This is a genomic window from Legionella hackeliae, assembly GCF_000953655.1.
GTDB classification, from domain to species: Bacteria; Pseudomonadota; Gammaproteobacteria; order Legionellales; family Legionellaceae; genus Tatlockia; species Tatlockia hackeliae.
The window spans coordinates 1,488,089-1,545,759 of sequence record NZ_LN681225.1 but is presented as its reverse complement, the minus strand read 5'-3'; the positions used below and the strand labels follow the sequence as shown (position 1 = coordinate 1,545,759).

Genomic DNA, 57,671 nt, shown 5'->3' with positions numbered 1-57,671 from the left:
CCCATCCCTAGTACTTATTTTCGCCATTATTATCGAATGGTTGCTCATTCTTTCAATCAATCATTCTCATTTTAGTTATTCGCTTGATGATCCTTACATTCATTTGTCATTAGCAAAACACATCGGTATAGGTCAATACGGCTTTAATAATGGGGAATTTTCCAGTCCATCCTCGAGTATACTATGGCCTTTTTTATTAGCGCCATTCTCCTATTTCCCGTTATTTGAATTTGTTCCTCTCATTATTAATAGTTTGATTGCTTTGCTGATTTTGTTAGTTTTTATTACTGTTTGCTTGTTTGTAGACACTGAAAAAACCAAAGTATATTGGGAAAATGTCGTCCTATTTTGTTTGCTTATCCCCGCATTAAATTTAATTGGTCTTATCTTTTCAGGAATGGAGCATGCTCTACAGATGCTTCTTAGTGTTTTAATCATGGCCGGGTTAATTCAGGAAACCAACGATCATCGTTTTCCTTTATGGTTAGCTCTGGTTATCATAATTGGCCCATTGATACGTTATGAAACTTTAGCAATCTCCGTACCTGCGTTATTTTTTTTATTTATTCGAGGTCATCAACAAAAGGTTCTCTACACGACTTTGATTATGCTGGTTATGTTAGGTTTATTTTCATTATTTTTACTTCATATTGGCCAGCCGCCTTTAGCAGCCTCCGTACTTCTTAAAATGGACCATGGACAATATGCTACTTGGGCTGAGGCGATATTAGGACAACTTAGAATCAATTTAACCCAACGCCAATCGCTTATTTTTCTTATTTTAATTTTTTCTTTTTCAATTATTGCAATCTTTTCCAAATTACCTGTTGTCACCCGACAATTATTTGCGGTCGTTGCAGCAGGACTACTCTTGCATTTACTTTTGGGTAAATTTAATTGGTTCCATCGCTATGAAGTTTATCTTTATGCAGTTGCTTTACTACTGATTTTTTACTTGTATTTTAAGCATTATCATACCTTTAAAAATCCAACGGTGTGGTATGTATTTTTTGTACTCGGCCTCATTTTTTGTAGTTATCCTTATTTCACAGTATTGGCCAGCTTACCCAAGGCAACTAACAATGTTTATCAGCAACAATTTCAGATGCGACGATTTGCCATTGATTGGCTAAAATCCCCCATTGCCGTCAATGACATTGGTTGGGTCTCTTATGATAATTCAAACTATGTTTTAGATCTTTGGGGGTTGGGAAATTACAGTATTTATTCAAGTAGATGCCATGCCACTAATCCTTTATGGATGGATAAAGCTGTCAAGGAATCCCAGGTAAAATTAGTTATGCTATACAGGAGTTGGTTTTACTCTGTCCCTAAGAACTGGATACAGTTAGGTTGTTTATATTTCACAGGTCCCCGTGTATCTGTCGCTAATAAAGTCGTTTATTTTTATGCTACAGATTTAAAATATGTTCCCGAGCTTCAGCAAAAATTACATTCTTTTTCAAAAAGCTTACCTCAAAACGATGGGTTTAAATTTGACTGCAAATAGTACGACAAAGAAGCATTTATAAGTGATATGCCATACTTTATAAAGAGTAAATCCATTAGGAAGGCACTTAAATCACATGGTCACGACTACAAAATGGCTCACTTTGACCCCTCAGGGGCTTTATTGCATCCCTGGTCAATTTTATATTGATCCTACTTCATTAGTCTCCTCAGCCATTATTACTCATGGGCATAGCGATCATGCCCTGGCTGGTCATCATAAAATTTTAGCTACCCCTGAAACGGTGGCAATTATGCAATTACGCTATGGGATAGACTCTACAACACACTGGCAAAGCTTAAGCTATTTTCAATCTTTGCTTATTAATCAAGTGAAGGTATTATTTTTACCAGCGGGTCATGTATTAGGGAGTGCGCAAATTGTCTTGGAGTATGACCATAACCGTGTGATCATTTCGGGTGATTATAAGCGCCGTTTCGATCCGACCTGTATGCCGTTTGAAGCACTTAACTGCGATACTTTTATCACTGAAGCAACATTTGGCTTACCTGTTTTTAAACACCCCCCTATTGAACATGAGCTTAACAAGTTACTGCACTCATTAGAGACTTTTTCAACATGCCATTTAGTGGGGGTTTATCCTCTTGGTAAATGCCAGCGATTAATTAAGTCCTTACGAATAATAAATTATCAGGAACCTATCTATTTGCACGGCGCTTTAATCAAATTATGCCAACTCTATGAGACATTTGGAGTGAAACTTGGGGAATTGAGACTAGCGAATACCCTGGATACGAAAAGTGCTGCTGGTAAAATTGTATTATGTCCTCCGAGTTCTCTAAATGATAGATGGACAAGACGTTTTGGCGAAAGCATTAAAGCTCAAGCCTCAGGGTGGATGCAAATTCGTGCACGCGCCAAACAAAAAGCAATCGATCTACCTCTAATTATTTCTGATCATGCTGATTGGCCTGAATTAGTCCAGACGATGACTGAGGTGAACCCTTATGAAATTTGGGTCACTCATGGTCAAGAAGAGGCCTTAGTTTATTATGCAACAAAAAATGGATACCAGGCACAAGCACTCCATTTGATGGGCTATGAAGAGGATGGGAATTGAGATGAAAACATTCTCTCAATTATTAAATAACCTTTATTTTTCATATAGCCATCATGCCAAATTACGCCTACTTCAGGATTTTTTTGCAACCACCCAGGATCCAGAGCGCGGATATGCTATTGCTATTCTTGCTGATACCTTGGAATTTCCCACATTCAAACGTGCATTGATAAGAGGATTAATTGAGAAACGGATCGATCCCTACTTATTCGCCTTATCCAATGATTACGTCGGTGATGTTTCAGAAACTTTGGCTCTAGCATGGCCAAGTTCTACAACGATGCAATCCAGCTTACCAAGTCTTACGAAAGTTATTCATCAGTTAAAGAAAACCCCTCCCAACCAAATGGCAGCTAGTTTAGCTGAGCTGTTAGATAATTCCAATGCCATTGAACGCTGGGCATTACTAAAACTCGGTACTGGAAGTTTAAGAGTTGGGGTTTCAGCACGTTTTGTTAAACATGCATTAGCGAAGTATGGAAATGTTGATATTAAAGATATTGAACATGTTTGGCATGCTTTGGAGCCACCTTATGTGGAATTATTTGCCTGGCTTGAGGGGAAACAAGCGGCACCAGAGATTTCTAATGCTGTTTTTTTTCATCCAGTAATGCTATCTCATCCATTAAAAGAGAAAGATTTACCGCTCATTACAGAGGACACTTTTTTTGCTGAACATAAATACGATGGCATCCGCGTACAATTTGTAAGTAGTACCCAAGAGAAGGCCCTTTATTCACGTACCGGTGATAATATAAGTGTTTCTTTCCCGGATGTAGTAAGTGAAATAAATACTCCTGTAGTACTGGATGGCGAGTTAGTCGTCCTGAATCAAACAAACATTGGAAGTTTTAACGACTTACAACAGCGATTAAATCGTAAAAAACTCAGTGATAAAATTTTAAAAGAACAACCTGCAGCTATTATCTTATACGATATTCTGAAGATGGAAACGGATGATTTGCGCACTCTACCTTTATACGAGAGGCGTCAGTTACTTGAAGCATGGTATGCACGTCATCGTCCTAAAAATATGTGGTTGTCTGAATTATTATCCTTTTCTAACTTAAACGGTCTTTTAGAACTTAAGGAAACCGTTCTTGCCAAGCAACATGTCGCGGTAGAAGGATTAATGCTTAAACGAAAAGATAGTCCTTATATCGCAGGCAGACCTGTTGGTCATTGGTACAAATGGAAACGCGACCCTCACTTAATCGATGCAGTTTTAATGTATGCACAAAGAGGACATGGAAAACGTTCTTCCTTCTATTCAGATTATACCTTTGGTCTATGGCAAAATGATAAATTACTACCAGTTGGCAAAGCCTACTTTGGATTTACCGATGAAGAGTTGTACCAGTTAGATAAATGGATTCGCTATCATACGCAACATCGCTTTGGACCTGTTCGAGAAGTTGAAAAAACGTTAGTTTTTGAGGTTGCGTTTGATGCTGTAAATTTTTCTTCCCGTCATAAATCAGGTGTGGCACTACGCTTCCCACGAATTCACCGTATTCGCTGGGACAAACCTGCCAACGAAGCAGATAGCCTGGATACCCTAGTAGCACTCATTAAATAATCTATTCTGTGACTTTTAAAAATCAATACGACCTATTATAGTGGATTAGCATAATCATACAGGGATAGAGATGTTCAAAGAGATAACTGGATTATTTAAACAGACTATTGCCGGTTGGAGTGAGGACAAAATCTCTACTTTAGCAGCAGCGCTAGCTTATTATACAATTTTTTCAATGGGTCCTGTACTTATTATTTCTATAGCCATCGCAGGAATGATTTTTGGTAAAGAAGCAGTACAAACCCAAATTTTGCAGCAGATTAGTGAAATGTTTGGCAGTGGTAGCGCCGAACAGATTAAAACTATGCTTCTTAGCGCCTCTCACCCTGCCACTAGTCTATTTGCACAAATAGTAGGTATAGTCCTCTTACTATTTGGGGCAATAGCAGTTTTTAGTGAATTACAAGCCGGTTTAAACAAGATTTGGAATGTTGAAGCTCAAGCTACTGAAGGCTGGATTGGAATGATAAAAAATAGATTTTGGTCATTCACAATGGTACTTGTAATTGGTTTTTTGTTATTAGTTTCCCTCACGTTAACCGTATTATTAACAACGATAAGTAATTTTTTGAGCCAACTATTGCCTGGTGGTTCAGTAATAGGACTAATTCTAAACTTTGTTATTTCTCTTGGAGGAATCACTCTTCTTTTTGCGATGATTTTTAAAATTTTGCCTAATATTGTTTTGCGCTGGCGCGATGTTTGGTTAGGCGCATTTATTACTACGTTGTTATTTACTATTGGCAAATTTTTGCTAGGCTTTTATCTTGGTAGTATTGATGTTGAGAACGGATTTGGTGCCTCTGCTTCATTAATTATCATACTTATTTGGGTATATTATTCGGCTCAAATACTATTTTTAGGTGCAGAATTCACTAAAGCTTATGTTAATAGAACAACCTCCAAGTCGCATAAACGGAGTTAATGACTGCCACTCAATAATTGACTAGTTTTTTTTCATCCATATGATAAAGTTTCATGCTGAAATTAAGATTATTTGTTTAATCTATTAGAATCCTAAAGAGAGGGTCTCGTGAACTTCGAGTCAATTTTTCGTGTGATTGTACGAAAATCTGTGTTTATTAAACTATTTATATTCATTTTTGCATGTACTCTTCTTCTTTTTGCTTACAAATTTTTTTGGGGTTCCAAGAGTCAAATCAATAATGAACCGCCCAAAATTGTCGAAGTAGAAGAAATAGCCCTCAAAAATATTCAACAAACTACAGAATTAATAGGAACTATACATCCCAAACACGCGACAGTTTTGATTGCCAAAGCCAATGGTATGCTCGATTCATTAGTGGCCACCGGCCAGCCCGTTAAAAAAGGAATGTTAATTGCCAAAATTGACAATCCCGACCTTGAAAAAAATCATCAACTTTCTGAAACAGCCGAGAATATCGCTAAAACACAGTATGAACGCCTATCGACACTGCTTAAAACAGGTTACGTGAGTACAAAAGAAGTCGAAGAGAAAAAACAAGCCTGGATTGAAGCATCAAAAAATCTTTCCAATACCAAAATTGAGCTTGATACTATGCGTTTTTATGCACCTTTTGATGGCATTATAGGCGCTTATAAAAAGCGAGAAGGTACACAGGTGAACGCAGGCGATCCCATTGTAACCCTGTATGATCCCTCTACTTTAGCCGTGGATTTCGATATTCCTTGTACAAATATAAAAGCAATCCAGGAAGGCCAGGAAGTGCGGGTTTTTCACAAACAATACAAACTAACCCATATCCAGAAAATGATTGATGAAGATAGCCATATGTGCCCTGCCGATGTGGACATTAGCTGCAAAGATTGTGTCATCGGTGCAAGTGTGAATATCGAACTGGTTATGCATGAAAAGAAGAATGTGATGGTTATTCCCTATCAAGCTATTTTCCTTAAAAATGGCAAACGTTTCGTATACATTGTTAAGGATCATAAAATCGAATTACTCCCTATACATACAGGGCTTCAGGATAAATCGAATATTGAAGTCACTTCGGGTTTAAAACCGGGACAAATGCTCGTCATCAAAGGACAAGATCGTTTATACCCTGGAATGACTGTTGGTATTTATAAACCAACCCCCGTCGCTACAAGTTAATTATGAAATTGCCTAATTATTTTATTAAACATCCTGTTATAGCAATTGTACTTAATGCACTGCTTATTTTGGTAGGCTTGATGTGTCTCTATTCCCTGCCTATTCGTGAGTATCCAAATATTAGTTTTCCCACAATTACAGTTTCAACCTCTTATCCAAATGCAAGCTCAGAGCTTGTGGAATCGGACGTCACAACTATTTTAGAAGAGCGATTAGCAGGTGTTGAAGGGCTTGAGACTATTACCTCTCAATCCAGCTCAGGCTCATCCTATATCACTTTATCCTTTCGCTCAGGAACGTCGATGGACAGAGCACTAAGTGCCACTCAAGATGCAGTCGCTTTAGCAAAACCCTTACTACCCTTGGAGGTTAAAACCCCTGCAATTGAGCGGCAAAAAAAATCGAGTGGTTTACCTTTCATTGGACTTTCTCTTGAATCCTCCTCTCTGGATTTCGGCGAGTTAACACATTTTGCCAATCTCAATTTAAAAAACACGTTTCGTAGTTTAAATGGGGTATCCTCTGTCGACGTGTGGGGACAACCCTATACTTATGCCATTAATCTTGATCCCAAAAAACTATTTTCATTTGGTATTAATGTGGATGATGTATTTGATGCAATTGCCAGAAGTCGTGTTTCACTGCCTGCAGGCAATTTTCAAAATAAAATTCCGAGTACTTTAAATTTTGAATTAAAAACGGTTAAAGACTATGAGAATTTACTCATAAAAGCCAATAATCATCATCCCATTTTTCTTAAATCAATTGCTGATATAAAACTATCAACAGACAAAGATCGCATGCGAGTCAGAGTAAATGGGCATAGCGGACTTGCATTGGCAATTAATCGAGCAGATGATGCAAACCCACTTGAGGTATCTAAATTAGTTCGCCAAGAACTTAATTCATTAAAACAGAATTTACCTGATGATATAAAAATAAATATTATTATTGATCAATCCGACTTCATTAATGCTTCATTGAAGAATATTCAATCATCAATCATTGAAGCAATCCTTTTGGTACTTATTATTGTTTTTATTTTTTTAAGGAACGCACGAGCAACATTTATCCCTCTTATTACTATCCCTATTTCTCTGTTAGGTTCATTAATTTTTCTAAAATTATTCGGTTTTTCAATCAACCTTATGACACTTTTGGCAATGGTTCTTGCGGTCGGTTTGGTTGTTGATGATGCGATTATTGTTTTAGAAAACATTTGGCGCCATATTGAAAATGGCTTATCCCCTTTTGATGCTGCAATGAAAGGCTCAAGAGAGATAGGTTTTGCTATCGTCGCCATGACATTAACTCTGGCAAGTGTCTATGCGCCTGTTGCCTTTATTCCAGGCATGCTTGGACAACTATTTATTGAATTTGCAGTAGCATTAGCCGGCAGTGTTGTTATTTCCGGAATTGTTTCTTTAACACTCTCCCCCTTAATGTGTGCCCAATTTTTAAATAGAAATAATAAGCAATTGTGGCCCGCATTCGATCGTTTTTTGCATACAATAGAACACAAATATGCACAAATCCTAAACCGAAGTATCAATCGAAAGAAACTGATTTTTGTTGCTGTCCTTAGCTTTCTTGGTTGTAGTCTCATCTTTTACAGTTTGTTACCCAGAGAAACAGCTCCCAAGGAGGATAGAGGTTTAATTGGTGTATACACGCCTTTATTAGCAGGCGAAAATGTTCAAATGATGGACAAAAAGATTTCACCCATTGAAAATACAGTAAAAACTATTTCAGAAATTAGTAATCAACTCACATTCATTGGTGACTGGGGGGCTAGCGTCGTGTTACCCTTAAAACCTCATACCCAAAGAAAACACTCTGCAACAGAATTAGTCAACAATTTACAGCCTCAGTTGAATAATTTTCCCTCCATGGATGCTTATGCGTGGAGTTGGGATACTGCTTTACCTGGAATTGATGATGCAGGAAGTGGTTCAGAGTTAACTCTTGTAATTTCAACAGCTGATAATTTTCGTCAGCTACTCAATGAGGTTGAACAATTCAAAGCAGCCATTGATCAAAGCAAAAATTTTGGGCCTGCCCGATATGATTTACGGCTAGATTCAATGGGCTATAGCATTAAGATTGATAATAATGCGCTTTCTCAACTGGGTCTTTCCGCCAAACAGGTTGCCAAAACAGTAGAAGTCTTTTTTAGCGGTGATAAATCACTTACTTTTCAAAAAGACGGTGTGAGTTACAATTTAACCATTAAAGGTAATAACTCCCCATGGACTTTAAATGAGTTGTATCTGACAACTCCATCAGGACAACACGTTTCCTTGGGTGCTTTAACAACGATGAAGCCCAAAGCGCAGCCCCCTACACTTGATCATCACAATCAAATGCGATCAACCACATTGCATGTTAATTTGTTGCCCAATGATTCTATTAAAAAAGGTATGGAAAAACTGATTGCGCTTGCAAAAAGCGAACTTCCAAAACATTATAAGACAACTTGGGAAGGCTCTGCTAAAGCCTATTCTCAATCCTCAAATACAATGCTAATTTTGTTTGTTTTGTCACTACTTTTTATTTTTGCTATTTTATCCATTCAATTTGAGAATTTTATTGACCCTCTAATTATTATGTTTACGGTACCTCTGGCCAGTTGCGGCGCGTTATTGTTTACCTATCTATTTAAACAATCATTTAATATCTACACTCAGGTAGGATTAATCACTTTGATAGGTTTAATCAGTAAACATGGAATTTTGATTGTTGAATTTGCTAACCAGTTATGCAAAAAGGGATTCCCTTTATTAGAGGCTATTCAAAAAGCAGCCGTTTTACGTCTTCGCCCTATCTTAATGACCACTGGAGCCATGCTTTTTGGTGTTTTTCCATTAATTTTAACTAATGCAGCTGGCGCTGAGTCTCGTCATGCGATTGGATTTGTTCTTCTAGGCGGTTTAAGTTTAGGTACGTTATTGACTCTTTTTATTCTGCCAACAATTTATTATATTGTTAAATCAATTAAAGCAAATTTGACCTCATCTTGAGCTATATTTTAAACGAGGTCTCCTAAGGTTAAGAAGGATTATGATGAATGAATTGGATATTCTGATGCTCTTTTACAATGCAATGAGAAATCAGGGGAAAAGCCGCGACCAACTATTCTTAAGTATGGATAATTCGGCAGTTGCCATTCTTGCAGAAAAATATGGCAGCAACGTTACCATGGAAGACGTTCATCGCCTGACTGATATCTGCATCGCTAATGAATGGCTGGAACGGACAACGGCTGATCCAGGTTATAATTTTTTATCTCTTACAGCCGCTGGATTACAGATTGCATTAGCGCATGAATATAGCTAATAGAATTATCCAATCTAAATAAAGCCATTACAGACTGGCGAACGGGCCGGAAGATTTTTCTTCATACTTTTCAATTTTCTCGCGAAGTGCAGCTCGGTCATTTTTATCACCAAGATTAAAGTTCTCTGTTATGTTCAAAACATGCTTATGCTTCTGGATAGCTTCCAATAAATAGGTATCCAGTGAATGGTTATTCAGGCGTGAATTTTCCTCGAAGTGTTCTTTGAGTATTCCTATTACCTGCTCAGATGAAGCGCCCTGAAGTCTCATTTTGAGAGATTCTGCACGTTTCTTACCAAAGTTACTCAAATGACGCAGTCTGGTGAAAAGACCTAGAGTATATCCTCGATCTTCAGGTGTATCTTTATTTTCTCGCCACTTTAGATAATCATCAATTTTAGAGATTAATGCATCTTTCAGGACGTCGTTAGAATCTTTAGTATTCTTGTGATAATAATTGGTGATTGATGTTAGCCAGTTTTCATTAGTTTTAACTGGCATTGGAGTTACAGCAGAGGTATCTACATCTACTGCATAAAGATTTCCTTGTTTATCAATAGCATGTCTTGCACTACCCACTTCTCCATCTGTTCCACGATAGGTCACACAGAAAACAAAATAACCTTCTTTTGAAACAGAACTGAAACGAAAAAGAAAACGTCCACCCCGCATTTCAAGATATTCCTCAGGCGATAAACCGTTGAATTCATCTCTAAACAGTGAAGATTTACGAAATTGTTGTATTGCATTGCTTATAAATTTGTCGGAGCTGTTCTTATTTTTGCCATTTACTTCTTTAGACTCTGAGGTTGTCTCGGTATTTCCTTGCTATGAGTTATATTCTGATAATATTTTGTTATTGACGATAACCAATTTTCACCTTGTTCAATTGACTTAGGTATTAACTCTAGTGTCTTCGCATCCACCCCAAAAACATTTCCCTTCCCGTCAATGACATACCTGGTATTATAATATTTATTATCACTACCCTTGTAGGTAACTGAAAAAGTAAAATAACCAGGATAGGGTGTGTTACTTTTTCGCAAAAGAAACGTTTCTCCATGCTCTCTTAAATAATCTTCAGGAGTTTTATCCCTACCAAAACTATCTCTGTAGTAAGGAGAGTTCTTAAGCGCTCTGTCGACGTCATGCAATAGATCGCGCGATGTTTGCGCTTCTTTGACCGCGTCTTCTTTTGTCAGAAGAGAAAGTGTACATCCTTTTTCGTCAAAATAAATATCTTGGTTGGTATGCCATTCTTCAAAACCTGGTTTCTCTGAAAATTTAAAAACCCGTATTGCTCTTGTAGGTGTTCTAAACTTTAAACAATCACCTTCCTTTTCCACTCGCGAGTATTTCCCATCAAAACGTTCAAGAGGAGCTGTTGAACTAATAATTGTTGAGTTAATATTTCTTGCTTTCAAGTGTCTACCCAGTTGAGCAGCAGTACTTTCTTCCGAACCAGCCCCACCAAAACATGCCCAGAGAACGATAGTTATGTGATCCCCTTCTTTTAAGTTGGCATTGGAGCAAATTAAGTCTGCATAACTCTCAATTTTCCAGTTTATATGTTGAGCACGAATACTATTGGCCGCTAAATATTGTCCTCCAAGACTATCAGCTGTTTCATCACCATGTCCTGTAATATAAATTATAGAATTATTGGCAATTGCCCCAAATTGCGCCCGCTCTATTTCATTATGTACCTGAGCATTTCGGTGCATTTTAAAGATTGGTAGATTGGTAGCTTTATTTAAAGCGTACGCTGTACCTCCAGTACATGGAAAACTTTGGGGATTTGGTAGAGGACTTTGGGTACTGATAATGATTCCCGAGGACATGATAATATTTACCAAACATAGTGACACAATGTTCTTAAATAGTACTATTTCGCTCGCCTTCATGTCAATATTTTGTACAGAATACCTTTTTTTATTTTGCCCCTTACCATTAAAAAATTATTAATTTTCTAGCAAATTAGACTTTTAGAAAAGGTCAGAGCGAGCCTAATGCGTCTTTCGGTGGGTTTGCATTGAAGTCCTTTTCGTGTAAAATTTGCCCAATGAAAAGAAAATTACCTTATTTAATATTCGCGCTCTTTGTCCTTGCAACCAGTTTCATTGTGTGGCGATTTTGGCCTCAGCCCAAGCCATTACCTTTAGCATTACGACAAGGATCTTTTGAACAACTTCCAGGTTGGCACAAGGCTGATTTGAAGAAATCATTGCAGACATTTCAGGCTTCTTGTAAAGCATTTTTAAAGCAAGATCCTGAAAAATCTGTTGGCAGCCATCATCTAGACCTTAAGGCAAAAGATTGGCAACCGGCTTGTCGAGCAGCCCTTTCAATTACACCAATTACTAATCAAAGCGCTAAAGAGTTCTTTCAACGTTGGTTTAGTCCTGTTGAATTTTATAACAATCAATCTGTCCAAGGGTTGTTCACAGGGTATTATATGCCCTCGTTGCATGGTAGCAAAACTAAAACCAAAAAATACAATATACCCATTTATGGTGTCCCTTCTGATTTAGTCACAATCGATCTTAGCCAATTCGATCCAATGCTTAAGCATCGAAAATTGGTTGGACGTGTTGCAGGACATAAAATTGTACCCTATTACACACGTGCCGAGATTAATAAAGGCCTTATTAAGAAAAAAGCAAAAGTATTAGTTTGGATTGATAATCCAATTGATCGTGTCTTCTTAGAGATTCAGGGCTCGGGGACTGTGGAACTTCCCGATGGGGAGCAGATATATCTTGGTTATGCAGCCCAAAATGGCGCACCTTACACCGCCATTGCCAAGATATTGATCGATAAAGGAGTAATGACCAAGCATAATGCGTCAATGCAAGCTATTAAACGCTATTTAATGGCCCATCCCAAAGAAATGAACAAAGTTCTCAATCAAAATAAATCCTTTGTATTTTTTGAGCCTCTTTCACGAAATGCAGCCTATGGCACCCAAGGTGTCGCGTTAACACCAGGCTATTCTTTAGCAATTGATCTAAAGTGGATTCCAATGGGAACACCATTGTGGTTAACCACGACAAGACCTGATAAACACAGTGACGATCAAAAGCCCTTCCAGCGGCTAATGATTGCTCAAGATACGGGTGGTGCCATTCGTGGCTTAGTGCGTGGTGATGTATTTTGGGGAGCTGGCAAAAGAGCAACCTATATTGCAGGTCATATGAAAAATGGCGGTCATTATTGGCTTTTATTGCCTCAAAATGCAGTTGAACGGTTAAAGCAAGAATTTGCTACTCTAAATCTGACTGACAGCACAACTAAAAAGTCCTAACGAGTAACAATCTCTGTAGTCCGTATTCTTCGCATCTATACGGACTACACACCCCTTAGCTTTTTTGATTAAAGAGAGATCTAAGGACGCTATCACTAAAAATCATTTCATAACGCTCTTGTTCCCCGGCAGGAATAGTAATAGAGCCAGCAGGAGAAGCTAAAGCTTCCTCCAGACTAATAATTTTATAACCATTTTGTCTGTAGAGATCGATAATATCCCCTAAAAAATGGCTATTAATCAAATTAGCGTGAATTAGCAATATTTGTTTTACAGGTTTACCGGGATAGAGCTTGGCTGCTTTATTTTCTGCTTTTAATGTTTGATTCCAAATAAACGCTAGATATCTCTTTTTAAGCTGAGGCAAATTCTTTTCTCGTGCACGATAAGCGATAGCAAAAAGTTGTTGATTAAATACGAAGTCCTTACTATCTACAGTAACGGGAGCAATGATGTAATTATGCGCAGCCAAATAATCATACACCGCTTGTTTTTTCTCACCAGAGCTTTCCGCTAAATAGGGATACCGAAAATATTTATGATCAGGAAATAGGGGCGTCAAAACTTTATCCGCCCTATCAACATCATCAATATACTTTTCAGCAGTGACACTGTTTAAACTCTTGTGTGAATAAGTATGGTTTCCTAAAATAAAACCAGCTTGACGAAATTGTTCTAAAAGCTCCCATTGCCCTTTTTCAATTGAACCAGCAATAACAAAGCCTGTTGCAGGGACATTTTTATCAATTAATGTTTGTAATATCTTTAAAAAGCGATCCTTTTCCCGCTGTAATTTAGCGGGGTTATTGTTACTGGATCCTACAAAGGGTAAGTCATCAATAGTAATGGCAATTTCACGCTCCTGGGAAAATGCCAAGTTCGCGATTAAACATCCTAATGCTAAATACAGCATAGGTTTTTTAAACATTTGACAGTCCCTCATCAGATAATTTTAGTAATTTTATCTGCAAACTTTATACCAAAGTTATTAAAATTAAGGACCTATCATCTCGAGCCATTGCAACTTCCATAATTCAAACAGAAAATAGTTATCATTCTTGTTACGTAAAAATGACTGTAGTTCTTCCGTAGATAAAGTACGTGAATTTGCTATGAGTTTAATTAGAGTGTTTGAAATACCCTCTACATTCCACTTATGCCCATTAATAAATAAGTGCAGTATGCCTGGCTCTTCGTCTTGGTAGGCAAATCTGCATAAGGGATTTCGCATTATCCCCTGAGCCTCATTAAGTTCATTCATGAAATCGTCGAGACTTACCTCCTCTGAGAGAGGTTCTGGCATTAACTCTTCGGCATGCTGATCCAACTGAGTAGCAAAACATCCAAACCATGATTTCAGTTGAGATTCATCCTTCAATAGTTGTTCCATCAATTCTTTAGCATTTTTCCATGCCCTCGGTGGTAATTCAGAGGTAGCATCAATCGTGGTCCAATCAGGGTCTTTATACAAAGAATCCGCCTGTTTGTGTTCCGCAAGATGTTCACCAAAGCTATCCCACATTTCTTGCGCCTGGTAACTCCGATAACCAAATGAGTAGGTCATACACTCCTTTGATACAGCTATTCCGTAATGCCCTACATGGGAAGGCAGGTACAGCATATCGCCTTCTTCCAGGATATACTCTTCTTCCGTCTGGAAATCATTCATGATTCGTAACTCAATTCCATGCAAGCGGTTTTCTTTATGGCAATTTTTTGTGGTTAATGACCACTTTCGACTTCCGATTGCCTGGTATAAAAAGACATCATAATTGTCATAATGAGGCCCAACACTACCTTGCTCAACCGCATAACTTATCATGATGTCATCTACACGCCACTGAGGTATAAAATCAAAGTAATTCAGCATTAAAGCGACTTCAGGGACAAAACGATCGACAGCTTGGACAAGTAGAGTCCAATGCGTTTCAGGTAATTTTTTAAAATCTTTTGCAGAAAAGGGACCGCGCTTTAGATGCCAACAAGGCGCTTTTCCCGGGGTCTCAAACACAATGCGGCTTTCAACCTCTTCTTCCAAAGCTAAACCCGCTAACTCGTCCGGACTTAATGGATTTACTAAGGTAGGTAATGCTTTACGAATTACCAGGGGTTTTTTCTGCCAATAGTCCTGGAGAAAAGTGTTAACGCTTAAGTTATTGAAATTAAACATAGTATTACTCTTTTATCAGCACTGTACTTTATTCTTGTTACTCGTCAATCTGGGCTTATCTTAACAAGTGATACGACGAAGGAATGACAATATATCTCGGAAAGGACAGAATTAACAAACTTAACGCTAGATTGCATCATTTTTAATCTATACCTATATTGAAAATAAAGATCTTAAAGGAATAAGTACTATGAATAAAAAAATAGGATTTTTTTCAATGCTTGTTTTTATACTTTCGACCCCTGTTTTTGCGGAAACCGCCTCTTTGTGTCAAAGTAATGAACAAGTCGTGTTTAGTTGCCCAACAAAAAACAGCAAAACTATTTCTCTTTGTGCCTCTGAAGATTTATCAGCAGCGACTGGAACTATTCAGTATCGATTTGGGAAAAAAAATAATATCGAATTATTTTACCCCAGTAAAAAAATTCCACCCAGCGAAGCATTTATGGGACGTTCGCAGATGTTTAGTGGTGGTGGCGGTATCTATTTACGTTTCGGTAAAAATAACTTCGATTACATTATCTACAGTGGGATTGGTAAAGGATGGGACGTTAATGGCCTTATATTACTAAAAAATTCAAAATTTCTTTCTTATTTCCCCTGTATTGAGAAGCCCGTTATTCAGATTACTCCTGAACAATTAACTTCTTTAAATATTCCACTCGATCCAGACAATAAAGAATTTTTCCCGGGTGACATTCCTCAAAATAAAACAGAAACATCAGCGCGTCTAGACACCTCTTCCGATGAGTTAAAAAAAATTCAAACTTGTTATGACAATGCTGTAACAACAATTGCGATGAAAGCTTGTGCCAATGATGAGTATACCCTTTATGATAATTTGCTGAATAAACGCTACAACGTACTGCTCAACCTGTTGCCACAAGCTAACCAAGGCCTCTTGATTGATACACAGAAAGCCTGGCTAAATTACCGGAAAAAAGAATGTGATTTTGAAGGACTGCAAAATGAGGGGGGAACACTTCAATCGCTGTCTGTTATTGAGTGCTACACCAAACACAATAAGGAAAGAATAGGAGAGCTTAATGATTTTATTAAAATTTATCAAAATTGAACCACTAAACTATTATTAAATAAAAATAGTAAGAATATAGCTCATGAATGACCAAACTATATGGATTTTAGGAAGTCCTAGGGAGCTGCATCTACCTTAACCGGTTAAGTGGGTTTCCTCTGAAACGGAGTTTCCGGAGACAGGCTGCTTTGCGCTTGCATTTGTATTAAGCGATTGGCAAAAATGCTTAGACATTTTAACAGAATTAAGACAACTTCAAGTCTATCGTCTTACCCCTATCTTTTATCTTGGCAAACTGGAAGATATAAATGCTGACATTTTTGATGGTCCATTAGACAAAAACTCTTTAAACGTTGCGATAGATATTCATGAGCGTATACAACTAATACCAGGTATAACCTCATTGGAAGACAATGAATTATTTTTATTAAGTTACTTATTTACACACTCTACTATTTTGATTCATGGCTTTTTAACGCCTTACTCAGCTAAAGGCCTTAGTTTTCCTTTACTCAAAGTACTGTTTGGCCAGGATAGTAATTTTGATGAATGGAATTTTCTACAAAATTTAGTATCCCGAGACTTGCTCTTACAGGAAAAATTGATAGATGAAATTCAGACCTGCCCCTCTTGCACCTCAGGCTTATTAAATTATAAAAATTCCTATCCGAATTGCCACAGTATTGATATTAAAACTCAGCAATTTATTCATTGCTTCACCTGCGGAAATATAGCTCCTACCAAGGAATTTCTAAGGCAAGAACGCTTAATTTGCCCAAGTTGTAATGCAAAATTAAGACATATAGGTATGGATTATGATAAACCATTAGAGGACAAACTCTGTTATCAGTGTGGTTTTTATTTTCTTGATGCAGAAATTATTATAACTTGCATGAACTGCTCAAAAACGACCAATCCTGAGAATCTGATCACTCGCCGTCTCTACAACTACAAATTAACCAAACACGGTGAATTGTTAGCTCGCGGTATAGAGAAAAAACTACAGACACGCTTTAGTAATTTTTTCGAATTTATCGAGTTCGAAGTTTTTTTTGCCATCATAAAATGGCAAGTAAAACTTTCAACCCGCTACAAAGAACTTCATTTCAGTGTACTTGCCTTAAAAATTATCAACGAAGATGAAATACTTAATGAATTTGGCATTTTTCACACCGAAAAACTACTCACTGAATTTTATGAACGGTAGCAGCGGTACCCCTGGTGGGTGATTAGGAAGAGTAAATAATGGCCATTAAATTTAAAAAAATTACTGGTGAACATTTAGCAACAAATTATGGCAGTGGAAGACTTACTCCGCCTAAACTCCGATGGTTTTTATTGGTTCTTTTAATTAGTTTACCGCTGCTATTTTTAATAGGAAAGCTCATTAAAGAGTATGTTTTTGTTAGCTTTTCAGGATTAGTTGTTTTTGACACATTTACTATCCGTGCTCCTGACGCAGGTTATATTGAATCACTGACAGTAAGAACAGGCCAGCAAATCAATTCTGGGGCGCCTTTGCTCCACTTTAAGTCACCGACACTGGAGTTAAAATTACAATACTTACAAAAAGAAAGACTTCTTTTGAAATCATTAATTCAGCAGTTCAGTCTTGAAAACTACAAGCCTTTTGACACGATGCTTACTATTGCTTCGCAAGATATACAAACAAGCCGAGAAGTCTATGAGCGCTTCAAAAATTACATGAAAAATGGCGATATGTCAGAACTACAACTTGAAGAAGCAAGAAAAAATTTCGTAAGTGCCCAACGGGTTTTCTCAAACTTACAGAAAGAAATTATTGACATAAAACTTCGCAACAAAACTACCCTGGAGGTGAGTTATCAACGAAAATTGCGGGAAATAGATAGTAAAATCAAACAATTAGAGGAAAAACAAAAATATTTTATGATTCGCGCCAATAAGGCCGGAACCATCATGCAAATTAATACCTACAATAATGAATTCGTGGCTAGCGGGCAACGTCTATTGTCCATAGTTACGAAAGAAAATCTGAGAATTATGGCTTTTATTGAGCCTCAGTATTTGGATAAAATTTATTTGGGCAAGAAGGTATCTATTACTTTTCCTGATGGCGAATCGGTCCCCGGAAAAATAGTCAATACACCCCGTTATGCTGAGATGCTTCCCTTATCTGAAATCAACCCTATGGCAACACGTCAAAATAAACTTATTGCTATTATTGAGCCACTTACAGCCATTCCAAAAGAATATCAGGTATTTGGTATACCGGTTAAAGTGAGACTCAAATAAGTTTTTCCTTGTTGTGCGCCCCCCTCTAAGTGCTTCTGCTTGCCTGAGCAATTAATCAACAGAGCTAATACTACATTAAGTTTTTTTGGCTATATTTAAATCAAAGAATCCAGGACAAGACGATATGCCCAAAAAAGCTTATACCGGTGCTGTAAAACTCTTAAGAAATATTACAGAGCTAAGTTTCTTTGGGTGGGTTGATGATGATTATCATGTTGATGCGATTGCCTATCTTCCCCATTCAGAACTCCCTAAGCTTGCTTCGTTGCTAGCACTCCCTGAAAAAGTTCGCAAACTAATGAGTATGGAAATTACACCACAATACATTAGGCTTGTTGTTCCTAAAATCAATTCAGAACCAATGATTAACTATTTGTCAGAGGTTCTCAGCACAGTAGGGTCGATAAAGGAAAGCAGACACTTAAATGAACAACGCATTTTGCGGGTTGCTACAGTATCTATGCCGACAGGCTCGTTTGCGAAGAGTGGTCCGCGAACTATAAAAGAACAAGTCGACTTATTCCATTCACATGTTCATTCATCTTATAACCTTATGAATAAACAAGCTAAACTTTTTTCCGATGAACTTGCCATTTGCGTAATGCCTGAATTTTACAGTCATTGTAGCGTTGGAGGACAGAGTACATTGTTTATGCCCCACGATACTCAGAAAGAGCTGTTAGCGGGGTATTGTAACGTCAGTAAACACTATCCTTCATTGTTAATTATGGTTAATCTCACCGCGACGACACCTACTGAAGTGACTGATGCAGAGGGATTAAGTATTGGCCATAAGCCTAAAACTCAAAAAACTAATATGCTTTTAGGCATAAAAGATGGTGTCGTTGTTTATGCGAGTTATAAGCTTAATAAAGGGCCGGCAGATATTCCTGAAGCAGAATTAACGTCTATGGAAGCAGAAAGAAATACATACTGGCAGGGTCAGATAGAAAGGGAACTTATGCCTCTGGCTTATTTCAAGCAGTATAAAGGTATAACAATCGCAGGCAGTATATGCGTGGATGCTGCAGAAGGCGTGTTAGGTAAATATCTACGCAAACAATTTGCCGACTTTAATACTGATGAATTTGGTCCTGCTATTCAAATTATCTCTTCAAGCTCTATGGCTTTGCCAATATTTAAAAAACGTCAGGAAATGGATCCCAATCAAGTCGTGACTCCTCAGATAAGCCAAGGCTTAATTATTCAGGCTGATGGTCACGATAAGTTAAAACGTTCAGGCGTTTGGCTAGTTGAAGGTGAAAATTTCATACGTCAGAAAGCAGCATCAACAACCGTTTTAGACGATGGAGTTTGCATAGAAAGTTACTCTATAAGCGTGAATTTATTGCATAACAAATTACATGATTATGTAGGTGATGATATTGATGACAGGCCTAAAGCCTCAAAATGAAATATTTTTTCACATTGACTATATTATGTACTATTATGTGCGCTTTTATCGATAATTAGTTTTAAATGATCCATTTTCTAAAAAAATCAATTTTTTTATTCTTGGGCATGTTTCTTCTAACACTGCTTTTTATTGTATCTGATGGTCTAAGCGATAAAATTCACAACAGTGATGTAGCCATTATTTTAGGATCTAAAGTGAATCCGGACGGTACCCCTTCTCAACGGTTAGCCGCACGCCTTGATAAAGGCATTAAGCTCTATCAGCAAGGTGTTGTCTCTTATATTATTGTTAGCGGTGGTACCGGAAAAGAAGGGATTAATGAGGCAATCGCCATGAAGGATTATTTGGTTAATCACGACATTCCAGCGGCTCATATCCTTATGGATAAAAATGGTGATAATACAAGAGCTACTGCTTATAATTGCACGCAACTGATGCGTCAATATCACTTTAAAAGCGCGTTAATTATTTCACAATATTTTCATATCACACGCACACGTTTGGCATTACAGCAATGTAACATTTCCCCTATTTATAACGCACATGCTAACTATCTTGAATGGCGGGATGGTTATTCAATTGTCCGCGAAGTAGCAGGGTTTTATTACTACTTATTGAGATATCATAGTTGCTAAATGGCGATAAACATCTAGTTAATAACATGGCTTCCGAGCATTTTTCTTAATAAATTCTATACTTTAGTAAAACGTGTTTAACTCCTTTTGCTGGAAAATTACGGAGAGACCAGTATGAAGATTTCACGTAATACGCTCAACAAAGCGGTGGGAGCCAAGATTATCAATGCGAAACAAGCAGAAGATTTAGTTGAATTCATCAAAAAACAGCCCGAAGAAACACCTAATTTTAATTTTACCAATGTGCTCTATTATTTTGGTGGTTTCATTGCAATTGGCGCCATGACCCTTTTTATGAATTTAGGATGGGAAAAATTTGGGGGCTGGGGAATATTTTATCTCTCTCTTGCTTATGCTTGTGTTGGACTCTGGCTCACTCATCAATTTGACAAAAATAACTACTTTATTCCTGCCGGGATATGCGCAACGTTTGTGATTGCATTGACCCCGCTCGCCATTTACGGTTTTCAAGTGGCCATGGGCTGGTGGCCTGATAATACAACCTACCAGCAATTCCATTCTTACTCAAGATGGTGTTGGATTTTTATGGAATTAGGAACACTTATCGTTGGCGTTATTCTTGCGTGGATTTATCGCTACCCTTTTATGACAATGCCAATTGCAATAACCTTGTGGTACATGTCCATGGATATTACGGATATGCTGGCAGGTCAGTATGCAACCTTTCAACTAAGTGCGATGATTTCTATGTATTTTGGCCTGGTAATGATCCTATTAGCCTTTTGGGTTGACCTTCGCTCAAGAAACACTTTGGATTACGCGTTTTGGCTATACTTGTTTGGTGTCCTTGCCTTTTGGGGAGGATTAACCTGTCAACATTCCGACAGTGAACTATCAAAATTCTTCTACATGTGCATTAATCTTGTAATGATAAGTATAGGTGTTATCTTAATGAGGAAAGTATTTGTTATTTTCGGTGCAATTGGTTGTGCTTTTTATCTAGGCTATCTAGCGTCACAAGTTTTCAAAAACAGCTTATTATTCCCAGTCGCTTTAGCAGCTATAGGTTTCTTAATCATTTACTTAGGAACCCTATGGCAAAAGCATGAAGACTCATTAACCCAAAAAGCACAATCCATACTGCCAGCACAGCTTCGCGAATTACTACAAGCGCGCAGTAATGAATCCTAGCATGATGCATCACTATCTTGGTGCATCATATCTCATCTTGAGTCCCTTTGAGAAAACGATTTGCCATAATTGAAGCATTCGGGTGTTAAAACCTCCGGCACAGCTGAGTAGATAATAGTTCCACATCCTGAAGAATTTTTCATCATAATTTGTTTGAAGATAATTCCAGGCAGTATTAAAATTTTGGTGCCACGCCATAAGAGTTTGGTAATAATCCATACCAAAATTTTGCCAATCCTCCATAACAAATAATTTCTCAGACGCTTTTCCTATCTGGGCAATAGATGGAATCATGCCATTCGGGAAAATGTACTTGGAAATCCAGGGCATGGCTTGCGTTGTACTCTCATTTCCACCAATCGTGTGTAATAAAAATAGACCATCATCCGCTAAACAGCGATGAGCAACCTGCATATATTTGCGATAATTTAAATAACCCACATGTTCGAACATGCCTAAAGAAACAATGCGATCAAATTTTTCATTGACCTCACGATAATCTTGCACTCGAATCTCCACAGGCAAATCTTTGCAGCGTTCTTTAGCCAATTCATATTGTTGTTTGGAGATAGTAATCCCAACCACCTCCACACCATAATTTTCTGCCGCATACTTGGCTAAAGCGCCCCAGCCACATCCAATATCTAACATACGCATACCGGGTTCTAATTGCAATTTCCTGCAGCTTAAGTCCAATTTTGCAAGTTGAGCCTCTTCTAATGTAGTCGCCTCTTTCCAGTAACCACAAGTATAATTCATGTGTCGGTCTAACATTGCCTCAAAGAGATCATTCCCTAAATCATAATGATGTCTTCCTACTTGAAAGGCCCGTCGTCTGGACTGGAAATTAAAGATCTTGGACATGATTAAGCGTAGAGCAAGCTTAGGACTGATTTTTACCTTGTCCTCGATATTGGCATTAACGATGTGTTCAATTAGCATATCGATGCGCTGGCAATCCCACCATCCATCCATATAGGATTCACCAAGCCCTAAATCAGCGTCGCGCAAGACACGTGAATAGAATTGATCATTATGGATTTGAACATCCCAAAGTGCACTTCCATTTACAGTGATTCCCGCTAAATCCAAAAGTTTGGTAACAAGCGATCTAGCATTTGTATTTTTTTGCATGTCTCACTACCTAACGTTAAAATCCATTTAACCTTAGCTCCATACATTAACCGATTTATTAAATCCTCCGCAATTTAAATTTTGTCTTATAAGTTAAGTTTAGAATATAAGTGAGCTTGCAATGAATTAACTTGCAAATAAATTTAAACCAGCCAGCGAACTGGCCGGTTTGACGGCAACTACACTATTTTTATTGCTGCTGTTGTGTAGTTGAACTACCTGAGTTTGTGGTAGTCGTTGTACTTGCTCCCGAATTATCAGGAGTAGTAGTTGTATTCGACGTACCTGTTTCTGCTGGTGTTGTAGTTTCCGTATTCGTTGTATTGCTTGTATTAGTGGTATTTGTTGTGCCCGTTCCTGAGTTATCCGGAGGTGTAACTATAGTAGTGCTTGGTGCACTTGGCTTTGTTGCCGGCGTTTCTACATTTACGTTTGTAGGTGCCGGAGCCGTGGTCGTTCGCGGCGCGCCAAAGAAATACCATAATGCAATACCCGCTAAAATAATAATTACAATAATAGCTACGATACCAACCCCATTATCATTGTTATCAGCCATGACTTTCTCCTTCTTTTCCCTGTCATCCTTTATAATTATAGACTTTTAATTAATTAATCTAATTTTTTCTTTTCATAACATATTGTTGCGTTTTCGCTCTAATTGGTATTTAATAACCCAATGCCACTAGAATGGAGTCTATGTAATGCCTATTAGTCAAGGAGTAGATCAATTATTTAAACAACTCATTAAATCTTATAAAAACTCAAACGACGAAAATTACTCAGAGATTTACCCTAAGTTGCTAGCGATTCATAAAGAAATTACCCAAGCCCCTGAAAGCTATTCGGATGAACAACTTATCATTCGATTAACAAGCTCTGCTTTAATATCACCAAAGAATGAGCAATTCTCACAATGTTTAAGAAATTTTTTGATGCTTTATGAGAAAAAAATAGCCTCACTTGATCTTCTTGTTAGCTATGAAAATGACAATTCGGTAGAATTTGTTGCACCATTAGCAGAAATACCTCAGCCCGAACCCTCTATAACATCAAGTCGATTTTTTAAAGAACTAGAAGAAGCAATTAGACAGCGACGCCTGAGAATGGACAAACAGGAGCGTGAAAAAACCATCATTTATCCGTTCACTTAAAAGAGCCGTAATAAGAGCTACCAATTTCATCGCTTAACATGTAATAATTTAAAAATATAGCTCGAAAAACCACATAGCGACTAAGATTCGATGAATGACTCAAGGAATGGTTTATCACAATCAAGCTGGGAATTAAAAATAATAGCTTTTCTTGCCATAATTTTTATTTTCTTTATCGCTCAACCTATTTTATTCCCGTTGTTATTAGCATTTTTTCTTTATTTATTACTAAAACCTGTAGTACAACTTCTCCAACAATTAAGGATTCCTAAAATTCTAGCCTCAGCGCTCATTACAGCCTTACTTTTAGGCGTAATTAGCGTTGGCATTTCCTCACTTGCTGAGCCTGCAGCACACTGGATTGATAAAGCACCGGAAAAAATGCAAGTTTTGGAACAAAAATTTTATTTTGTAAAAAAACCCCTTGCTAAATTAAGTGATGCATTCAAAAAAATCAAAACGATTACTGAAACTAAACAAACACCTAAAATTGAAGTCAAAACAGATGTTACAGACATCAGTTATTCCATTTTTGATTTAACGACGAATGTAATTCTATTGATTTTTCTTACACTAACCAATTTATTCTTTTTGCTTATTTATTCAGAAACTATTTTTAACAATTTGCAAAAGATCATTACCTCACGCCAAACAAAAATTGCAAATAATTTTTTACTCTCTATCGAAAGAGACATTTCAACGTATTTGGTAACATTTACCATAATTTGCATATGCTTTGGCATAGCAATTGCTACCGCTTTATGGTTAGTTTCCCTTCCTAATGCCATGTTATGGGGCGTAATGGCGGCAGGTCTTAATTTTATTCCCTACATAGGTCCAGCAATAGGTATTTCGGTGGTATTTTTTATTTCCTTACTTACTTTTGACTCTTATTTCTATATTTTGCTCCCCCCCCTTCTTTATTTTTTAATTAGCAATGTTGAAGGGCAAATTATCACGCCGATATTATTAGGACACCGTTTAAATTTAAATCCACTCATTGTCTTTTTTAGTATTATTTTTTGGGCTTGGCTGTGGGGTATCGGCGGCGCTATACTTTCAATACCTTTGCTCACAGTGGCTAAAATTATGATGGTTAATGTGCCCTCTTTAGCGAAATATAGTTTACTATTAGAAAAATAATTGATTATTCAAAGCAATCCAAACAACAGCTTAATTCAGATTGCTCATGCTAGTCGAACTTAAAAATTTTGTTAGGCCAAAGCGCAACCTGCTTACTGAGTTGCTTTTACATGATGAGCGATATATTCGCCACCTCATTTTTTGGCTCTTGCGATATATTGTCAACCAGGTCACTCAAAATAGTATATAAATGACTACGGCGCGGATTCGCCAAAGTGGAGTAAGACTTCTCTATCTCCCGCATTTTTTGACAAAAGAAAGTCACATACTCTGCTCTTGTTAGATTAGGATGTTGTTCTAGGTAAGTATTAATTTCCCGTATCATTTGCATTCTATTAGAATTAGGTTTAAAGAAGAGTGATTGCGAGAAAAGTGATCTCGTTTGAGTATACTCACTCAATTTCTGCTGCCATTCTGAAATATCGACAGCTGGTTTTTTGAGCTTTTCAAAGTCTTCTTCAGTACAGTGTAAGTCCTCACCACGAAACAAGGAAATTACTTCATCTCTAAAAGAAGGTTTTAAAAGAGTTAATAGCTCTTTTAATATATCGATATTTGTTACAAATTTTTTAACCTCAAACATACCCAGTAAGTCAAGTTGGCTATCTCTGTGCACGAAGGTTAATAATTTAAACAATTGCTCTTTAGTAATCACTAAATGACGAAAGGTTTCACATAAGTATAATTGACTTTTTGCATTGACTCTTTTTACAGAAGATAACAAGCTTTCATACTCATCAATCCATTGCGATGCAACTTGACTTAAAATCGCATCCACTCCAGCGGAGTCCCCCCACTCTTGGAGTGTCTCTAAAAACACTGAATATGAATTGATACCTTTTAAAACATTAGGTAAAAGAGAGGCTAATACCTCTTGGTGATAAGAAGAAGGAAGTAAGCTAAGAAGCTTTTTGGCTAACTTTGGAGTATTAAATAAAAAAACAAATTGTGGTTTTAATAATTCAATGCATTTTTCTCTTAAGAGAGAAATACTTCGAACCTCTATTAGACGTATTTTTATTGGAGATCTTAATACTCTTATGCAATCTTCAGTCGTATTAACAGACTGCGTCAACTGTTTTGCAAATAAATCAACTAAACAGTCACGACCCGTTGGCTTTAATCTATTCCAGATATAGTTAAAACTATCATTATCAGACAGTAAAGGGTATATCTTTGGCCATAATGTGGTGATTGCTATACTCTGGCTTTTATCAGGAAGTACGGAAATAAATTGGGGCAAGCTCAACAAATTATTCTCTTTCAAACAAACGAGTTTGGATTGAAGTCTTAGAATTAACTCATTAATTTTTTCACTAAAAGCGATATCGTTTACCCCTGTTATAGAGGCTATATGGGGAAATAATTTCTCTATATGCTCATAGGTTTCAGCATGCAATCCCATTCTGACCAAGGCTTCAAATTTCTGCTCATCTACTGGCCCTGACCACATGGTTAGCAAATTTAAAAGAGTCTCCCAAAGATATCTATCATCACTCAGCATTTGAGGACGTGCTTTTAGAGCACTAACGGCATTTTTAAGTAAGGGTAGCAGTTCAGGCAAATCACTCTGCTGCACACCGTCAATATTGATTTCATAAAATTCAGGATGCTGTATTAAGGCTTCATTCAAAGCATTGGAAATAATATCAATACAGTTAAAAATATTATCCTTTTTAGCCAGAGCAAGTTCTTCTGATGTCAGTTTACATTGTGGATGTCCATAAAATAATGCAAGAAAATATTGATATAGCGTGTGAGCATTGCCATAGCCTATAAGAATTGTCGAGCCTACAGTCTTACGAATTTCTATTGGTAAGTGATTCCAGAGATCATAAAAATCTTTAATTGCTTCAGCAACAACTCGACTTTCGGCATGCTCCTCACTACCAAGCCCACTCACAGAGCCTTTTTTTAGTGCTATTGCCAATGTTTTTATAGCAAAACCAATGCTTTTGTCACTATAGTGTTGAGCATGGTGTGCCCTTAACGCATTAAGATATAACCGACTCTCATCACCTGCTACTTCTTGTAAATCCAGGAAGTCACGATTACTTAGTTGATAGTGCAAATTTTGAGACGACTCTTGATACTCAGGAAATACAGTCTCTGTATTCACTTTTGCTTGTTGAAAAATTTCTTCAACGGGTATTAACCGTGTAAAGTCATCGCTCAGAATATAATTCTCAATCGCAAAATGGCCATCTTCTTCTGTTTCTTGTTTGAGCGAATACGTACTGCGGTTTAATGTTTTAACAGTAGGCATTAAAAGTTGACAAACAGCCTCCTCAGGGCTTGCAATTGCCTCAGCGATTTTCAAACATAACTGATTTACGGGTAAAAATGGATGGCGAGTATATGCCAGGCTGCCTTTTTTCAACAAATCCCCGCGAGCTCGTAAGAAGTTTTTTATTAGTGAAACCTGGGGAGCTGTAAGTTCTCCCGGAGTTGCTATTGATAATTGTCGAAAAAACTCAGTGGTAAGCAATGAGTCCTCTTGCATGAGAGCAATCGTGTCGGGATCTAGACTTGAAGAAAAAAGAACAGGAGACTTTTGTGTTTGTTCAATTAGTTGCTGTAACTCTTCGCCAGTAAACATATAACCTCCTAAGTAATCGCCGCATCATAACAAAAATTTTCCTCTATGATTAGAAAAATTACTTATTGGTTATTGAAGGACTTGAGAAAATCCTAATTATTTTTCACCTACTGCATTGTCCTCGAGTATATTCAGATTAAATGGCCCAATAATTTCATGAGTAGCTAATGAATATCGCCAGACATTTTCTAATGTTAAATGAACACCACCCCGCCATTCATCAATCCCATTGATCTTAATCCAATCCTCTTCCCCCTGGGCGACGCGTTCACCGAGTTTAGTCAATTCGAGTTCTGAATCCTCAATTTCATCTATACGTTCTTTAATTCTAATAAGAGGATTTTCAGCCTCAGCTAAACTAGTGACGATTTGCTTAAAGGTCACATCTCCCATGCCTAAAAAGTACTCGTCCTCTGTGATGGGTAATTGTCTAAATAATTCAACAATATTGTTTGTTCCTGCAATCGTTGAGTCCAGAATGTACTGCTCAGTCCAGGTTAATCCATTGTGATTAGAAGGAAATTCACGAAAATATCGTAATAATGCATTCTTTAGAAAGGGTAAAGCGGTTAAGTCGCCTTTTGTTAACCTTAAAAGCTCTGAGGGCTCTGAGGCTGTAAAAGCCAGCCAGATCTGATGTGCCAGCTTAAGCTGAATGTCAGTCACTTTTTGTCGACACGGAAATAATGCTTTAATCTGTTGTTCATCCAGCTGACCCAGTCCAAGAAAAGGGTCAATCCCTGGATAATGATTAATACAAATTAACGATAATCTTGTATTTAATTTTTTTTGATATAAATAGGATAATATTTGCACCAATTGCAATTGATCATAAGTATCATGCTCAAACCAAAGAATTACTTCTTCAAAATTTGGTAAGTGGGTCAATTGAGTTTGTAAGTCTTGAAAAGAAGAATAGATTGTCTCATAACTTTCATAACCCTGAGACGCTAGATATTCTGAGCGTTGATGACTAAATTGACTGCCATCTAAATTAGATTGAACAGGGCCTTCATAGAGAATATCACGCCAGGGAATGACCTTTTGGGTATTAAACGCTGCTTCTATTAATTCTGCTGCACAATCACCATTTGTTATATGTATTAGCGCCATGTTGAAGGTAATGTTAAGAAGATACGAAACTTTAGTATACAAGATTCCTGGCAAAATCCACCATCAGCGTTTTGCACTATATGAGTATCAACTTGATACCATTGAGCATTGGTTTGAACCTATTATCGAACAATAGCTTTGAACTCACGTAGATTTCAATTGTAAATTATCAGTAATATATGCAATTTTTTTGCTACTACGTATTGACCAGTAAAGTACAAAACAAGTACAATTAGTGAATTTTATACCTCTTTCTATTTAATCAGTAACCAACAATCAGGATGTTAAACGAACCAATGGACTGAATAAGAGTTCAGTGGAGTCTAACATGCCTAAACCTAACAATTTAAAGGATATTTTTGAGTGTCTAAGTCAAGAAGAGACGAAACAACCTCATTATTTTATTTTCCCATTAGGCACAGACACAGTCTTTACGCCACAACCAACCATTACGCTTAGCAATCCCGTAGCCAAAAAATCCTATGAACGCGGAGAGACGTTATCTTATGCGGCCCAAGCTGTTGTTAGCATTTTGGATGAAGAAGCAGAGATCACAAAAACAACCGATCCTCTTTCTTATTGCTCTCCCTCTGTTGATGTTCTCAATGGCCCAACCACATTAGGAAGCGAAGTTGGGGAGCGCGTTGCTCAAGCTGTTTTTTTAATTTTGAGAGCTATTGCAGAAGGCAAAAAAACCATTCAAATTGCAGCTCACAGCCGAGGGGCGGTCGAATCAGTCTTGATAATGCATGAATTAGCACGCATTAAGAAGACGCTTGGGGAAGAACCACACCAATCATTATTTGATGTACTTCGTGGTAGCCCTTGTAGTTATACCCGTGCAGCAGTACAGAAATTTTTCAAAAATACCGAAGCCGATCACTTAGACTTACGGAAATTGCTATTAGACCGCTTACAAACGGTAAGAATTAATCCTTTCTTAATTGATCCTGTTCCAGGCGGTGGTTTTTTAAAGATACCGGGCATTGCCTGGAAAGACGATCGATTCTACCAACAACCTCCCTTTGATAATTACGAATTATTGTTGTATAGAGATGAACGTACTCGTTGCTTTACACCCATTGTACCTAATGGAATGCAACCCCTTATCATTCCTGGTCATCATGGCTCAGCAAGTGGTAATCGCTATAATCAACAACTTGAAGAGCTTCCAGCCAACATCAAAAATAGAGATACAACAACAGTTCAGGATTTGGTGCTCTGTAAGATATTCCACTTTTTTCATAAAACAACTGGGCTCTTTGCTCCCAATACGTACGGGCTAAACCTCTCACATCCAGAGCTTGATGGAGTCCTTAATCGATTTTTAGGGGCTACAGAATCTGAACGATATAAAGTTATTCTGGATCATTATTTGGCTGTTGAACAAAATGACGAAGCCTTTCGTTTTTTTGAAAATGGTTCCTATGCTGTTCTAGGCGCGCAATATACCAAAGAACGTGAACGTTTCGTACATTTTCATGGCAATAGACATGAAAAAATGCGTAATGTTGCACCTCAGATGCTGGGGAAATTTGTTAATCCCGAACACGCCATGCTCTATTTAAGACAATATATTCAACTCGATCGCTTAACAGATGCAACACCAGATGCCTTAGTTGAAGCCATAGCCAACGCTATAGAAAATACAATCGATGAAATGGTTTTGGGTGATGGCAAAGTGCCTTCAAAATTATTACAGTTAGTCCGTGATAAAAACACACGAAGTGTTTTTTTTGAAGGACTATCAGTATTTGTTGATGAAATTAGTCAAAAGTATTTAAGGAATAATTTAACCGAAGAGGAAGATAAGCGCTTGCGCGGAGCTATCGCTAAACCTTTTGCCCTGTTAGCAAGGGCTCTCGGGGGCAAACGAGGTGACATATCCCAGGATGACGTTGATATTCTGAAAGAGTGCAGTAATTTATTGAAAGCAGGATTAAAGCGTACAATTGAAACTCATTTTAAATCAATTATTGAACAATCAGATACTCTTCACGATCAACTTGAATATACTTTGGCACCGCCTGAGCAATTCCAAAGTACCTTTAAAAAATTTGTATCCAACCTCGATACCAACGCCGATGGAACTGGAATATTAGCCCTACTACAAGCGAAGATGCAGACACTTCGCCCTATTACTATCGAAATAGTAAAACAAATGCTGACAGAAGCACTTGAGGAGATTCGTTCAGATAGAAGTTTGAATCTCGAGCAAAAAGCCAAGATTAATGAGTTAATATTAAATGAAAAAAATACTCATTTAGATGCATTTTTTGAAGCCTCACAAACCCCGCCTGCAAAGCATCTAGCTAATATTGAACAGCTTTATAATTTAGTCACATCGTTAAAAAAAGATTACCTGTCACTGAATGAGCTTCTATCTCCAGAGCAATTAGATATTGACGCTAAACAACTGCATTTTCGCAGTCTTGATTTAATAAAGATTGCCGCAATGCTATTGAAAGAGAAAAAATTTGATTTACATATTCAACCTGACTCTATTAGCGAGAAATTTTTTGCGCTGATTAAGAAGGAAGCCATTGCATTAGGTGCATCATCTCCAGACGTTGAAGATTTAGAAAAAGCGCTCGCGACGCGTGAGCAAAGAATTAGTCAATTAACTCAAGAAACTGAGAAATTAAGAGAAGATATTGCTAAAGCCAATGAAGCACATCAACATCAAAGTAATACACATGGCGATGAAACTCGGTCTAAAAATGAAGAAATTCAAAGGATTACTGCTAGAGCCAGCGAGCAACAAGAACTGATTAAAAAATTACAATCTCCTGTTGAAGTAAAAAAAGCATTGCTCATTGACGAGCGACTTATACCCTTAGTCAATAATTACTTGACTCATTTATTAAGCGAAGCAATACAGTTATATCCTCAGTTGGCAAAGGCTACTATTGACCAACCCCTGCCAGAAATTAATGACAATGATTATAAAAAAATCAGAGACAAATTTAATGAAGTACATGCTCTAAAGCAAGAATTGCTTGATGGAGAGACTGTACCCCTTGCCAGTGACCGATTAGAGAGATTTAAAGGCTCTTTATCCCGGATGGAAGACAAATTAAATTTACATCGCGATTCTGGTTTTAAAAGATTTTTAGGTGGCTGTTTGGTAATTATTAGTATCATTGTTACAGGGGTATTACCAGGAATTGGTTTACTCGCCTATTCAACATTTGCCGACAAAAAACTCTCTTTCTTTAGTACTAAAACTAAAGGCAACCTGTTTGTCGAAGAAGCCCGCAAGCTTGAAATTAATAGTAAAGCCTAATTTTACGTGCCTTGGCTGTGAGAACTACGTGCCTTAGGTCTGACAACTACCTGCCTTTGCGGTGACAACTACCTACCCTGCTGTGGCAACTACCTACCCTGCTGTGGCAACAACTTGCCTTTGCTGTGACGACTACGTGCCTCGGCTTGTCCGAGGCATCCAGTAGTGATACTACTTTACCGACAATTCAGTAACTTAGGAATATACCCTTTTTCTCCTCTAACAAATGGATTATAAATTAATTCACAATGACGTATTTTTGCAGGTATTTTTTGAGTAAGTATAATACTAGTGCCATTATATTCACACACAACATAAATCGTGTCTTTCGTTGAAAAAGACCACATTGCTTTTTTTTCATTAATTGCATCAGGCTTAAGAGCTACTAAATCTCTTGGATGCCCTGAATATACTGAGATTCCGTTTAGAAAATGGGGAATATCGGAAGTTAATGATTCCCAACCTGTAGGCAATTTTAATAATTGCTCTTTCACTGCAATTTTATCCGGGCAAACGGGAATGTTACCTGATAAAGAAAACGATGTTCTACTGATTAAAATCATTGCCATCATCAAAAAATAGTAACATCGCAAATTCATTCTTCATGCCCCTCTCTCAGCCGAAATTCAGCCCAATATTCTATAATTAAATTGGGCCAATCTAAATAGAGGGCAAGGAGATGTATAACTCTTCTGTCAAAAGGATTCGATTGCTACCTGTACTTTTAACGTCGTTCATAATTTTTTTTGCTGTAGGATTTACAGCCACCACACAGGCAGCAACATCTGAACCTTCACCAACACCTGCTAAACAAATGCAGCTGGCGTATTTCAACGTTTATAACAAACCAGGTTATTACAAACATTCCGGCTATTACAATCATTCCGGTTATCACAAATATCCAGGTCGATATTGGGGTCCATGGCGTAATCGTTATTATCAACCCACTCTATACTGGTCAAACTGGTATCCATATTATTATCGCCACGGGTATCGCTGCCAAAAATCCTGTCTTATCAACAGCTGGAATGGCATGATAATCCGTTGCCAAAAACGTTGCTTTTAATTGATTAGCAACAATGACTAAAATGCCAAGTTTTTGCTTGGTTGGTCTGTAGCTTGCTCTAGAGTGACCTCATTAGATTCCCTTTGCCAGAATGTATGATGGTCATTGTAGAAATAAATACGAGTAGTTTTTTCAGACCGCACCCTCATCACACGGTAATTTGGATTAGGATTTCCTGCTGACAAAATATTTACTTCAGAAGTGGAGTCAACTTTTGCCTTTCCAGTAATGTCAATCTCCCCTCTGAACTCATTTTCATATTTTACTTTCACTCTCTGATAAGCACTTTCTAATTCTATAGATAAAGCGGGGCCCTCTTGCTGCTCATTTTTTATATCTTTAAGTATTGCAATTTTTGATTTAAAAAAAGGCGTTTTAACTTCATTACTTACATCTACGTTTAATAATTCATTTAAATGGGTTAGATCCTTTGTCTTAAGGGAGATAGGTAAGAATTTTTTTGTCGATTTTGCAGCTTTTATTTCTTTACGCAGATTACCAAAGTTCTTGAAAGGTGAAACCATTTCCATTAGTGCTTCAAATTTTTTCTGATAGGCCTTGGGTAACTCCGCTGTTAATTTTAAATCAACATTCAACCTTAACAAAGTTGTCGCTACAAACATTGCACCTTCATAACACTGCTGGCGACGTAAATAGTTTGCAGTTTCAATCCAACGTTGAAATGCTCGAATTTGCATGCTTCGTTGTTTATGCTGTTCAATGCTATTTTTCATATAAAATTCTAAAATCTTTTGTACATGCAAATATTCTTTGACTTTAGTACTCGATTTGTTGAAGTCAGCAAACCCTGAAGGATCAGCAAAATCAGCAGTAGTCAGCTTGGTAAACGCTTTTCTTAATTTATTATCAATTATTTTGGCTTGATCCAGGGCAACAGCCTTATCCTCTTTTGATAATTTTTTTGGATTTTCCTGATTTGTTAATGGCGAAAGCGATTTAACACTAGAATTCGAATCCATGGTTACAATGGGAAACGGTTCCAGAAGAAAAGTAAAACTTTTTACCCAGTTGAATAAGTTGAGATAAGACACTGAACATTCCTTGTTGATAGTCCTGATTTTTTACTATTCAACAAGAGAAACCTTTAGTCAAGAGAGTTATGCAAAATAATCGATAAGTCCTTTATTTTTTGGTGTCGTTAATGGGGTGAGGATCACTAACTCCTCGTCGCTCTCCTCTGTCAGAGCCTGATTAGACTGCTCGGCTGAGTTATTCTGTTGGTGATTACTTGATTCAATATTAACTTGTGAAAGATTAACGCCTTGCTCAGTCATCATGTCTCGAAGCCTGGGAATAGTTTGCTCAATAAGATCACGTACTTGAGTAGAGTGGGTTGTTATGTTCACACTCGCCACGTCCTTAACTAATTTAATATTAACTTCTAAAGGTCCCAATTCTTGAGGATTCAACTTTATAACAGCCGATTTAATTTTCTGCTGGCCTAACCATAAAATTTGCTGATTAAAATTTTCTCCCCACTCAGGGCTTGAAACCGTTTGGGCTAAAGTCAACGCTTTAGGAGAGCTAGTATCACTCACGTGGGGTTTAAAGTTAGTATTGGCTGCGGAATGAATTGCAGGAGAATTAGTTTCTATAAGTCGTTGACTATCTGCACCCATCTGATTCGTGGGAATTTTTATATCGCCGGTGGAGTCTATATTCTCTTTTGCATTAATTATAGACGTTGCCATATCAACATCCTGTGAAGAGGACGTTTCTACTGGTATTTTTGAAAGCACAGCTTCTTCAGGTAAGGTATTGTCTGCGACAATGGGCAATTTCTGTATTGCATTTTTTGCATCAGATGTTTCCAGCTTCACACTATCACTTTTATCCAAATTCTTTATAGCTTCAGCGCTATTAGGCAGAATAATTGTTTCTTCTTTTAAAGTGGGGGCAGCCTCTCCCTCTTCATTATTCGCCAATACAATGCTTGGCATTTTCTCAGTAGAGGTCTTTAGGTTTAAGGGGGGGAGTGCCTCATTGGAAGGTGTTAATTGTGCTTTTGGTGGCTCAAAGGATGATACACTAAACCAGGCTAAAGGAATTGCGTTCTCCGATACCGCTGCTGCTTCTTTTGTTTCATCTGGAGTTTCTTTCAGCTCAATATCTTGTGACGCTTCACTAAAATTACCCTCATCAATCAATTCAGGTATCTCAGTTAATACCTCTATTCCCTGTGTGGTTTCTATTTGATCGGGCAAAATAACTTTTTGATTATTAAGAGTGATATCTTGGGACGATTGTTGGTTATTTGTTAGTAATTCAGCCATCAAAGCAACAAAAGCTAACTTTTCTTGCCCTTGTTGAAAATTAATGTCCTCTTGTTGCGCTACATTACCTGATTCTGTCGTCATCGACTGCATTGATATTAACTGAATTAAATCAACCATTTATAAACTCCCTGTCTTATCGAGGTCTGAATGCAATATCCGTACCAATTCCTATTTTTTTGTTAGTTATATTTGAAAATAAGTTTAGGCCATTTTCATAAAACTTGCTTGCACATCTCTTGGCAATAAAAACTTAAAAAAACTTATCTAATTTGTTAAAAATTATTACCTGGATGTAAAACCAAAATACTCAGCTTTTAGAGGCATGATAGGCTCATTTTGAATAGCCAAGATCAGGATGAACTTATGCCACCTTTCTTTCAATCAAAAACAAAAATAAGTGAAGAAAGTATTGAAAAATTAGTAACAGATAGTATCAAATACTTTAAAAATCAACACTCAACTATTAACCTTATTTCTAGAAAAAAGTGGGCATTTCAGCGTCAACTTAGTCTTTGCGATAATATTTTTGAAAAAGAAGCCATTTTGCGTTGCTATGCACTTTTTGCCAAGACGCTTATCAATTGTGTTCGTGTACCACAAGATATGCCCATATTAGTTCGGAATTATTACTATTCTTCTGATTATTGTCACATTGGCGGGGATGAAACCTATTATTCCTACACATTATTTGATGATGTAAATACAATGCTATTAAAGGCAAGTTTTACAGCTTTCGTTTTTAGTTTTATTGCACTTCCTTTTAGCGTACCACTAAGTTTAATCGTACTGGGGACTTCGCTTTCTATCCTATTACCTACAGCCTTTTATGCCTTGGTAGAAACTGTGCCTCACCAAGCAATCGTTAAACAAGAAGAAGATGAATTATTTAAACAAGTTCATTTATCGTTAAGTTCAGAAAAACCCATTGCGAGCATTGAAGTTATAGCTCAGACTACTCCGCAAGTTTGTGGGTAATCACAGGGCCTCAAAAAATTACATCTTAATTTTCTTGAGGCCTCTAATTTTTAAAAAAAATTTGAGAAGACATACTTTCCCCGCATGAAAACTTGCTTCATTTCAGCTATCATTAGATTTTTTTGAACTCAATGGAGTTGGTATCTATGAAAGTGGGCCAAGACAGTCTATCGACGGAATTGCAACTATCCGTGGACGGTAAAAAATATCATTACTTTAGTCTTAAGGAAGCTGAAAAAAATCATTTTCCCGGGATTAATCGCTTACCGTACTCATTGAAAGTACTGTTTGAAAATTTACTGCGTTTTGAAGACGGTTCAACAGTTACTACCAAAGACATTAAAGCAATTGCCGAATGGTTACAAACCAGAACCTCACAACATGAAATCGCCTATCGTCCGGCGAGAGTATTGATGCAAGACTTTACAGGAGTGCCTGCAGTAGTTGATTTAGCAGCCATGCGTGATGCCCTGGCAAAATTAGGGGGTAATCCTGAGCGTATTTCTCCTCTATCCCCTGTTGACTTGGTGATTGACCATTCTGTAATGGTTGATAAATTCGCTAGTGCTGATGCACTCGAAGTCAATACAGCTATCGAAATTAAGCGGAATAAAGAGCGTTATGAATTTTTACGTTGGGGTCAAAAAGCATTTGCCAATTTTCAGGTCGTCCCCCCGGGTACAGGCATTTGCCATCAGGTAAACCTGGAGTATCTCGGCAAAACCGTGTGGTCTTGTGAAGATAACGGTAAACTTTACGCCTATCCCGATACTCTTGTAGGTACAGACTCTCATACCACAATGATCAACGGCCTGGGTGTTTTAGGTTGGGGAGTTGGAGGTATTGAAGCAGAAGCAGCCATGTTAGGCCAACCGGTTTCAATGCTAATCCCTGAAGTGGTTGGCTTTAAGTTAACAGGGAAGCTAAGAGAAGGAATTACTGCTACTGATTTGGTTCTAACGGTCACTCAAATGCTTCGCAAAAAAGGCGTCGTCGGTAAATTCGTTGAATTTTATGGACCAGGGCTTACTGATTTACCACTTGCAGACCGCGCAACTATTTCCAACATGGCCCCTGAATATGGTGCCACTTGCGGCTTCTTCCCGGTCGATAAAGAAACCTTACGTTATTTAGAATTAACTGGCCGGGACTCTCATACTATTTCACTGGTCGAAACCTATTGTAAAGCACAAGGTTTATGGTATGACAAAGAGACTGAAGATCCTGTTTTTACTGATGTTTTAACGCTAGACTTAACCACTGTCGAGCCCTCTCTTGCAGGCCCTAAACGCCCCCAGGATAAAGTAACACTAGCGACACTTCATGAAGAATTTTGTACCTTCATGAAAGAAGTAGGTAAAACTCTTGAACAAGATAGGACATTCCCTGTACCTAACCATGATTACGAAATGCGGCATGGGGATATCGTCATTGCAGCAATCACGAGTTGCACAAACACGTCTAACCCAAGTGTGCTGATGGCAGCAGGATTAGTCGCCAAGAAAGCAGTAGAAAAAGGTTTAAAACGTAAACCTTGGGTGAAATCCTCTCTTGCTCCTGGCTCCAAAGTAGTCACCGACTATTTAAAACATGCCGGTTTACAAGAATATTTAGATAAACTAGGCTTCAACCTTGTAGGTTACGGCTGCACTACCTGTATTGGTAACTCAGGCCCACTACCTGATCCAATTTCCGACTGTGTCAACAAGCATGACCTGGTTGTCTGTTCTGTTCTTTCCGGAAACCGTAACTTTGAAGGTCGTGTTCATCCGCAAGTTCGCGCAAACTGGCTAGCATCTCCTCCATTAGTCGTTGCTTATGCCTTATGTGGAACAGCCTGTATTGATTTGAGCAAGGAGCCGATTGGTCAAGATGCCAATGGTAATAATATCTATCTAAAAGATATATGGCCCACGAATGCTGAGGTTGCTGCAGAAGTTGCAAAAGTAACTGGAACGATGTTCCGCAAAGAATACGCTGAAGTATTCAAGGGTGATGAGCATTGGCAGGCCATTAAAACGGGCAGTGAACCAACTTATAACTGGAATGCAGAGTCTACTTACATTCAACACCCACCGTTTTTCGAAAACCTGTCAGCTAGGCCAGACCCCATTAAGCCTATTAACAAAGCTTATGTATTAGCTCTCTTGGGAGACTCAATTACTACGGATCATATTTCACCTGCTGGCTCAATTAAAGCCAGTTCTCCCGCTGGTTTATATTTAAAATCTAAAGGGGTAACTGAGGCTGATTTTAACTCTTATGGTTCCAGACGAGGCAATCATGAAGTGATGATGCGTGGTACTTTTGCCAATATTCGTATTCGCAATGAAATGACACCAGGTATTGAAGGTGGTGTTACACGTCATATCCCTTCTAATGAAGTTATGTCTATTTATGATGCCTCAATGCTCTATCAAAAAGAGAATCAGCAATTGGTGGTGATTGCTGGTAAAGAATACGGTACTGGTTCATCACGTGATTGGGCAGCCAAAGGAACTAATTTATTAGGCGTGAAAGCTGTTATTACAGAAAGTTTTGAGCGTATTCATCGTTCAAACTTAATTGGAATGGGTATATTGCCCCTGCAATTCCAGGAAGGTACTAATCGCTTAACATTAGGATTAGATGGTACCGAGCGAATCAGCATTGATATTAATGATTCATTAAAACCTGGTGCTAAATTACCGATGGTGATTGAACGTTGGGATGGAACCAAAGAAATCGTCGATGTTATTTGCCGTATTGATACAACCAACGAATTAGGCTATTACCGCAATGGTGGTATCCTGCAGTATGTACTTCGCAACTTAATGTAATCATCTCCGAAGTCTTCTGGTGTTTATATCAGGAGACTTCATCCTACGCTCCTAGAGTGCTTCACTACCTTCGCAATGACAAAAATTTACATCCCAGGATATAATGATTAATTTTTTCGTGCTCCAGAGACCAGGTTAAATATGGCGTACAGATTGATTTTATAGAGGTAAACTGCTAAATTTTGCCGCTTGAAAATTTGATTCCTAGTCATCTGCATGACCTTACCATTTACCCAATATTTTGTTGTCATCCATTAAGGGATTTCGCATGCATCCTAAAAGAGTTTTATCGGTTTTTTCATTGGTAATGATTAATGTCATTGCAGTTGATAGCTTACGAACACTTCCCATCAGTGCGAAGCTAGGTTTGCCTTTAGTAACCTATTATCTTGTGGCAGCCTTTACTTTTTTTATACCTGTTGCATTAGTCGCAGCAGAATTAGCCACAGCTTACCCTAATACAGGCGGACTGTATGTTTGGGTTCGTGAAGCATTTGGAAGACGAGCAGGCTTTATTACTATATGGTTACAATGGATTTATAACGTTGTCTGGTACCCCACGATATTGGCATTCATAGCAGCTACCTTGTCGTATCTTTTTGCCCCGCAGTTAGCAAATAATAAATTTTATCTGCTAGCCACCACACTTAGTTTATTTTGGTTATTTACACTGCTTAACTGCTTCGGCATGCGAATTTCTAGTATTGTTAGTATTATTGGAGCAAGCCTTGGAACGATATTACCTATGGTAGGAATCAGTCTCTTAGGGATAGTATGGTTTTTTCAAGGCCGCCCTCTTGCAGTAGACACAACGTCAACCTGGCTTCCTGATTTTAGTTCCATTGGTAATTTATCTCTATTTTCGGCTGTATTGTTTGGATTGCTAGGCATGGAAATGTCAGCGGTTCATGCAGAGGAAGTAAAAAATCCTCAACGTGATTACCCTCGTGCGATTTTATATTCAGCGTTCCTGATTTTTGCAACTCTTGTATTTGGCTCTTTAGCCATTGTAATTGTAGTACCGAATCAGCAATTAAGCGTGGTCTCAGGATTAATTGATGCTTATGCAGTATTTTTTAATGCCTACCAGTTACCCTGGATGACACCATTAATTGCACTATTGATAATTCTTGGTGGTCTAAGTGGAGTCTCCGCTTGGATAATAGGCCCTACAAAAGGATTGCTAGTATCCGCCCAGGATGGTTCATTGCCGGAAATTTTCTCAAAGGTTAACCGATATGGCGCTCCTGTAGCGATTTTGGTAACCCAAGGAATTATTTTTTCACTATTAAGTTCGGTGTTTATTGTATTTGATTCCATTAATGCAGCTTATTGGATTCTAAGCGATTTAAGTGCTCAAATGGCCTTGTTAGTGTATGTGTTTATGTTCTCGGCAGCGATCAAACTACGCTACAGCAAGCCTGATCAGCCTCGCAGTTATAAAATACCTGGCGGCAATGCCGTAATGTGTTTAGTATCTAGTATTGGTATTTTATGCTGCATTGGTGCAATGCTTATCGGTTTTGTTCCTCCCACACAAATCCCAATCAATAATATCTATTTCTTTGAAACTTTCTTAATTGGCGGTTTATTTTTATTCGTCGTATTACCGTGGTGGTTTGCTAAAAAGCATGAAGAAGTTTTTGACAAGACACATCCTGATCATTATGTGGATTAGTATAATCTCTTGATTCAACATTCCTGGATGCCTCGGACAAGCCGAGGCACGTAGGAAGTTCTAATAACCACATAGGAAGTTCTAATAACCACATAGGAAGTTCTAATAACCACGTAGGAAGTTCTAATAACCACGTAGGATGTGATACACGCGGGAGTGGTAAGGTGAGGGGACATACCCTCTCATCTTAAGCTACCTGTGCATGAAAAATTACTCATAGCGACTCACACCCACCCTACGTGCCTCGGCTTGTCCGAGGCATCCAGAAAGCGGGTGATGATTAGTACCCCTCAGGAAGAGACATTAAACTGGCATTACCACCTGCTGCAGTCGTATCGACAGTATAAGTTCGCTCATGACATAAGCGTAATAGATAATACGGACCACCAGCTTTAGGGCCGGTTCCAGATAATCCCTCTCCACCAAAAGGCTGTAAGCCAACCACAGCACCAATCATATTGCGATTAACATAGCAATTTCCGGCGTGGACATGGCTACGGATATACTCTACTGTTTCATTAATTCGACTATGAATTCCTAATGTCAGGCCATATCCAGTATCATTGATTTGCTGAATCACCTTATCCAATGCTTTTCGTTTATAACTAATCACATGCAATACAGGGCCAAATACCTCTTTTTTAAGCGCAGACATATCTTTAAGCGCTATAGCTGTTGGCGGCATGAAGTAGCCCCTATCGCACTCCTCAGGTAATTTGCACTGATAAATAATCTCATGCTCCTGTTGCATGGAATTCACGTGAGACTTAAGACCTGCCAAAGCATCATTATCAATAACAGGACCAACATCGGTAGACAACCATCTAGGATCACCCATCTGCAATTCAGCCATTGCACCTTTTAACAGTTCAATCATCCGGGGATAAACTTCTTCCTGCACAAATAAGACGCGCAGCGCCGAACAGCGCTGACCTGCACTACCAAATGCAGAGGTAATTGCATCAACAGTAACTTGCTCCAACAGCGCTGATGAATCCACTATCATTGCGTTTTGACCACCGGTTTCGGCAATCAAGGGAATAATCTCTCCTCCACGCGTCGCAAGTGTTTTATTAATGCTTGCAGCAGTTTGCGTAGAGCCAGTAAAGATAACGCCTTTAACACGTTGATCAGCAACTAAACCAGCACCAATTACTTCGCCACTTCCAGGCAATAGTTGGATAACATCGTCAGGAATTCCTGCTTCACGCATTAATTGAACAGCAAATGTAGCAATAATTGATGTTTGCTCGGCAGGCTTTGCCACAACACAATTCCCTGTAACTAAGGCAGCCACCACTTGACCCGTGAAAATAGCTAAGGGAAAATTCCATGGACTGATACAAGCAATTACTCCTCGACCGTGTAAACTCAATTCATTAAGCTCGCCAGTATACCCATGCAATCGCATTGGTTTTCCCATTAATTTTTCAGCCATCATTGAGTAATAACGACAAAAATCAACAGCTTCACGAATTTCAGCAATACCGTCACTCCAGGTTTTTCCAGCTTCTAAACAAGTCATCGCCAATAACTCTGGAGTACGTTCCTCTAAAAGTTCGGCAAAACGCTCGATGCAGGCAGTTCGCTCATTGACAGGAGTATTACTCCAGGAAGGAAATGCTTGTTGGGCTTTAGTTAATGCCCAATCCAAATCGTCGATAGTGGCGTTGCTAATGCGGCCAATCGGATAATCAAAATTCTGTGGCGAAGTTGCGCTTCTATCGACCTCTCCTCCTTGCTTACCTCCCGCTAAAAGCGGTTTGGCAGACCAACGCGATAAATCCATTTCGCTATATTGTTGTTGTAACTTGGCAACAGCCTCTCTGTCAGTAAAATCAAAACCGCTTGAATTTTTACGTTCTGGCAAAAAGATAGAGATAGGCAAAGGAATATTTTGATTAATTTTACCTAATAAATGATTTGCCTTGCTGACTGGGTCTTCAACCAATGAGCTGATAGGCGCTTTCTCATCCACAATACGATTAACAAAGGAAGAATTGGCACCATTTTCCAGTAAACGACGAACGAGATAAGGTAATAAATCCTCATGGCTACCCACTGGTGCATAAATGCGACAAGGAATTCCCAGACGGTTTGCAGGGACAATTTGTTCATAAAGTTCTTTACCCATACCATGCAGGCATTGAAATTCGAAATCCTTGTATTCCCCTACCAAATTCAAAACCATCGCCACAGAATAAGCATTGTGCGTTGCAAATGCCGGATAAATAGCATCCGTCATGGTTAATAATTTCTTTGCACAGGCTTGAAATGAGACATCCGTGAATACTTTACGAGTAAATACCGGGTATTCAGACATACCTTGCATCTGAGCTTTTTTAATTTCACTATCCCAATAAGCACCTTTTATCAGACGAACCATCATACGGCGCTGCTTGCTTCTCGCTAAGTCAGCAATCCAATCCAATAAATAGAATGCTCTTTTTTGATAGGACTGAACGGCCATTCCAAACCCATGCCAACCATGCAAGCTATCATCTCTGAACACACGCTCAATAATGTCTAAAGAGAGTTCCAGTCGTTCTGATTCTTCAGCATCAATAGTTAGCGCTATATCATATTTCTTAGCAAGTTGGGCCAATTCGAGTAATTTAGGAGGCAATTCTTCCATAACTCGGACATGTTGAGCTTCTTGATAACGAGGAAATAATGCCGATAATTTAATAGAAATTCCTGGTCGTTGATAAACATTGGTAGTTTTATCAACACTCGTACCTATAGCTTCAATGGCTTCTTTATAAGCAAGAAAATAGCGATTGGCATCAATCGCTGTTAGAGCTGCCTCTCCTAGCATGTCATAAGAATAGCGATAACCTCTAGCTTCTTTTTTCTTCGCTCGACTCAACGCTTCACTAATTGTACGTCCAGTTACAAATTGTTTGCTCATAATCCGCATCGCGGTATCTACTGCTTTACGTACAACACCTTCACCACTACGGTTAAGTACTTTAAATAAGGCCTTGCTTAAAACGGTGTCGGCTTTTTCGGGCGTTAGCACTTTTCCAGTGAGCATTAGCGCCCAAGTCGTTGCATTTACAAAAAAAGATTCACTCTGGCCTCGATGCGCTTTCCAGTCCGCACTCGTTAATTTATCTTTGATTAAACTGTCAATTGTTGCATTATCCGGCACACGTAATAAGGCTTCAGCTAGACACATTAGTGCTATTCCCTCATCACTTGAGAGTGAATATTCTGTCAGGAATGAATCAATACCCGTGCTTTTTTTTCGCTCAGCGCGAACTTGTTCAACTAATCCTGTAGCTTGATTTTTAATCGCTGTGACCTGTCTACTCTCTAATGTGGCTTTTTCAACAAGCTCTGTCATTAAGGTTAATTCATCAATGCGATATGCCTTATTAATAAGTGCACGAGGGCCTTGCGGAAGTGATCTTGAATACCGCTCAAGCATGTTTTTTCTCCAAATTGTAGCAGGTCAAAAAATATCAAGGATAATAATGCAGAATATAGTGAATTGAAATCTATAAACCCTAAAAATACCTCTTTATTCACTCTAAATTTAACCTATTTTTTAGCAATATAATAAACTTCAAAGTCCCAGAATAGATCTATTTATGACCATATAGCATTAATATTTAACACACAACGCGACAAATTTTGCTCCTCATGGATATTAATTTATACTACTTGTTCACTTATTTATCAGTTACAAAAACCCGGTCATTCCTTAACCCTATGAATTGAAAAAAGTTTTTCCGAAATGTATAAGTAACTTCCTTCTGATTTTACATTTGCCTCAGTTGTAAATATAATCAACAACTTTTTGAGACCTTTATTTCATGCGATTTAACAAGAAAAAAGGAGTGTTATGAATACAATTCTAAACTTTATTTCTGCAGCTTTCTTTTCAACAAGCATGACTCAGACTCCTCCACCAGCGAAAACTGGGTTTGATGTCAATACGGAGGTAAAACATCTTAGTCAAAAAGCGCCACAGCTCAACAAAAGAGTATTAAAACTGGCTCTTACTGCCTACAAAAATGCCTCAGACAAAGGGGCTGTCAAGAAGCCCGTTTTGACTGTGATAGATTATTCTCTACCATCTAATAAGCAACGCATGTGGGTTTTTGATGTTCGCAGAGAACGTCTTTTATATAACACCTACGTAGCACATGGAAGAAATTCTGGTGACACTGTTCCCCGTCATTTTTCCAATAAGCCTTCTAGTAAAGAAAGCAGCTTAGGCACCTATATTACCCGAAACACATATATCGGCTCAAAAGGCTACTCTCTCAACCTCCAAGGTTTGGAGCACGGTTTTAATGATAATGCCTTCAATCGACGTGTAGTTATTCATGGTGCATGGTATGTTGAGCCTGACTTCATTAAAAAATCAGGACGCGCTGGACGCAGCTGGGGTTGCCCTTCTATTGCAAAAACGCTTGCCAAGCCAGTAATTAACACTATTAAAAATGGTTCAGTAGTATTTGCTTATTACCCTGACAGCTACTATCTATCTCATTCTGGTTACGTCACGGTATAAAAAATAAAGCCAGGGCAATGCCCTGGCTTTCGCAGTCTCCAATCAAGACATCCTATCTTGATATTCATCCCTGACTATCATATTCCCTATGATTGCAAATCCCTCTGAAAGACCTCAAATCCGTTGAAGTCATACTCAAAATTTAGCAATTGGTTTTTTACTCTGCAAGTGTGTTTATTTTATATACCTACGACTATTTTTCAGTCACACATGACAATATATTATTTAAATTCAATGAGTTAAACAAGAAAACAAGCGATAAATGCTCTACAAAAATGGAGATGTCTCACCTAAGTTTGAGAAATCTCTTGGGTCGCTGTAAGAAATAAAGGCATAATATTTTTAAATATTGCGGACCGATTAAGAATAGAAAAGAATAACCACTGCACACTCAAATAGAGAAATAACAATCTTTTATACTAATATTTTAGTCAGAATTATCATTTCCAAGCTGTTTCTTTGGTTTCTTTATAATCCTCGAAAGCTTTAATTAAACCAAGCAACACTTCAGCACTTGTTTCAAACATAGCCTTACATTGAGGTTCGGTAATTTTATCAATATCTTCGCGAAGGTGTTCAACTTGTTCTTTAAAGAGCTGTTGCATTTTATTGACGTGAGGTATAGGACTTTCAGTGTTCATAACTCCTCCATGAATTAAACTCCTCATTATATAAGTATGGCTCACAATAGATTCAGACATAAAAGACGCTAATAAGAAATAACTCATTGATCTTGAGAATTAAAACGCACGACAAGATAGCCTCGATAATGATGACCGTCTGAGTTAAGTGTTGCCATAGCATTTAAAAGCATCTTTTGTGGAACCCAGTATGGCTCATACCATTTTCTATCAGGATCCATAATAAGAACCCGCTTATTTTTTGCATCATAAGCCCCAACCGGTGCAAAGTGTCCAACACTAATGTCATTCGCAAAAAAACTTTGATCAAAATTAACAACCACAATTGACTGACCATTATTCTCACTTGCCAGCAAATGCTGTTCTAAGACAGCTTCATTCTGTTTAGAATTGTCTGCAGTATGAATCAATTCAATCGAAAAATTATGAATCCCATGGGCTTCTAATGCTTTAGCTAATAATAATTTCAACTCAGCAAGCGATACGCCTTCACCACCCTCTTTAACGCCCTCATCCCAAATCTTATCTTTCACGCGATTAAGAATTTCATTTTGTGTGGCTAGTGGTTGCTTTGCAGAAATAGTTTGTCCAGCTAATGCTGCATTAACAACCATGGCTGCAGTAGCCAACGAGCAGGAACTATCATTCCGCTGTGGCAAATAATAAGCACTCAACTTCCAATAGATAGGAGACTCATGATTTCTTAGATATTCATGAGACTGTACAATGGAAACCACGCCTGTTGTGTAACGAGTTGTAGTTGACTGTAAGCTATATGAAAAAGAGGTTAATCCTAGATTTAATGAGAAACTTACTATAAACAACGGAAGTAAATTGTAACCTTTTGATTTTAATTTATTGAATAACTTTATCACGTGATCTCTCTATTGAAGTCTCAGAGCGTTAAACGATACCACTCAATTATAGTTGAAGCGGTGTTTATTGTTTAAATTTTTACTAAAAAATGCAAAAAGCTGCTTGCCAAAGCTAACAATTATGGTAGTTTAGATGCACTTAATTTTTGCCTTTGAGATAACCTATGAGTCAGCAACCTGAAAGCGTAAAAAAAGATAAATTGCAAATTATCGATTGGCTAATCGAACATTTTCCTGGTGCTTTTTTCAAAAAAGGTAATCAAGTTAAACCATTACAGATTGGTATTTTTGACGAAATTATTGATTTTTATGAGCGTTTGGACACGCCCCCTTTCAGCAAAAAAGCGTTGCGTGAAGCACTCAGTTATTACAGTTCATCCCCCGCTTACTTAAATTGCCAAAAACCAAATGCTGCACGTGTCGACCTTTTTGGTAATGAAGTGGATGTCGTCACTGAGGAGCAAGCAAAATATGCTCATCAACGCTATCAGCAACGCTATGCCGACAAGAAAGCTCAAGGTTTAAAGCAGGAAACCAAATAATTTTCTGCTACTGAACTATCTAATGTTGCTACTCTGCTCCAAGGGTTGTAATTCATACCCGTTAAACCCGCCAATTCCATTCCTGCCAGGCGAACCATGGTTCCCAACTCGCTTGGCTTGATAAATTTATCAAACTCATGCGTTTGCCTTGGTAATAATCCCAAGAGGTATTCTGCAGCTAAAATTACCGTCGTATAAGCTTTTAATGTTCGATTAATTGTCGATAAAAAAAGGTATCCACCTGGTTTTAAAAGACGCGCACAGTGGGTGATAATAACTTGTGGTTCAGGCACATGCTCCAACATTTCCATGCAGGTTATTATATCAAAACCTGGGTGTTGATAGTCTTCTATAGGACTGCAAACATAGTCTATCTGTATATTGTTAGAAACAGCATGAGCTTTGGCAGCCTCAAGTGCTTCTTCCGATAAATCCAACCCAATGACGTGAGCCCCTTCTTTTGCCATCGCTTCGGATAAAATCCCACCTCCACAACCTACATCAAGAATGAGTTTATTGCTTAATGTGCTGTATTTTTTGATAAAATCAAGGCGTACAGGATTGATATCATGCAATGTTTTTAAAGGGCCTTCTTTATCCCACCACTGTGATGCGTGTTGCGAAAACTTCGCAATTTCTTGTAAATCAACGGTTGGTTTTGTTTTCATAGTCATTAAGTAAGTCTAAAGGTTTAAAAAATTCCAATACTTGAGGATTATTTATAAAACTTAAATTGTAGGGATGCTCAGCAATTAAGCAAGAAGAAAACTTAGTCTGAGGTATTTCTTTTGCGATATTACCAAATAAAAGCAACTGCAAGGTAGGCTTATATTCAGCCAATTGGTCCAAAAGACTATGCATAAAAGGTTTCCATTGACGCGCATGGGTGCGTACCTCATTCTCACTATAGACCAAAGAAGCATTTAATAATAAAAAACCTTTGCTGATAAGCGCTGTAAAAAAATCATTACCAGTTTGACAAAAATGGGACTTATCCAATTTTGCAATTGCCATCTGAGAAAGGTCGTCTTTTAAATCTCCTCGGGCGACAAGCAGCATTTTTATCCAGTTTCGCAATGAGGTTGCACGATTAACTTCTTTGCTTAGTCCTTTAGGACTCCAAAGTTCTTGTACCGCAGCATCCCAAAATGCATACCCATTCGCCGATTGCAATCGAGGATACGGAGACTCACCCAACAACAAATAGTTTGTTTTATCCAGCGGTAGACTAAACGCTGCTAATAAATTATTAATACCCGGTAACCACTGATTATTTTGATGCAATTCTTTCAAATAATCTTCATTTACCTCTTCTAATGCCTTACCCAGTATAGGATGCCATTGAGGATGAGTGTTTTTTATAAGCGAGTTCACAAGTTTATTCATAATTTTTAAAAAGAATTTAACTTTATATCATATTCTCTTAAGAATTAAATTCTAGAATATATATACAATAATAAAAAAAGATAACATAAAGGTTAGTTTATATATGACCATTCCTAAAGCATCGAGTGAGAGTCTGCATAATAAAAACTGCTATCTTTATTTAAAACAATTAAAATTAACCGAGTCTGTACTGGCTCGTTTCTCTCCAAAATTATCTGCAGATCTTAAAGCGGTACAATCGCAAACCGAGTATAACCCAGCTTTTGCGTGTGCCGATATTTATACTGCTTTTTTTACTGAAGTAGAGGGTAGGATAGACGAAATTTATGACCATCCAAAGCAGAAAAGTCGCTTTGATGAAGCACAGCTTGGCAACCTGCAGCCTCTTTCTACAACCTCTATGCCAGGTACTCGTCAATTAATGGCTCTACTTAGACAATCCTTAACACGTTCCCTCAGGGAAGCAGAAGAACTAGATGAGTTTATTTTATCCATTTATCAGAATGACAATTCAATTCTTGAAGAAACATTTAACGTGATTAAAACAATCCCCCTTAATCATGGCCTCTTGGACGAAGAAATAGAAACGTCAATTTCCCATGCACTGAAAGATGAAGGGGAAAAAGTTAATAAACAATCCATATCTCCAGCGGATGCAGGTTCCATGGTGGGTCGATTTTCTGCAATGATTTCCGATGATTTTAAACCTCAACATACAACCAGTCTCGCAACTATTCGACATTATGGTTATACGAGGCAACCTTCTGCAATGTATCCGCAAGAATACCGTATTGGTACACAGGGACAGCGTGATAAAGGTGTTGAAAGAGTAAGTCCTTTATTTGAGCGCTGGTTAAAAATAAAGCTTGAAAGAGCCTTAGAGCCATCTAAAATCACTCATGTTTACATTAATAATTTAGGCTACGACCGCAGTAATGCGGAAGGTAAAAAAGAGCGGGCACTAACTGAAGCATTGCATGAACTTGAAGACAATCATCCTAATATTGCAGTGATTACCTTACCTGCTGACAAAGGGTTAATGTCTGGAAAAGACTATACAAAAACCAAAGACAAAATTAGTTCATCGGAAGCTTATGATGAATTTCTCAGCATTGCCACTCAAGATCCTGATACAAAAACAGAAATTAAAGATTTCTTTATTAGTCAAAAAGTACGACGACAAATCTTTAGCGACCAATCAGGAAACTACAGTGAAAATGAAGAAAAAAAACAGATAGGAGAGTTGTTAGTTAATAGTTTTAAAGCCTTCGGTTTGGAGCATGAAGAGTCTATATCCAGCGCGCAAAAACAAGCAGTTTGGTTTCATTTTATTAAATTTGAATTAACCAACCATATTATTCGAAAACTGGATCCTGAAAGTGTTAACTTTTCCTGTAAAGATGCTATTGATCGTGGAGGCGTCTCCTCTGCTTATTATAATTTGCTAAAATCGTTTGAAACAGAAACACCACTTAATCGTGAAGAGTTTGAACAAGCCCTTCATGCGGCCCCTGCCATGGTCAAAGCTCGCGGCATGAATCATCATCTAAAAACAATCTGGAATGTTGTAAACGCCTACGTCAATGCCAATTACGAAGACTTAAAAAATAATAAAGACAAAGCCTGGCTGATAGAATGGCGTGATTTCAATTGTCCTCATAGATGTGCTAATGACTTACTGACCTTAAGAGTTGACCAAAGTATACAAGAACTTAATGCCGCTAAAACACAGTATGAAAATGGTAATCACCCTAAAAAAGCATCTATCGAGATGGGATTAAAAATCTTGACCCAGATCAAATCACAAGGAGACATTGGCGTAAGCGGTAAACGCTTGTTGCTTGAGGCAGCTGTACGCACTCAAGAAATTATCCTGCACCCCGAGAAAGCAAATATCCAAGCTTATGATGCTCTGGCAGATAGGCTTGTAATTCAATCTCCTCTCCTACAAAAATTAGCCGGCGCAATGAAATTTCTTGCCGGCGTTCTTTTATACCCATTTTCCTTAGGATACACGCAGTCCTGGATCAAGGGAGGAATAGCAACGTTTAAAGCAGGTGTCGAATCCAGTCAACGCAAAGAAATTCAAAACCATATGAAAGAACAGCTTAACTCAATTAAAGAAGATAATGTGGATACTGACGAATCCTCTGTTAACGATACGCAAAGGTTGCATTAAGCACAACCATCAAATTTGACTAGAATCTATTAGCTACTCATCCTAGAGCGCCGACGTGCCGTGGTCTATCGACGGCATCCATGGATCTCGCCTACAACCCCGAGAGGTAGACTGGAAAGTGGCGTGAGACGTGAACTTTAAGATGAAATGCTAACAGAACCTGGCCGCTACGATATTGCTAAGCCAAGATTTTTCCGTTAATGTCATAGGCTTTGTAAATGGGTAATGAATATGGATCAAGCATTAAAGGGATTGCTACCCTATCTTTACGCTCACGAAAATCTCATGATAGAGCAACTACACCAATTTTGCACAATCAATTCTGGCTCGGAAAATTTACCAGGTTTAGCGCTAATGTCAGAAGCATTAGAAGCAGCATTTAAACCTCTCGCAGATGATATTCAACACCATTCATTACCAACACTAACAACAATCAATATGAAAGGAGAGCCTATTACTCAGCGATGTGGCGACATCCTTTTTATTCGAAAGCGGCCTGAATTAAAGCGCCGGATTCTCTTAAGTGGACATATGGATACCGTTTTTGCAGCAAATAATCCTTTTCAACATTTAACCTATATTAATGACAACCAATTAAATGGACCTGGGGTTGCTGATATGAAAGGTGGATTACTTGTTATATTACATGCCCTAAGTGCCTTTGAAGGTATGCCAGCAGCTCAACAACTGGGTTGGGATGTAGTAATTAATGCTGACGAAGAAATCGGCTCCCCAGCCTCCAGTGGTTTTTTTGACGCAATTGCGGCAAATTATCAGGCAGCATTAGTGTATGAACCTGCAATGGATCCGGAAGGAACTTTAGCAAAAAATAGACGAGGTAGTGGTAAATTAACGCTTATTGCCACAGGAAAATCAGCTCATGCCGGACGCGCTTTTTACCAGGGACGCAATGCTATTTGTTATTTGGCTGAAGCTGTCATTGATATCCATGCACTCAATGGACTTCGTGACGGAGTCACCATTAACATTGGTAAGATAGCTGGGGGCGAAGCACTAAATGTGGTGCCTGATAAAGCAGTAGCGAAACTGGATGTACGCATCAGTAAACCAGAAGATGAGCAATGGGTCAGAACTCAACTAGATGCCATTATTGCTAAAATGCAGCGTACCGATTATTCAATTACGGTTCATGGCAGCTTTGATCGCCCTGTTAAACGAGTCTGTGAATCCACTCAAAAATTGTTTTCCCGAATACAAAAACTTGGTCGTTTACTTGATTTGACAATAAATTGGGAAGACAGCGGCGGCTGTTGCGATGGTAACAATCTTGCTCGCCATGGATTGGCTGTCATTGATACCCTAGGTGTCCGAGGAGGAAACATCCATAGCGCCAATGAGTATATTTTACTCAATAGCTTGGTTGAGCGTTCAGCACTTAGTTCACTTTTGTTACATGATTTAGCTCAAGGTGGGCTTGAGGAATTACACATATGATGTTATTTCGCAGCGTTCGTGAATCTGATTTGGATGCAATTCATCGTCTTGCTGAACATAGTGGTATTGGGATGACAACGCTTCCCAAGGATAAAGAGGTGTTGCACAAACGACTCAAATGGGCCTGCTCTTCTTTTAAAAAAACTATTAATCATCCTGTTAGCGAATATTATTTATTTGTACTTGAAGATCCCGCAACAGGTGAAATTGTTGGCACTTCTGGAATAGAAGCGTCTACTGGACATGAACTGCCCTTCTATTCCTACAAACTTTCAAAGCGAACGCGTATCTGCCATTCACTTAATATTCGCAGTGATTATGAAGTATTAAGTTTAGTTAATGATAATCAAGGGCGCAGTGAGATTTGTACCTTATTTCTTGAGCCAGAATACAGACATAGCAGTAATGGGCTATTGCTTTCGCGATCCCGATTTTTATTTATGGCCCACTACCCTAATCGCTTTGCCAGTACAGTAATCGCCGAAATGCGCGGAATTTCGGATGAATTGGGACACTCCCCATTTTGGGATAATGTAGGCCGTCATTTTTTCCATATGCCGTTTCCCGAAGCAGACAGATTAACCATTTCCACCAATAAGCAATTTATTGCAGACTTAATGCCAAGAAATCCCATTTATGTAAAACTTCTGGCACCTGAAGCACAGGCAGTAATAGGTAAACCCCACCAATCCACAGTGCCTGCAATGAATATTTTAATGCGCGAAGGTTTTCGTTATAACTCCTACGTCGATATATTCGATGCAGGCCCAACAATTGAAGCCCCTCGCCATCAAATTCGAACAATCGCCAGTAGTCATGTAATGATCGTTAAAAATATCAGCGATGAAGTAAGCTCCAAACGCTTTCTATTAGCCAATACTAAACTTAATTTCCGTGCGACCATTAGCCAGGCCATTTTTAATGAGCAGCAAGGCTCCTGTATTCTTAGTAAAAAAACAGCCGAATTGTTAGCGGTCAAACGTGGTGATTGTGTGCGCTTAGCCCCCTTGCAAATTGAAGATCCAACTATTTACAGCGAGCCAAAATATGAAAACAAGTCACCAAAGTAATACTGCAACTCATTATATCGGCGGCAACTGGATCAGGGGAGAAGGAGAAGCCTTTTGTTCTAAAAATCCAGCAGATGGGAGTATTATCTGGCAAGGAAATCATGCTAATACAGAAGAGGTTTTAGCCGCTTGTGAGGCCGCACATCTAGCGTTGCCAGGTTGGTCATCTATCGATGTTTCAGCCCGAGCCGCTTACCTTCAAAATTTTGCAAAAGAAGTTGAAACCAAACAACAAGAACTTACTTATTTGATTGCTCTTGAAACTGGCAAGCCCTTATGGGAGGCGAAAACAGAAGTAGCCTCCGTAGTTGCCAAAATCAATTTATCCATTCAAGCCTATCAAGAGCGAACTGCGGGGAAACAATTTACTATTCCCGACGCAAATGCCCACCTTCGTTTTAAACCTCATGGCGTGGTGGCGGTACTGGGAGCATTTAATTTTCCTGCCCACTTAAGCAATGGACATATTGTCCCTGCTCTTATAGCCGGGAATACAGTGATTTATAAACCCAGTGAATTAGCGCCTGCTGTCGCTCAATTTATTATGCAATGCTGGCATGAAAGTGGATTACCTCAGGGGGTAATTAATTGTATTCAAGGTGGAATTGATACGAGTCGAGCGCTGCTACACACAGACATTCAAGGTGTTTTCTTTACAGGAAGTTACAAAGCCGGCAAACAAATCCATCAGCATTTTAGTGGCCGGCCCGACGTCATATTAGCCCTGGAAATGGGCGGGAATAATCCGCTTGTCATTGATAAAATTAAAAATGTTGACGCAGCAGTTTATCAGACCCTCTTGTCAACGATGATTACCTCTGGACAACGCTGTACTTGTGCAAGACGGTTATTTATACCTAATGATGCGGCAGGAGATAAGTTTTTATCGCGATTTGTTCGAGCATGTAAACAGCTTACAGTAGGCCCATTCACACATCACCCAGAGCCTTTTATGGGACCTGTAATTAGTTATGACCATGCACTCAACCATTTAAAGGCCCAGGAAAATTTAATCAATCTGGGTGGAAAACCATTACTAAACATGTTCTTGATGGAAGAAAATACAGGACTTCTTTCTCCGGGTATCATTGATATGACAGGCGTTTCTGACGTACCTGACGAAGAAATTTTTGCTCCAATAAGCCAAATTTACAGATATAGCACGTTTGAAGAAGCCTTACTTTTTGCCAATCAAACCCGCTATGGTTTATCGGCAGGTCTATTAAGTGACAATGAAAAAAATTATCAGCAGTTTTATCATACTATTCGTGCAGGGTTAATTAATTGGAATCGACCTACCACTGGCGCTGCCAGCAGCCTGCCTTTTGGTGGTGTTGGCTGTAGCGGCAATCATCGACCTAGCGCCTATTTTGCGGCCGATTATTGCGCTTATCCAATTGCCAGTTTGGAGCAAACCCAGTTGACAACACCGGCACAATTATTACCGGGCATACAATTGGACTAATACTATGGTTGTTTTTGAATTAAATATGGATGGCTTAGTTGGCCCCACTCATCATTATGCAGGACTTGCAGCAGGTAATTTGGCCTCTGCCGATAACGCTTTAAGCATGTCTAATCCTCAAGCTGCAGCGCTTCAGGGGCTTACCAAAATGCGTCTATTGCACGATGCAGGCTTAAAACAAGCCGTATTACCGCCCCATCAACGTCCTAATTTGCACTTACTGTACCAATTGGGCTTTAGCGGAACAGTCACTCAGCAAATCGAAAAAGCGCATAAAACTGCACCTGAATTGCTCAGCACTTGCTATTCTGCATCAAGCATGTGGACTGCGAATGCAGCGACTGTTTCAGCCAGTCTTGATACTGCAGATAAACGTGTACACTTTACTGCTGCAAATTTAATTAGCAATTTACATCGTCATCACGAAGCAGATTTTTCAAGCCAGGTATTAAAGTATTTATTTGCAAGCGAACAATATTTTCAACATCACCCACTTTTACCCAAAAGTACCACCACTGGTGATGAAGGTGCTGCCAATCATAATCGTCTTTGCAGAAACCATGGCGCTCAAGGTATTACTATTTTTGTTTATGGAAAACAGGGTCTTAGAGCCAATACACCATCACCATTAAAATATCCAGCACGACAAACGCTTGAAGCATCTCAAGCGATTGCTCGTTCGCATCTGCTTGACCCAAAGCAGGTTATATTTGCCTGTCAAAATCCTGAGGCAATTGATCAAGGGGTTTTTCATAATGATGTTATTGGCGTTGCTAACGAATCAGTGTTATTAATTCATGAAGAAGCATGGCTGCAACAAGCCGAACTTTTACAGAAGTTGCAAAGGAGAGCTGAGTTTTCCCTCACTATCCTGGAAATCAAACGTGAAGACTTAACTGTTGCTGAAGCCGTATCGACCTATCTGTTTAACTCTCAGCTTATAACATTGCCTACCGCAGAACCTCAAATGGCTTTACTTGCTCCTATTGAGTGTAAAATTAATGAGCGCGCAAAAACAGTTATCGACAAGCTGATTGCCGATTCATCCAATCCCATTACCGAAGTCCATTATCTTGATTTAAAGCAAAGCATGCGTAATGGCGGCGGTCCCGCTTGCCTTCGCTTGCGAGTACCTTTGACTGAAACCGAGATACAACATATGCATCAAGCAGTTTTAATTAATGAAGAATTATTAACTAAGCTGGAATTGTGGGTCAAGCGTCATTATCGCACCCAACTCCATGCAAACGATTTGGCTGATCCCTCATTAGTTAATGAATCGTTTACAGCGCTGGATGAATTAACACGTATTTTAGCATTAGGTTCAATTTACCCTTTTCAACGCGAGACTAGCTTCTAATGTGGAAAACCTTTTGGGGAAACTGTATTTATAAGTCAGCGAACGGCATCTATGTGTATCAAAATTTTTTATTCCGTTGGCTGAAATTTAATGGAACAGCTCTACAAACTCTTTTAAACAAATATTTTCCAAAGCGTCCCGGACTTTACTATGTAAATTCACTAACCTTATTTGTACGCATAAATCCCGGTAACTGCTGTATGTTTGGTTTAGGAGGCGCTGGTGTTGCTCATGTTCTTTCAGCATTAGAAAAACCCATCAAACTCACCGCAGTCGAATATAGCCGTGAAGTCATTACCATTGCACAACAATTTTTTATGACAGACAGGCTTCCTAATTTAGAAATTATTCATCAAGACGCGCAGCGTTTTGCGCAGCAAACAGATAGAAAATTTCACCATCTACTTATTGATCTTTTTACTGACGATGTATTTCCCGCACAATGCAAAACGGAAGATTTTTTTAGTCACTGCAAAGAGATTTTAACACCCGAGGGAATACTTGCTGTTAATCTGGCCAACCGCAATGAGCAATGGCCGATATTCCAGCTCATTAGAAAAAATTTCTTAAAGTCAACCTTAGCCATTTCTGTTAAAAAATCAGCAAATATTATCATATTTGCGACGAAACAAGGCTCAGTCAATTACTTGATTGATTTACTTAAGCAACATAAAAAACTTAAGCGTCTTATTTGGGATACTAAGTGGGGATGTATTGCAGAGGTTAAGGATTAATCCTGATCATGATGAGAGTGGAAAAATGTTGGGTCATGGACCCAACACGCTTACAAAAAATTATGCTTTAGAAACTATAAACTCCTGTAAACTTTCTGGAAGGTCCTCTTCATTATGTAACTTGTTATATTCCGCAACGTAATTAATCAATAAATTGATTGAATTTGTAACTTCTCTCGTTACCCAGCTGCTACGATTTTTCTTTAATTCATCAATAGGATTTTTGTTAAACTTGGAAGTATAAGTCTTTACCCATTCATCAATCATTTCTTTAGGTTTCAGTCCAATATGAGTCGCAGAGAATTGATAAAAATTTTCCAAGATTTCATCTTTGGTCTTGGTTAAAGGGTCATTTTTCCAAAAAAATCGACCTGTTATATATTCTCTTTTCTCTTTGAATGGACTTTTGTTACTACCCTTCCCAAAAAATGCAGTATTGTAATTCACCCTTGGTGCTTCAATTAATCGCGCTACGTCGCGTCTTAAGTTTAACGCCTCTGATTCATATTCCTTATTAGCCCGCCCCAACTCCTCGACCTGTTGCTTCAGTCTGGCAGTTTCGCTCTCTTCAAATCCTTTTAAT

Annotated in this window: 47 protein-coding genes (2 of these 47 running past the window's edge); 30 read left to right on the top strand and 17 right to left on the bottom strand. The window is 38.3% G+C overall.

From position 1 onward, the window contains the following. From LHA_RS06930 to LHA_RS06900, 7 genes are all read left to right on the top strand, one after another. Positions 1 to 1,510 carry the 3' portion of a hypothetical protein gene (locus LHA_RS06930; protein WP_045105893.1) on the top strand. 35 nt of this gene lie to the left of the window's left edge, so the window shows 1,510 of its 1,545 coding nt (coding positions 36-1,545); the start codon falls outside the window, past its left edge; it ends in the stop codon at positions 1,508 to 1,510. Between the two features lie 76 nt (positions 1,511 to 1,586). Then, positions 1,587 to 2,591 (top strand): ligase-associated DNA damage response exonuclease, encoded by a 1,005-nt coding sequence (locus LHA_RS06925; RefSeq protein WP_045105892.1) that lies wholly within the window; start codon positions 1,587 to 1,589, stop codon positions 2,589 to 2,591. A 1-nt stretch (position 2,592) separates the two neighbouring features. Beyond that, a complete protein-coding gene (locus tag LHA_RS06920; protein WP_045105891.1) occupies positions 2,593 to 4,170 on the top strand; it encodes a cisplatin damage response ATP-dependent DNA ligase in 1,578 nt (525 codons plus the stop codon). A gap of 70 nt (positions 4,171 to 4,240) precedes the next feature. Then, positions 4,241 to 5,095: a YihY/virulence factor BrkB family protein gene (locus tag LHA_RS06915; RefSeq protein WP_045105890.1), complete on the top strand. Its 855-nt coding sequence runs from the start codon at positions 4,241 to 4,243 to the stop codon at positions 5,093 to 5,095. 108 nt (positions 5,096 to 5,203) lie between these two features. Further along, the gene (locus LHA_RS06910; protein WP_052673629.1) at positions 5,204 to 6,271 is read left to right on the top strand and encodes an efflux RND transporter periplasmic adaptor subunit; all 1,068 of its coding nucleotides are present in this window, start codon (positions 5,204 to 5,206) and stop codon (positions 6,269 to 6,271) included. 2 nt (positions 6,272 to 6,273) lie between these two features. Continuing rightward, positions 6,274 to 9,291, top strand: a complete 3,018-nt coding sequence (locus tag LHA_RS06905) for an efflux RND transporter permease subunit (protein ID WP_045105889.1) — start codon at positions 6,274 to 6,276, stop codon at positions 9,289 to 9,291. 43 nt (positions 9,292 to 9,334) lie between these two features. Next, positions 9,335 to 9,607 carry a hypothetical protein gene (locus LHA_RS06900; protein WP_045105888.1) on the top strand — a complete coding sequence of 91 codons (273 nt, stop codon included), beginning with the start codon at positions 9,335 to 9,337 and terminating at the stop codon, positions 9,605 to 9,607. 27 nt (positions 9,608 to 9,634) lie between these two features. On the opposite strand, the gene LHA_RS06895 is transcribed toward LHA_RS06900, so the two are convergent. Both LHA_RS06895 and LHA_RS16020 read right to left on the bottom strand, forming a co-directional pair. Beyond that, positions 9,635 to 10,279, bottom strand: a complete 645-nt coding sequence (locus LHA_RS06895; protein WP_045105887.1) for a hypothetical protein — start codon at positions 10,277 to 10,279, stop codon at positions 9,635 to 9,637. 116 nt (positions 10,280 to 10,395) lie between these two features. Beyond that, complete coding sequence (locus tag LHA_RS16020) at positions 10,396 to 11,331, bottom strand: hypothetical protein (protein WP_231861991.1); 936 nt, start codon at positions 11,329 to 11,331, stop codon at positions 10,396 to 10,398. A gap of 338 nt (positions 11,332 to 11,669) precedes the next feature. Here LHA_RS16020 and mltA point away from each other — a divergent pair, with 338 nt between their 5' ends. Continuing rightward, on the top strand, positions 11,670 to 12,911 hold the full coding sequence (mltA, locus tag LHA_RS06885; RefSeq protein ID WP_045105886.1) for a murein transglycosylase A: 1,242 nt from the start codon (positions 11,670 to 11,672) through the stop codon (positions 12,909 to 12,911). A 55-nt stretch (positions 12,912 to 12,966) separates the two neighbouring features. Here mltA and LHA_RS06880 read toward each other — a convergent pair whose 3' ends face one another. Next, on the bottom strand, positions 12,967 to 13,839 hold the full coding sequence (locus LHA_RS06880; RefSeq protein ID WP_045105885.1) for a polysaccharide deacetylase family protein: 873 nt from the start codon (positions 13,837 to 13,839) through the stop codon (positions 12,967 to 12,969). Positions 13,840 to 13,905: 66 nt separating this feature from the next. Continuing rightward, positions 13,906 to 15,081 (bottom strand): JmjC domain-containing protein, encoded by a 1,176-nt coding sequence (locus LHA_RS06875; RefSeq protein ID WP_045105884.1) that lies wholly within the window; start codon positions 15,079 to 15,081, stop codon positions 13,906 to 13,908. A 190-nt stretch (positions 15,082 to 15,271) separates the two neighbouring features. Here LHA_RS06875 and LHA_RS16015 point away from each other — a divergent pair, with 190 nt between their 5' ends. The 6 genes from LHA_RS16015 to LHA_RS06845 all read left to right on the top strand — a co-directional run bounded on the left by LHA_RS16015 (position 15,272) and on the right by LHA_RS06845 (position 21,595). Continuing rightward, the gene (locus LHA_RS16015; RefSeq protein ID WP_052673627.1) at positions 15,272 to 16,156 is read left to right on the top strand and encodes a lysozyme inhibitor LprI family protein; all 885 of its coding nucleotides are present in this window, start codon (positions 15,272 to 15,274) and stop codon (positions 16,154 to 16,156) included. A gap of 364 nt (positions 16,157 to 16,520) precedes the next feature. Next, positions 16,521 to 17,324 carry a TackOD1 domain-containing metal-binding protein gene (locus LHA_RS06865; RefSeq protein WP_045105883.1) on the top strand — a complete coding sequence of 268 codons (804 nt, stop codon included), beginning with the start codon at positions 16,521 to 16,523 and terminating at the stop codon, positions 17,322 to 17,324. Between the two features lie 38 nt (positions 17,325 to 17,362). Continuing rightward, positions 17,363 to 18,391 (top strand): HlyD family secretion protein, encoded by a 1,029-nt coding sequence (locus LHA_RS06860; RefSeq protein WP_045105882.1) that lies wholly within the window; start codon positions 17,363 to 17,365, stop codon positions 18,389 to 18,391. A gap of 124 nt (positions 18,392 to 18,515) precedes the next feature. Then, on the top strand, positions 18,516 to 19,805 hold the full coding sequence (locus LHA_RS06855; RefSeq protein ID WP_045105881.1) for a hypothetical protein: 1,290 nt from the start codon (positions 18,516 to 18,518) through the stop codon (positions 19,803 to 19,805). Between the two features lie 107 nt (positions 19,806 to 19,912). Further along, complete coding sequence (locus tag LHA_RS06850; protein ID WP_045107447.1) at positions 19,913 to 20,443, top strand: YdcF family protein; 531 nt, start codon at positions 19,913 to 19,915, stop codon at positions 20,441 to 20,443. 114 nt (positions 20,444 to 20,557) lie between these two features. Beyond that, the gene (locus LHA_RS06845; protein WP_045105880.1) at positions 20,558 to 21,595 is read left to right on the top strand and encodes a hypothetical protein; all 1,038 of its coding nucleotides are present in this window, start codon (positions 20,558 to 20,560) and stop codon (positions 21,593 to 21,595) included. A gap of 12 nt (positions 21,596 to 21,607) precedes the next feature. On the opposite strand, the gene cfa is transcribed toward LHA_RS06845, so the two are convergent. Together cfa and LHA_RS17110 are read right to left on the bottom strand one after the other, a co-directional pair. After that, positions 21,608 to 22,729, bottom strand: coding sequence for a cyclopropane fatty acyl phospholipid synthase (cfa, locus tag LHA_RS06840; RefSeq protein WP_045105879.1), 1,122 nt, complete (start codon positions 22,727 to 22,729; stop codon positions 21,608 to 21,610). Between the two features lie 190 nt (positions 22,730 to 22,919). Continuing rightward, on the bottom strand, positions 22,920 to 23,285 hold the full coding sequence (locus LHA_RS17110) for a hypothetical protein (protein ID WP_052673626.1): 366 nt from the start codon (positions 23,283 to 23,285) through the stop codon (positions 22,920 to 22,922). A gap of 145 nt (positions 23,286 to 23,430) precedes the next feature. On the opposite strand from LHA_RS17110, the gene LHA_RS06830 reads away from it, so the two are divergent. Both LHA_RS06830 and LHA_RS06825 read left to right on the top strand, forming a co-directional pair. Continuing rightward, entirely contained in the window at positions 23,431 to 23,880 is a 450-nt protein-coding gene (locus LHA_RS06830) for a hypothetical protein (protein ID WP_045105878.1), read from the top strand. 90 nt (positions 23,881 to 23,970) lie between these two features. Further along, positions 23,971 to 25,023 (top strand): AI-2E family transporter, encoded by a 1,053-nt coding sequence (locus LHA_RS06825; protein ID WP_045105877.1) that lies wholly within the window; start codon positions 23,971 to 23,973, stop codon positions 25,021 to 25,023. Positions 25,024 to 25,129: 106 nt separating this feature from the next. Here LHA_RS06825 and LHA_RS06820 read toward each other — a convergent pair whose 3' ends face one another. Continuing rightward, positions 25,130 to 27,622 carry a hypothetical protein gene (locus LHA_RS06820; RefSeq protein WP_045105876.1) on the bottom strand — a complete coding sequence of 831 codons (2,493 nt, stop codon included), beginning with the start codon at positions 27,620 to 27,622 and terminating at the stop codon, positions 25,130 to 25,132. 96 nt (positions 27,623 to 27,718) lie between these two features. After that, positions 27,719 to 28,735: a DUF1835 domain-containing protein gene (locus tag LHA_RS06815; RefSeq protein ID WP_045105875.1), complete on the bottom strand. Its 1,017-nt coding sequence runs from the start codon at positions 28,733 to 28,735 to the stop codon at positions 27,719 to 27,721. A 10-nt stretch (positions 28,736 to 28,745) separates the two neighbouring features. Between LHA_RS06815 and LHA_RS17500 the strand changes: the two genes are divergently transcribed. Both LHA_RS17500 and LHA_RS06810 read left to right on the top strand, forming a co-directional pair. Then, a complete protein-coding gene (locus LHA_RS17500; RefSeq protein ID WP_256597132.1) occupies positions 28,746 to 28,871 on the top strand; it encodes a hypothetical protein in 126 nt (41 codons plus the stop codon). 192 nt (positions 28,872 to 29,063) lie between these two features. Next, positions 29,064 to 32,021 (top strand): coiled-coil domain-containing protein, encoded by a 2,958-nt coding sequence (locus LHA_RS06810; protein ID WP_045105874.1) that lies wholly within the window; start codon positions 29,064 to 29,066, stop codon positions 32,019 to 32,021. 176 nt (positions 32,022 to 32,197) lie between these two features. On the opposite strand, the gene LHA_RS06805 is transcribed toward LHA_RS06810, so the two are convergent. Next, a complete protein-coding gene (locus LHA_RS06805; RefSeq protein ID WP_052673625.1) occupies positions 32,198 to 32,620 on the bottom strand; it encodes an STY0301 family protein in 423 nt (140 codons plus the stop codon). Between the two features lie 80 nt (positions 32,621 to 32,700). On the opposite strand from LHA_RS06805, the gene LHA_RS16005 reads away from it, so the two are divergent. Then, positions 32,701 to 33,087 carry a hypothetical protein gene (locus tag LHA_RS16005; protein WP_052673624.1) on the top strand — a complete coding sequence of 129 codons (387 nt, stop codon included), beginning with the start codon at positions 32,701 to 32,703 and terminating at the stop codon, positions 33,085 to 33,087. Positions 33,088 to 33,104: 17 nt separating this feature from the next. Here the strand turns inward: LHA_RS16005 and LHA_RS06795 are convergent, their stop codons facing one another. Both LHA_RS06795 and LHA_RS16000 read right to left on the bottom strand, forming a co-directional pair. Then, positions 33,105 to 34,139 carry a RasGEF domain-containing protein gene (locus tag LHA_RS06795; RefSeq protein WP_045105873.1) on the bottom strand — a complete coding sequence of 345 codons (1,035 nt, stop codon included), beginning with the start codon at positions 34,137 to 34,139 and terminating at the stop codon, positions 33,105 to 33,107. A gap of 66 nt (positions 34,140 to 34,205) precedes the next feature. After that, positions 34,206 to 35,501 carry a flagellar hook-length control protein FliK gene (locus LHA_RS16000; RefSeq protein WP_052673623.1) on the bottom strand — a complete coding sequence of 432 codons (1,296 nt, stop codon included), beginning with the start codon at positions 35,499 to 35,501 and terminating at the stop codon, positions 34,206 to 34,208. A gap of 246 nt (positions 35,502 to 35,747) precedes the next feature. On the opposite strand from LHA_RS16000, the gene LHA_RS06785 reads away from it, so the two are divergent. The 3 genes from LHA_RS06785 to LHA_RS06775 all read left to right on the top strand — a co-directional run bounded on the left by LHA_RS06785 (position 35,748) and on the right by LHA_RS06775 (position 40,856). Continuing rightward, a complete protein-coding gene (locus tag LHA_RS06785; protein ID WP_045105872.1) occupies positions 35,748 to 36,359 on the top strand; it encodes a lpg1689 family Dot/Icm T4SS effector in 612 nt (203 codons plus the stop codon). Positions 36,360 to 36,505: 146 nt separating this feature from the next. Beyond that, the gene (acnA, locus tag LHA_RS06780) at positions 36,506 to 39,178 is read left to right on the top strand and encodes an aconitate hydratase AcnA (protein ID WP_045105871.1); all 2,673 of its coding nucleotides are present in this window, start codon (positions 36,506 to 36,508) and stop codon (positions 39,176 to 39,178) included. A 268-nt stretch (positions 39,179 to 39,446) separates the two neighbouring features. Continuing rightward, positions 39,447 to 40,856, top strand: coding sequence for an APC family permease (locus LHA_RS06775; RefSeq protein WP_045105870.1), 1,410 nt, complete (start codon positions 39,447 to 39,449; stop codon positions 40,854 to 40,856). Between the two features lie 280 nt (positions 40,857 to 41,136). Here LHA_RS06775 and putA read toward each other — a convergent pair whose 3' ends face one another. Next, entirely contained in the window at positions 41,137 to 44,289 is a 3,153-nt protein-coding gene (gene putA, locus LHA_RS06770; RefSeq protein ID WP_045105869.1) for a bifunctional proline dehydrogenase/L-glutamate gamma-semialdehyde dehydrogenase PutA, read from the bottom strand. A 465-nt stretch (positions 44,290 to 44,754) separates the two neighbouring features. On the opposite strand from putA, the gene LHA_RS06765 reads away from it, so the two are divergent. Further along, entirely contained in the window at positions 44,755 to 45,381 is a 627-nt protein-coding gene (locus LHA_RS06765; protein ID WP_370447942.1) for a murein L,D-transpeptidase catalytic domain family protein, read from the top strand. 440 nt (positions 45,382 to 45,821) lie between these two features. Here the strand turns inward: LHA_RS06765 and LHA_RS06760 are convergent, their stop codons facing one another. Together LHA_RS06760 and LHA_RS06755 are read right to left on the bottom strand one after the other, a co-directional pair. Beyond that, on the bottom strand, positions 45,822 to 46,022 hold the full coding sequence (locus tag LHA_RS06760) for a hypothetical protein (protein ID WP_045105867.1): 201 nt from the start codon (positions 46,020 to 46,022) through the stop codon (positions 45,822 to 45,824). 83 nt (positions 46,023 to 46,105) lie between these two features. Beyond that, complete coding sequence (locus LHA_RS06755; protein ID WP_052673622.1) at positions 46,106 to 46,897, bottom strand: phytochelatin synthase family protein; 792 nt, start codon at positions 46,895 to 46,897, stop codon at positions 46,106 to 46,108. Positions 46,898 to 47,061: 164 nt separating this feature from the next. Between LHA_RS06755 and LHA_RS06750 the strand changes: the two genes are divergently transcribed. Continuing rightward, complete coding sequence (locus LHA_RS06750) at positions 47,062 to 47,439, top strand: ProQ/FINO family protein (RefSeq protein ID WP_045105866.1); 378 nt, start codon at positions 47,062 to 47,064, stop codon at positions 47,437 to 47,439. On the opposite strand, the gene ubiG is transcribed toward LHA_RS06750, so the two are convergent. Together ubiG and LHA_RS06740 are read right to left on the bottom strand one after the other, a co-directional pair. Continuing rightward, positions 47,412 to 48,107, bottom strand: coding sequence for a bifunctional 2-polyprenyl-6-hydroxyphenol methylase/3-demethylubiquinol 3-O-methyltransferase UbiG (gene ubiG, locus LHA_RS06745; protein ID WP_045105865.1), 696 nt, complete (start codon positions 48,105 to 48,107; stop codon positions 47,412 to 47,414). The two genes, LHA_RS06750 and ubiG, sit on opposite strands and share 28 nt — an antisense overlap. Next, positions 48,085 to 48,825 carry a uracil-DNA glycosylase family protein gene (locus LHA_RS06740; RefSeq protein ID WP_045105864.1) on the bottom strand — a complete coding sequence of 247 codons (741 nt, stop codon included), beginning with the start codon at positions 48,823 to 48,825 and terminating at the stop codon, positions 48,085 to 48,087. Before LHA_RS06740 ends, ubiG begins: the two co-directional genes overlap by 23 nt. A gap of 103 nt (positions 48,826 to 48,928) precedes the next feature. On the opposite strand from LHA_RS06740, the gene LHA_RS06735 reads away from it, so the two are divergent. The 6 genes from LHA_RS06735 (at position 48,929) to LHA_RS06710 (ending at position 57,088) form a co-directional block, all read left to right on the top strand. Continuing rightward, positions 48,929 to 51,004 carry a hypothetical protein gene (locus LHA_RS06735; RefSeq protein ID WP_052673621.1) on the top strand — a complete coding sequence of 692 codons (2,076 nt, stop codon included), beginning with the start codon at positions 48,929 to 48,931 and terminating at the stop codon, positions 51,002 to 51,004. Positions 51,005 to 51,235: 231 nt separating this feature from the next. Beyond that, positions 51,236 to 52,459 (top strand): hydrolase, encoded by a 1,224-nt coding sequence (locus LHA_RS06730; protein ID WP_082060310.1) that lies wholly within the window; start codon positions 51,236 to 51,238, stop codon positions 52,457 to 52,459. Next, positions 52,456 to 53,529 (top strand): arginine N-succinyltransferase, encoded by a 1,074-nt coding sequence (gene astA, locus LHA_RS06725; protein WP_045105863.1) that lies wholly within the window; start codon positions 52,456 to 52,458, stop codon positions 53,527 to 53,529. The genes LHA_RS06730 and astA overlap by 4 nt, the downstream gene beginning before the upstream one ends. Then, the gene (astD, locus tag LHA_RS06720) at positions 53,507 to 54,994 is read left to right on the top strand and encodes a succinylglutamate-semialdehyde dehydrogenase (RefSeq protein ID WP_045105862.1); all 1,488 of its coding nucleotides are present in this window, start codon (positions 53,507 to 53,509) and stop codon (positions 54,992 to 54,994) included. Before astA ends, astD begins: the two co-directional genes overlap by 23 nt. A 4-nt stretch (positions 54,995 to 54,998) precedes the next feature. Continuing rightward, a complete protein-coding gene (gene astB / locus LHA_RS06715) occupies positions 54,999 to 56,354 on the top strand; it encodes an N-succinylarginine dihydrolase (RefSeq protein ID WP_045105861.1) in 1,356 nt (451 codons plus the stop codon). Then, positions 56,354 to 57,088, top strand: coding sequence for a spermidine synthase (locus LHA_RS06710; RefSeq protein WP_045105860.1), 735 nt, complete (start codon positions 56,354 to 56,356; stop codon positions 57,086 to 57,088). Before astB ends, LHA_RS06710 begins: the two co-directional genes overlap by 1 nt. 60 nt (positions 57,089 to 57,148) lie before the next feature. Here the strand turns inward: LHA_RS06710 and LHA_RS06705 are convergent, their stop codons facing one another. Beyond that, positions 57,149 to 57,671 carry the 3' portion of a coiled-coil domain-containing protein gene (locus LHA_RS06705; RefSeq protein ID WP_045105859.1) on the bottom strand. Its footprint extends 1,718 nt past the window's final position, so 523 of the gene's 2,241 nt are visible here — the last part of the coding sequence; its start codon lies off the right edge, out of view — the gene reads right to left on this strand; it ends in the stop codon at positions 57,149 to 57,151.

Bases quoted from the DNA above. Each gene is read 5' to 3' on its own strand.
- LHA_RS06925 (WP_045105892.1), top strand. From the start codon at position 1,587: ATGGTCACGACTACAAAATGGCTCACTTTGACCCCTCAGGGGCTTTAT.
- LHA_RS06920 (WP_045105891.1), top strand. From the start codon at position 2,593: ATGAAAACATTCTCTCAATTATTAAATAACCTTTATTTTTCATATAGC.
- LHA_RS06915 (WP_045105890.1), top strand. From the start codon at position 4,241: ATGTTCAAAGAGATAACTGGATTATTTAAACAGACTATTGCCGGTTGG.
- LHA_RS06905 (WP_045105889.1), top strand. From the start codon at position 6,274: ATGAAATTGCCTAATTATTTTATTAAACATCCTGTTATAGCAATTGTA.
- LHA_RS06900 (WP_045105888.1), top strand. From the start codon at position 9,335: ATGAATGAATTGGATATTCTGATGCTCTTTTACAATGCAATGAGAAAT.
- LHA_RS06895 (WP_045105887.1), bottom strand. From the start codon at position 10,279: ATGCGGGGTGGACGTTTTCTTTTTCGTTTCAGTTCTGTTTCAAAAGAA.
- LHA_RS16020 (WP_231861991.1), bottom strand. From the start codon at position 11,331: ATGCACCGAAATGCTCAGGTACATAATGAAATAGAGCGGGCGCAATTT.
- mltA (WP_045105886.1), top strand. From the start codon at position 11,670: ATGAAAAGAAAATTACCTTATTTAATATTCGCGCTCTTTGTCCTTGCA.
- LHA_RS06880 (WP_045105885.1), bottom strand. From the start codon at position 13,839: ATGTTTAAAAAACCTATGCTGTATTTAGCATTAGGATGTTTAATCGCG.
- LHA_RS06875 (WP_045105884.1), bottom strand. From the start codon at position 15,081: ATGTTTAATTTCAATAACTTAAGCGTTAACACTTTTCTCCAGGACTAT.
- LHA_RS16015 (WP_052673627.1), top strand. From the start codon at position 15,272: ATGAATAAAAAAATAGGATTTTTTTCAATGCTTGTTTTTATACTTTCG.
- LHA_RS06860 (WP_045105882.1), top strand. From the start codon at position 17,363: ATGGCCATTAAATTTAAAAAAATTACTGGTGAACATTTAGCAACAAAT.
- LHA_RS06855 (WP_045105881.1), top strand. From the start codon at position 18,516: ATGCCCAAAAAAGCTTATACCGGTGCTGTAAAACTCTTAAGAAATATT.
- LHA_RS06850 (WP_045107447.1), top strand. From the start codon at position 19,913: ATGTTTCTTCTAACACTGCTTTTTATTGTATCTGATGGTCTAAGCGAT.
- LHA_RS06845 (WP_045105880.1), top strand. From the start codon at position 20,558: ATGAAGATTTCACGTAATACGCTCAACAAAGCGGTGGGAGCCAAGATT.
- cfa (WP_045105879.1), bottom strand. From the start codon at position 22,729: ATGCAAAAAAATACAAATGCTAGATCGCTTGTTACCAAACTTTTGGAT.
- LHA_RS17110 (WP_052673626.1), bottom strand. From the start codon at position 23,285: ATGGCTGATAACAATGATAATGGGGTTGGTATCGTAGCTATTATTGTA.
- LHA_RS06830 (WP_045105878.1), top strand. From the start codon at position 23,431: ATGCCTATTAGTCAAGGAGTAGATCAATTATTTAAACAACTCATTAAA.
- LHA_RS06825 (WP_045105877.1), top strand. From the start codon at position 23,971: ATGAATGACTCAAGGAATGGTTTATCACAATCAAGCTGGGAATTAAAA.
- LHA_RS06820 (WP_045105876.1), bottom strand. From the start codon at position 27,622: ATGTTTACTGGCGAAGAGTTACAGCAACTAATTGAACAAACACAAAAG.
- LHA_RS06815 (WP_045105875.1), bottom strand. From the start codon at position 28,735: ATGGCGCTAATACATATAACAAATGGTGATTGTGCAGCAGAATTAATA.
- LHA_RS17500 (WP_256597132.1), top strand. From the start codon at position 28,746: ATGTTAAGAAGATACGAAACTTTAGTATACAAGATTCCTGGCAAAATC.
- LHA_RS06810 (WP_045105874.1), top strand. From the start codon at position 29,064: ATGCCTAAACCTAACAATTTAAAGGATATTTTTGAGTGTCTAAGTCAA.
- LHA_RS06805 (WP_052673625.1), bottom strand. From the start codon at position 32,620: ATGAATTTGCGATGTTACTATTTTTTGATGATGGCAATGATTTTAATC.
- LHA_RS16005 (WP_052673624.1), top strand. From the start codon at position 32,701: ATGTATAACTCTTCTGTCAAAAGGATTCGATTGCTACCTGTACTTTTA.
- LHA_RS16000 (WP_052673623.1), bottom strand. From the start codon at position 35,501: ATGGTTGATTTAATTCAGTTAATATCAATGCAGTCGATGACGACAGAA.
- LHA_RS06785 (WP_045105872.1), top strand. From the start codon at position 35,748: ATGCCACCTTTCTTTCAATCAAAAACAAAAATAAGTGAAGAAAGTATT.
- acnA (WP_045105871.1), top strand. From the start codon at position 36,506: ATGAAAGTGGGCCAAGACAGTCTATCGACGGAATTGCAACTATCCGTG.
- LHA_RS06775 (WP_045105870.1), top strand. From the start codon at position 39,447: ATGCATCCTAAAAGAGTTTTATCGGTTTTTTCATTGGTAATGATTAAT.
- putA (WP_045105869.1), bottom strand. From the start codon at position 44,289: ATGCTTGAGCGGTATTCAAGATCACTTCCGCAAGGCCCTCGTGCACTT.
- LHA_RS06765 (WP_370447942.1), top strand. From the start codon at position 44,755: ATGACTCAGACTCCTCCACCAGCGAAAACTGGGTTTGATGTCAATACG.
- LHA_RS06760 (WP_045105867.1), bottom strand. From the start codon at position 46,022: ATGAACACTGAAAGTCCTATACCTCACGTCAATAAAATGCAACAGCTC.
- LHA_RS06750 (WP_045105866.1), top strand. From the start codon at position 47,062: ATGAGTCAGCAACCTGAAAGCGTAAAAAAAGATAAATTGCAAATTATC.
- ubiG (WP_045105865.1), bottom strand. From the start codon at position 48,107: ATGAAAACAAAACCAACCGTTGATTTACAAGAAATTGCGAAGTTTTCG.
- LHA_RS06740 (WP_045105864.1), bottom strand. From the start codon at position 48,825: ATGAATAAACTTGTGAACTCGCTTATAAAAAACACTCATCCTCAATGG.
- LHA_RS06735 (WP_052673621.1), top strand. From the start codon at position 48,929: ATGACCATTCCTAAAGCATCGAGTGAGAGTCTGCATAATAAAAACTGC.
- LHA_RS06730 (WP_082060310.1), top strand. From the start codon at position 51,236: ATGGATCAAGCATTAAAGGGATTGCTACCCTATCTTTACGCTCACGAA.
- astA (WP_045105863.1), top strand. From the start codon at position 52,456: ATGATGTTATTTCGCAGCGTTCGTGAATCTGATTTGGATGCAATTCAT.
- astD (WP_045105862.1), top strand. From the start codon at position 53,507: ATGAAAACAAGTCACCAAAGTAATACTGCAACTCATTATATCGGCGGC.
- astB (WP_045105861.1), top strand. From the start codon at position 54,999: ATGGTTGTTTTTGAATTAAATATGGATGGCTTAGTTGGCCCCACTCAT.
- LHA_RS06710 (WP_045105860.1), top strand. From the start codon at position 56,354: ATGTGGAAAACCTTTTGGGGAAACTGTATTTATAAGTCAGCGAACGGC.